The sequence below is a fragment of the Agathobaculum sp. Marseille-P7918 genome, assembly GCF_964248325.1.
Classification (GTDB): domain Bacteria; phylum Bacillota; class Clostridia; order Oscillospirales; family Butyricicoccaceae; genus Agathobaculum.
On sequence record NZ_CAXTXI010000012.1, the window covers coordinates 57,055 to 113,839 of the forward strand.

The 56,785-nt window shown below is 51.7% G+C and carries 59 protein-coding genes, 1 tRNA gene and 4 pseudogenes (1 of these 64 cut by a window edge); 57 read left to right on the plus strand and 7 right to left on the minus strand.

Features of this window, described 5'->3' with window-relative positions; genetic code table 11:
• The 4 genes from ACESSO_RS14145 to ACESSO_RS14160 all read left to right on the plus strand — a co-directional run.
• Positions 1-115, plus strand: partial view of a TRAP transporter small permease gene (locus ACESSO_RS14145; RefSeq protein WP_373166168.1) — the end only. Its footprint begins 386 nt before the window's first position; only the last 115 of its 501 coding nucleotides appear in the window; the start codon falls outside the window, past its left edge; the stop codon is at positions 113-115.
• Positions 112-1,401 (plus strand): TRAP transporter large permease, encoded by a 1,290-nt coding sequence (locus ACESSO_RS14150; protein ID WP_373166170.1) that lies wholly within the window; start codon positions 112-114, stop codon positions 1,399-1,401. Before ACESSO_RS14145 ends, ACESSO_RS14150 begins: the two co-directional genes overlap by 4 nt.
• Positions 1,402-1,487: 86 nt before the next feature.
• Positions 1,488-2,978, plus strand: a complete 1,491-nt coding sequence (locus tag ACESSO_RS14155) for a tagaturonate reductase (RefSeq protein WP_373166171.1) — start codon at positions 1,488-1,490, stop codon at positions 2,976-2,978.
• 15 nt (positions 2,979-2,993) lie between these two features.
• Positions 2,994-4,475, plus strand: a complete 1,482-nt coding sequence (locus ACESSO_RS14160; protein WP_373166172.1) for a UxaA family hydrolase — start codon at positions 2,994-2,996, stop codon at positions 4,473-4,475.
• Between the two features lie 158 nt (positions 4,476-4,633).
• Here ACESSO_RS14160 and ACESSO_RS14165 read toward each other — a convergent pair whose 3' ends face one another.
• The 3 genes from ACESSO_RS14165 to ACESSO_RS14175 are packed head-to-tail and all read right to left on the minus strand — an operon-like array spanning position 4,634 to position 8,406.
• Entirely contained in the window at positions 4,634-6,136 is a 1,503-nt protein-coding gene (locus ACESSO_RS14165; RefSeq protein ID WP_373166174.1) for an AAA family ATPase, read from the minus strand.
• Positions 6,133-7,422, minus strand: coding sequence for a VWA-like domain-containing protein (locus ACESSO_RS14170; RefSeq protein WP_373166176.1), 1,290 nt, complete (start codon positions 7,420-7,422; stop codon positions 6,133-6,135). Before ACESSO_RS14170 ends, ACESSO_RS14165 begins: the two co-directional genes overlap by 4 nt.
• A gap of 12 nt (positions 7,423-7,434) precedes the next feature.
• On the minus strand, positions 7,435-8,406 hold the full coding sequence (locus ACESSO_RS14175; protein WP_373166177.1) for a leucine-rich repeat protein: 972 nt from the start codon (positions 8,404-8,406) through the stop codon (positions 7,435-7,437).
• A gap of 512 nt (positions 8,407-8,918) precedes the next feature.
• Between ACESSO_RS14175 and ACESSO_RS14180 the strand changes: the two genes are divergently transcribed.
• The 3 genes from ACESSO_RS14180 (at position 8,919) to ACESSO_RS14190 (ending at position 10,942) form a co-directional block, all read left to right on the plus strand.
• Positions 8,919-10,289, plus strand: a complete 1,371-nt coding sequence (locus tag ACESSO_RS14180; protein WP_373166178.1) for a TrpB-like pyridoxal phosphate-dependent enzyme — start codon at positions 8,919-8,921, stop codon at positions 10,287-10,289.
• Between the two features lie 36 nt (positions 10,290-10,325).
• Positions 10,326-10,655, plus strand: a complete 330-nt coding sequence (locus ACESSO_RS14185) for a DUF1622 domain-containing protein (RefSeq protein WP_373166223.1) — start codon at positions 10,326-10,328, stop codon at positions 10,653-10,655.
• 210 nt (positions 10,656-10,865) lie between these two features.
• A tRNA-Arg gene (locus ACESSO_RS14190) sits at positions 10,866-10,942 on the plus strand.
• Positions 10,943-11,008: 66 nt separating this feature from the next.
• Here the strand turns inward: ACESSO_RS14190 and ACESSO_RS14195 are convergent.
• Both ACESSO_RS14195 and ACESSO_RS14200 read right to left on the minus strand, forming a co-directional pair.
• Positions 11,009-12,016, minus strand: a complete 1,008-nt coding sequence (locus tag ACESSO_RS14195; RefSeq protein WP_373166179.1) for a hypothetical protein — start codon at positions 12,014-12,016, stop codon at positions 11,009-11,011.
• Positions 12,017-12,040: 24 nt separating this feature from the next.
• Positions 12,041-12,241, minus strand: coding sequence for a helix-turn-helix domain-containing protein (locus ACESSO_RS14200; RefSeq protein WP_373166180.1), 201 nt, complete (start codon positions 12,239-12,241; stop codon positions 12,041-12,043).
• A gap of 801 nt (positions 12,242-13,042) precedes the next feature.
• On the opposite strand from ACESSO_RS14200, the gene ACESSO_RS14205 reads away from it, so the two are divergent.
• From ACESSO_RS14205 to ACESSO_RS14385, 37 genes and pseudogenes are all read left to right on the plus strand, one after another.
• The gene (locus ACESSO_RS14205) at positions 13,043-13,930 is read left to right on the plus strand and encodes a LysR family transcriptional regulator (RefSeq protein WP_373166182.1); all 888 of its coding nucleotides are present in this window, start codon (positions 13,043-13,045) and stop codon (positions 13,928-13,930) included.
• Positions 13,931-14,122: 192 nt separating this feature from the next.
• On the plus strand, positions 14,123-14,866 hold the full coding sequence (locus ACESSO_RS14210; protein WP_373166183.1) for a flavodoxin: 744 nt from the start codon (positions 14,123-14,125) through the stop codon (positions 14,864-14,866).
• Positions 14,867-14,960: 94 nt separating this feature from the next.
• On the plus strand, positions 14,961-15,902 hold the full coding sequence (locus ACESSO_RS14215) for an aldo/keto reductase (RefSeq protein WP_373166184.1): 942 nt from the start codon (positions 14,961-14,963) through the stop codon (positions 15,900-15,902).
• A 13-nt stretch (positions 15,903-15,915) separates the two neighbouring features.
• Positions 15,916-16,452: a flavodoxin family protein gene (locus tag ACESSO_RS14220; protein ID WP_373166185.1), complete on the plus strand. Its 537-nt coding sequence runs from the start codon at positions 15,916-15,918 to the stop codon at positions 16,450-16,452.
• 23 nt (positions 16,453-16,475) lie between these two features.
• On the plus strand, positions 16,476-16,658 hold the full coding sequence (gene dmpI / locus ACESSO_RS14225; RefSeq protein WP_373166186.1) for a 4-oxalocrotonate tautomerase DmpI: 183 nt from the start codon (positions 16,476-16,478) through the stop codon (positions 16,656-16,658).
• Positions 16,659-16,734: 76 nt separating this feature from the next.
• Positions 16,735-17,586 carry an aldo/keto reductase gene (locus ACESSO_RS14230; RefSeq protein ID WP_373166187.1) on the plus strand — a complete coding sequence of 284 codons (852 nt, stop codon included), beginning with the start codon at positions 16,735-16,737 and terminating at the stop codon, positions 17,584-17,586.
• A 31-nt stretch (positions 17,587-17,617) separates the two neighbouring features.
• Entirely contained in the window at positions 17,618-18,655 is a 1,038-nt protein-coding gene (locus ACESSO_RS14235; protein WP_373166188.1) for an aldo/keto reductase, read from the plus strand.
• 14 nt (positions 18,656-18,669) lie between these two features.
• Complete coding sequence (locus ACESSO_RS14240) at positions 18,670-19,200, plus strand: flavodoxin family protein (RefSeq protein ID WP_373166189.1); 531 nt, start codon at positions 18,670-18,672, stop codon at positions 19,198-19,200.
• Positions 19,201-19,338: 138 nt separating this feature from the next.
• Positions 19,339-20,010, plus strand: a complete 672-nt coding sequence (locus ACESSO_RS14245; protein ID WP_373166190.1) for a sugar O-acetyltransferase — start codon at positions 19,339-19,341, stop codon at positions 20,008-20,010.
• A 43-nt stretch (positions 20,011-20,053) separates the two neighbouring features.
• Entirely contained in the window at positions 20,054-20,716 is a 663-nt protein-coding gene (locus ACESSO_RS14250) for a flavodoxin (RefSeq protein WP_373166191.1), read from the plus strand.
• Positions 20,717-20,738: 22 nt separating this feature from the next.
• Positions 20,739-21,446 (plus strand): DUF4405 domain-containing protein, encoded by a 708-nt coding sequence (locus ACESSO_RS14255; RefSeq protein ID WP_373166192.1) that lies wholly within the window; start codon positions 20,739-20,741, stop codon positions 21,444-21,446.
• Positions 21,443-22,513, plus strand: coding sequence for a DUF362 domain-containing protein (locus ACESSO_RS14260; protein WP_373166193.1), 1,071 nt, complete (start codon positions 21,443-21,445; stop codon positions 22,511-22,513). The genes ACESSO_RS14255 and ACESSO_RS14260 overlap by 4 nt, the downstream gene beginning before the upstream one ends.
• 19 nt (positions 22,514-22,532) lie before the next feature.
• Positions 22,533-23,309 (plus strand): flavodoxin, encoded by a 777-nt coding sequence (locus ACESSO_RS14265; protein WP_373166194.1) that lies wholly within the window; start codon positions 22,533-22,535, stop codon positions 23,307-23,309.
• Between the two features lie 75 nt (positions 23,310-23,384).
• On the plus strand, positions 23,385-23,933 hold the full coding sequence (locus tag ACESSO_RS14270) for a flavin reductase family protein (RefSeq protein ID WP_373166195.1): 549 nt from the start codon (positions 23,385-23,387) through the stop codon (positions 23,931-23,933).
• A gap of 82 nt (positions 23,934-24,015) precedes the next feature.
• Positions 24,016-24,555: a flavodoxin gene (locus ACESSO_RS14275; protein WP_373166196.1), complete on the plus strand. Its 540-nt coding sequence runs from the start codon at positions 24,016-24,018 to the stop codon at positions 24,553-24,555.
• Positions 24,556-24,802: 247 nt separating this feature from the next.
• Positions 24,803-26,182: a ParB/RepB/Spo0J family partition protein gene (locus ACESSO_RS14280; protein ID WP_373166197.1), complete on the plus strand. Its 1,380-nt coding sequence runs from the start codon at positions 24,803-24,805 to the stop codon at positions 26,180-26,182.
• 307 nt (positions 26,183-26,489) lie between these two features.
• Positions 26,490-26,846: a hypothetical protein gene (locus ACESSO_RS14285; RefSeq protein WP_373166199.1), complete on the plus strand. Its 357-nt coding sequence runs from the start codon at positions 26,490-26,492 to the stop codon at positions 26,844-26,846.
• Positions 26,833-27,198 (plus strand): annotated as a pseudogene (locus ACESSO_RS14290) (DNA cytosine methyltransferase); the annotation flags it as partial. The gene ACESSO_RS14285 and the pseudogene ACESSO_RS14290, both read left to right, overlap by 14 nt.
• Positions 27,149-27,661: a hypothetical protein gene (locus ACESSO_RS14295; RefSeq protein WP_373166224.1), complete on the plus strand. Its 513-nt coding sequence runs from the start codon at positions 27,149-27,151 to the stop codon at positions 27,659-27,661. The pseudogene ACESSO_RS14290 and the gene ACESSO_RS14295, both read left to right, overlap by 50 nt.
• An 8-nt stretch (positions 27,662-27,669) precedes the next feature.
• Positions 27,670-27,918, plus strand: coding sequence for a DNA cytosine methyltransferase (locus ACESSO_RS14300; protein ID WP_373166225.1), 249 nt, complete (start codon positions 27,670-27,672; stop codon positions 27,916-27,918).
• A 4-nt stretch (positions 27,919-27,922) separates the two neighbouring features.
• Positions 27,923-28,636, plus strand: coding sequence for an antirestriction protein ArdA (locus ACESSO_RS14305; RefSeq protein ID WP_021419863.1), 714 nt, complete (start codon positions 27,923-27,925; stop codon positions 28,634-28,636).
• A 14-nt stretch (positions 28,637-28,650) separates the two neighbouring features.
• Positions 28,651-29,700, plus strand: a complete 1,050-nt coding sequence (locus ACESSO_RS14310; RefSeq protein WP_373166200.1) for a hypothetical protein — start codon at positions 28,651-28,653, stop codon at positions 29,698-29,700.
• Positions 29,701-29,791: 91 nt separating this feature from the next.
• Positions 29,792-30,262, plus strand: a complete 471-nt coding sequence (locus tag ACESSO_RS14315) for a PcfB family protein (protein WP_373166201.1) — start codon at positions 29,792-29,794, stop codon at positions 30,260-30,262.
• A pseudogene (locus tag ACESSO_RS14320) lies at positions 30,259-31,209 on the plus strand (type IV secretory system conjugative DNA transfer family protein); the annotation flags it as partial. The gene ACESSO_RS14315 and the pseudogene ACESSO_RS14320, both read left to right, overlap by 4 nt.
• Positions 31,210-31,299: 90 nt before the next feature.
• The gene (locus ACESSO_RS14325) at positions 31,300-33,162 is read left to right on the plus strand and encodes a DUF4368 domain-containing protein (protein ID WP_373166202.1); all 1,863 of its coding nucleotides are present in this window, start codon (positions 31,300-31,302) and stop codon (positions 33,160-33,162) included.
• 124 nt (positions 33,163-33,286) lie between these two features.
• Positions 33,287-34,000 (plus strand): LytTR family DNA-binding domain-containing protein, encoded by a 714-nt coding sequence (locus ACESSO_RS14330; RefSeq protein ID WP_118427523.1) that lies wholly within the window; start codon positions 33,287-33,289, stop codon positions 33,998-34,000.
• A 1-nt stretch (position 34,001) separates the two neighbouring features.
• Positions 34,002-35,309, plus strand: coding sequence for an ATP-binding protein (locus ACESSO_RS14335; protein WP_373166203.1), 1,308 nt, complete (start codon positions 34,002-34,004; stop codon positions 35,307-35,309).
• A gap of 44 nt (positions 35,310-35,353) precedes the next feature.
• On the plus strand, positions 35,354-35,677 hold the full coding sequence (locus ACESSO_RS14340; RefSeq protein ID WP_373166204.1) for a FlxA-like family protein: 324 nt from the start codon (positions 35,354-35,356) through the stop codon (positions 35,675-35,677).
• 424 nt (positions 35,678-36,101) lie between these two features.
• Positions 36,102-36,515, plus strand: a complete 414-nt coding sequence (locus tag ACESSO_RS14345) for an RNA polymerase sigma factor (RefSeq protein ID WP_373166205.1) — start codon at positions 36,102-36,104, stop codon at positions 36,513-36,515.
• Between the two features lie 103 nt (positions 36,516-36,618).
• A complete protein-coding gene (locus ACESSO_RS14350; RefSeq protein ID WP_373166206.1) occupies positions 36,619-37,071 on the plus strand; it encodes an RNA polymerase subunit sigma-24 in 453 nt (150 codons plus the stop codon).
• A gap of 10 nt (positions 37,072-37,081) precedes the next feature.
• The gene (locus tag ACESSO_RS14355) at positions 37,082-37,564 is read left to right on the plus strand and encodes a sigma-70 family RNA polymerase sigma factor (RefSeq protein WP_373166207.1); all 483 of its coding nucleotides are present in this window, start codon (positions 37,082-37,084) and stop codon (positions 37,562-37,564) included.
• Positions 37,543-37,824 (plus strand): DUF3847 domain-containing protein, encoded by a 282-nt coding sequence (locus ACESSO_RS14360; RefSeq protein WP_373166208.1) that lies wholly within the window; start codon positions 37,543-37,545, stop codon positions 37,822-37,824. The genes ACESSO_RS14355 and ACESSO_RS14360 overlap by 22 nt, the downstream gene beginning before the upstream one ends.
• Before the next feature lie 156 nt (positions 37,825-37,980).
• Positions 37,981-39,450, plus strand: coding sequence for a MobQ family relaxase (mobQ, locus tag ACESSO_RS14365; RefSeq protein ID WP_373166210.1), 1,470 nt, complete (start codon positions 37,981-37,983; stop codon positions 39,448-39,450).
• A gap of 34 nt (positions 39,451-39,484) precedes the next feature.
• The gene (locus ACESSO_RS14370; RefSeq protein ID WP_373166212.1) at positions 39,485-39,883 is read left to right on the plus strand and encodes a cysteine-rich VLP domain-containing protein; all 399 of its coding nucleotides are present in this window, start codon (positions 39,485-39,487) and stop codon (positions 39,881-39,883) included.
• Positions 39,884-39,996: 113 nt separating this feature from the next.
• A complete protein-coding gene (locus tag ACESSO_RS14375) occupies positions 39,997-40,725 on the plus strand; it encodes a phage replisome organizer N-terminal domain-containing protein (protein WP_373166214.1) in 729 nt (242 codons plus the stop codon).
• Positions 40,722-41,585 (plus strand): ATP-binding protein, encoded by an 864-nt coding sequence (locus ACESSO_RS14380; RefSeq protein WP_373166216.1) that lies wholly within the window; start codon positions 40,722-40,724, stop codon positions 41,583-41,585. Before ACESSO_RS14375 ends, ACESSO_RS14380 begins: the two co-directional genes overlap by 4 nt.
• Before the next feature lie 43 nt (positions 41,586-41,628).
• Positions 41,629-41,829, plus strand: coding sequence for a transposon-encoded TnpW family protein (locus tag ACESSO_RS14385; protein ID WP_373166218.1), 201 nt, complete (start codon positions 41,629-41,631; stop codon positions 41,827-41,829).
• A gap of 494 nt (positions 41,830-42,323) precedes the next feature.
• Here ACESSO_RS14385 and ACESSO_RS14390 read toward each other — a convergent pair whose 3' ends face one another.
• Positions 42,324-44,402, minus strand: coding sequence for a hypothetical protein (locus tag ACESSO_RS14390; protein ID WP_373166219.1), 2,079 nt, complete (start codon positions 44,400-44,402; stop codon positions 42,324-42,326).
• Between the two features lie 189 nt (positions 44,403-44,591).
• Here ACESSO_RS14390 and ACESSO_RS14395 point away from each other — a divergent pair.
• The 12 genes and pseudogenes from ACESSO_RS14395 to ACESSO_RS14450 form a co-directional block, all read left to right on the plus strand.
• Positions 44,592-45,479, plus strand: a pseudogene (locus tag ACESSO_RS14395) (VirD4-like conjugal transfer protein, CD1115 family); the annotation flags it as partial.
• Positions 45,480-45,564: 85 nt separating this feature from the next.
• Positions 45,565-45,693: pseudogene (locus tag ACESSO_RS14400) on the plus strand (Maff2 family mobile element protein); the annotation flags it as partial.
• Between the two features lie 652 nt (positions 45,694-46,345).
• A complete protein-coding gene (gene tet(W), locus ACESSO_RS14405) occupies positions 46,346-48,265 on the plus strand; it encodes a tetracycline resistance ribosomal protection protein Tet(W) (RefSeq protein WP_002586627.1) in 1,920 nt (639 codons plus the stop codon).
• Between the two features lie 50 nt (positions 48,266-48,315).
• Positions 48,316-49,083 carry a class I SAM-dependent methyltransferase gene (locus ACESSO_RS14410; RefSeq protein ID WP_002586626.1) on the plus strand — a complete coding sequence of 256 codons (768 nt, stop codon included), beginning with the start codon at positions 48,316-48,318 and terminating at the stop codon, positions 49,081-49,083.
• Positions 49,084-49,254: 171 nt separating this feature from the next.
• Positions 49,255-49,677 (plus strand): sigma-70 family RNA polymerase sigma factor, encoded by a 423-nt coding sequence (locus ACESSO_RS14415; protein WP_002586616.1) that lies wholly within the window; start codon positions 49,255-49,257, stop codon positions 49,675-49,677.
• On the plus strand, positions 49,670-49,882 hold the full coding sequence (locus tag ACESSO_RS14420) for a helix-turn-helix domain-containing protein (protein ID WP_002586615.1): 213 nt from the start codon (positions 49,670-49,672) through the stop codon (positions 49,880-49,882). The genes ACESSO_RS14415 and ACESSO_RS14420 overlap by 8 nt, the downstream gene beginning before the upstream one ends.
• 497 nt (positions 49,883-50,379) lie before the next feature.
• Positions 50,380-50,778, plus strand: coding sequence for a plasmid mobilization relaxosome protein MobC (locus ACESSO_RS14425; protein ID WP_002596229.1), 399 nt, complete (start codon positions 50,380-50,382; stop codon positions 50,776-50,778).
• Entirely contained in the window at positions 50,750-52,375 is a 1,626-nt protein-coding gene (locus tag ACESSO_RS14430) for a relaxase/mobilization nuclease domain-containing protein (protein ID WP_002596230.1), read from the plus strand. The genes ACESSO_RS14425 and ACESSO_RS14430 overlap by 29 nt, the downstream gene beginning before the upstream one ends.
• A complete protein-coding gene (locus ACESSO_RS14435; RefSeq protein WP_002596231.1) occupies positions 52,365-52,751 on the plus strand; it encodes a cysteine-rich VLP domain-containing protein in 387 nt (128 codons plus the stop codon). Before ACESSO_RS14430 ends, ACESSO_RS14435 begins: the two co-directional genes overlap by 11 nt.
• Positions 52,752-52,823: 72 nt before the next feature.
• Complete coding sequence (locus ACESSO_RS14440; protein ID WP_006356266.1) at positions 52,824-53,618, plus strand: replication initiator protein A; 795 nt, start codon at positions 52,824-52,826, stop codon at positions 53,616-53,618.
• Entirely contained in the window at positions 53,615-54,457 is an 843-nt protein-coding gene (locus ACESSO_RS14445; protein WP_002596233.1) for an ATP-binding protein, read from the plus strand. The genes ACESSO_RS14440 and ACESSO_RS14445 overlap by 4 nt, the downstream gene beginning before the upstream one ends.
• Positions 54,458-54,471: 14 nt before the next feature.
• Positions 54,472-54,666 carry a transposon-encoded TnpW family protein gene (locus ACESSO_RS14450; protein WP_002596234.1) on the plus strand — a complete coding sequence of 65 codons (195 nt, stop codon included), beginning with the start codon at positions 54,472-54,474 and terminating at the stop codon, positions 54,664-54,666.
• A gap of 64 nt (positions 54,667-54,730) precedes the next feature.
• Here the strand turns inward: ACESSO_RS14450 and ACESSO_RS14455 are convergent, their stop codons facing one another.
• A complete protein-coding gene (locus tag ACESSO_RS14455; protein ID WP_002596235.1) occupies positions 54,731-54,931 on the minus strand; it encodes a hypothetical protein in 201 nt (66 codons plus the stop codon).
• A gap of 225 nt (positions 54,932-55,156) precedes the next feature.
• Between ACESSO_RS14455 and ACESSO_RS14460 the strand changes: the two genes are divergently transcribed.
• Positions 55,157-56,773 (plus strand): recombinase family protein, encoded by a 1,617-nt coding sequence (locus ACESSO_RS14460; protein WP_002596236.1) that lies wholly within the window; start codon positions 55,157-55,159, stop codon positions 56,771-56,773.
• The last annotated feature ends 12 nt before the right edge of the window (positions 56,774-56,785 follow it).

The following is a 56,785-nucleotide window of genomic DNA, read 5'->3' on the forward strand; positions in this document are numbered from 1 at the left end:
GTATACATTTGTCTATGGCATCGCGCCGGTATCCTATATTTTGATGATCGTCAGCTACTTCTATGCGCTGTTCAAGGGCGTAAAATCCGAGGCAAAGGAGGCGCTTGAAGTATGAATGGTGTACTTGCACTTGCATCCATCGTCATGCTCGTGTTGCTGTTCCTCAAGGTGCCGGTATTTGTTTCGGTCCTGGGCGGTGCAGCTGTATACTTTGTGATGAATCCCGGCGTAAATTCGATTGTATTTGCGCAGCAGGCAATTACCGGCGCGGAAAGTATTTCGCTGCTGGCAATCCCGTTCTTTGTATGTGCCGGTATCATGATGAACTACACCGGCGTTACCGCCCGTATCATGGGCTTCTGTGAAGTGTTGACCGGTCGTATGTACGGCGGTCTGGCACAGGTAAACGTGCTGCTGTCCACCCTGATGGGCGGCCTGTCCGGTTCCAACCTGGCTGATGCCGCAATGGAAGCCAAGATGCTGGTTCCGGAAATGGAGAAGAAAGGCTTCTCTAAGGAATTTTCCACGGTCGTCACGGCGGCTTCCGCGATGATCACTCCGCTGATTCCGCCCGGAATCTCCATGATCCTGTACGGCTGCATCGCAAATGTTTCGATTGGTGATTTGTTCATTTCCGGCTTGGGTGTTGGCGCGTTGCTGTGTATCACTATGATGATTCTGGTTCGCTTTGTGTCCAAGGCACGCGGCTATGCGCCGCTGCGTACCACCCGTGTTTCGGGGCGAGAATTCGGTACGGCTCTCAAGCCCGCTATTCTGCCGCTCTGCCTGCCGATTATCATCATTGGCGGTATCCGTCTGGGCCTGTTCACCGCGACCGAAGCCGGTGCGGTTGCTATTGTCTACTCTATGCTGCTGGGTGTTGTCTACCGTGAGATGCGTTGGGATGACCTCAAGCGTGGCTTCAAAGAAACCGTATGCACCACTTCGTCCATCATGCTGATCGTTGCTGCCGCCGGCGTGTTCTCCTGGGTACTGACCAAGGAGCGTATCCCGCAGCAGCTGACAGAGTGGATCGTTGCCACCATTGATAACAAGTACATCTTCCTGCTGATCGTCAACATTTTCCTGCTGATCGTCGGCATGTTCATCGAAGGCAACGCTTCTATGATCATTCTGGTTCCGCTGCTGCATCCGATTGCTCTGGCGTACGGCATCAACGAAATCCAGTTTGCTATGACCTATATTTTCAACAACGCCATCGGTGCGCTGTCGCCCCCGATGGGCACGCTGATGTTCGTCACCTGCGGTATTACCGGCTGTAAGACGGGCAAGTTCATCAAGGAAGCAGTTCCGTTCTATCTGCTCCTGCTCGTCAACCTGCTTCTGATCACTTATGTACCGGCCTTCTCTACCGGTATCCTGTCCCTGTTCGGTGGCTGAACGTTTTTGGTTCATCCATAGGTTATTGTCCGGTACGGCGGAGGTTTCTCCGCCGTTTCCGGGTTGTTTGTATAAGGAGAATGATGATGGAAAAACTCAATTATGAAGTACTGAAAAAGTCCGGTTATACGGGCTATATCTTGGAAAACGCACCGGAAAAGATTCTTCAGTTCGGTGAGGGCAATTTTCTGCGCGCCTTTGTGGACTATTGGTTTGACATGTCCAACGAAAAGGTTGGCTGGAACGGCAAGGCGGTTCTGGTACAGCCGATTGCACCGGGTCTGGCTAAGCAGATAAACGATCAGCAGGGCCTGTATACTTTGTATCTGCGCGGCCGCGAGAATGGTGAGAAGGTGGATCGCAAGCGTGTGATATCCTCGGTGTCCCGCTGCCTTAACCCTTATGAGAAGGCAGACTATGATGCGATGATGGAAGTTGCGGTGTCCGATGATCTCGAATACATCGTCTCCAATACCACCGAGGCCGGTATCGTGTATGATCCTGCCTGCCGGAAGGATGACTGCCCGCCGTCCTCATTCCCGGCAAAGCTCACGCAGGTGCTGTATAAGCGCTGGCAGGCCGGCAAGAAGCCGCTGGTTATCCTGTCCTGTGAGCTGATTGACAACAACGGAAAGGAACTGGAGAAGTGCGTCGGTCAGTACATCGAGCAGTGGGGCCTTGAAGCGGACTTCAAGGCTTGGTGCGGTGAGTGCACCTTCTGTTCTACGCTGGTCGACCGCATTGTGCCCGGCCGCATCAAGGACGCTGCCGAGGCGGCTAAAATGGATGAGGAGAACGGCTATCACGACGAGCTGATCGACGTGGGCGAGGTGTTTGGTGTTTGGAATATCGAAGGTCCGGCATGGCTGGAAGACAAACTGCCCTTTAAAAAGGCCGGCCTCAACTGCATCGTCGTGCCGGACGTTACCCCGTATAAGAAGCGCAAGGTGCGCATTCTCAATGGCGCGCACACCGGTTTTGTGCTCGGCGCATACCTTGCGGGCTTCGATATCGTGCGCGACTGCATGCACAACGAGCATATCAAGGGCTTCATGAACAAGATGCTGCACGAGGAAGTTATCCCGACCCTGCCGCTTGACAAGGACGATCTGGAGAATTTCGCGGCAGCCGTGGAGGACCGCTTCAACAACCCGTTTGTAGATCACGAGCTGATGAGCATTTCGCTCAACTCCACCTCCAAGTGGAAGGCGCGCAACATGCCCAGCTTCCTTGAGTACATCGAGAAGGAGGGCAAGCTGCCGGTATGCCTGACCATGAGCCTTGCTGCCTACATCGCCTTCTATTCGACCGACGTGCAGGAGCTGACCGACAAGGGCTTGGTCTGCAAGCGTGCGAAGGGCAACACCTACACCTGCTCGGATGACCGCTGGGCGCTTGAGTTCTACTGGGCGCACCGTGACGACAGTGACGCTGAACTGGTGCACGCGGTGCTGACCAACGAGCAGATGTGGGATCAGGACCTGACGAAGATCGACGGTGTGGAAGCTGCGGTTCTGGCAGATCTGGAAAAAATCCGCACGGAAGGTGCGGAGGCTGCGTTTGCTTCCTGTCTGTAAGCGGGGAAATATGCTATGACAAAACTCATTCGCATTAACGAGCGGGATAATGTAGCGGTTGCGCTGCATCCTGTCAGCAAGGGCGAGACGCTGACCGCGGGCGGTGTGACCGTCACCGCAGTCGAGGACATCCCGCAGGGCCACAAGATTGCGCTCGAGCCGATCGCGGAGGGCGCGTCTGTTGTCAAGTACGGCTATCCGATTGGTCACGCCACGGCGGCAATCGAGACTGGCGCATGGGTGCATACCCATAATATGAAAACCAATCTGTCGGGCGAAGAGGAATATACCTACGAGCCTGCTGTTCCGTCGGTATCGGCTGTCGAGCCGGAAACCTTCATGGGTTTCCGCCGCAAAGACGGCCGCGCGGCGGTTCGCAACGAAATCTGGATTATTCCGACCGTCGGCTGTGTCAATGACGTGGCGAAAAAGATGGTTGCGGACAATCAGGATTTGGTGAGTGGCTCCATTGAGGGCCTGTATACCTTTACGCACCCCTATGGCTGCTCGCAGACCGGCGCGGACCACGCGCAGACCCGCAAACTGCTTGCGGCGCTCGTGCGTCATCCGAACGCAGCGGCGGTGCTGGTACTCAGCCTCGGCTGCGAGAATTTGCAGCACGATCAATTTCTCGAGGAGCTTGGCCCCTACGACGAAAACCGTGTCAAGTTTCTGACCTGTCAGGAGGTCGAGGACGAATTCGCAGCCGGTCGCAAACTGCTGGAGCAGTGCGCTGCATTTGCCGCGCAGTTCACCCGTCAGCCCATTCCGGTCAGCGATCTGGTGATCGGTATGAAGTGCGGCGGATCGGACGGCTTGTCCGGTGTCACTGCAAACCCGACTGTCGGCGCGTTCAGCGATATGGTGATCGCCCGCGGCGGTTCGACCGTGCTGACCGAGGTACCCGAGATGTTCGGCGCTGAGGGCATGCTGCTCAGCCGCTGTGTCAGCCGTGAGGTATTCGACAAGGCGGCCGGTATGCTCAACAACTTCAAGGATTATTTCATCAGCCATCATGAGACAGTGTATGAAAACCCCTCGCCCGGCAACAAAGCAGGCGGCATCACAACGCTGGAGGATAAGTCCTGCGGCTGCGTGCAGAAGGGCGGCACGGCACCGATTGTGGACGTCATCGGCTATGGAGATGCAGTGACCGCGCACGGCCTGAACATGCTGTACGGCCCGGGCAACGACCTTGTCTCTGCTACGGCCATGACGGCGGCGGGTGCGCATATCGTGTTGTTCACCACCGGTCGCGGCACGCCGTTCGGCGCGCCCGCGCCAACCATTAAGATTGCCAGCAACAGCCAGCTTGCGGCAAAGAAGTCCGGCTGGATCGACTTTGACGCCGGTCCGGTGGCCGACGGTGAACCGATTAAGGATGCGGCGGCGCGCCTGTTCGATCTGGTCTTGCAGATCGCCAGCGGCCGACAGTCCAAGAGCGAACAGCTTGGCTATCGGGAAATCGCAATCTTTAAGGATGGCGTTACGCTCTGAGGCAGGCATGTGTTTTCTTTTGATATTACCTTATTCCCTTTTCTACTTTCTTTGAATGGAAAACGCCGTAGCGCTGAGGCTCTGCGGCGTTTTCTCATATGAAAAGAAGGCCGCATTGGCGGCCTTGTTTTTGCTATATGTGCGCTTTGTGGTACGATTTATTCGTTGGAGTGTTCTGCGGCGCGGGTTTGTTGGATTTCCTCCAGCAGGTGCTTTTGCGTATCGTCGAACAGAAGGCGCTTGTTGTGCGCAAAATAGGCTTCGCAGCCAAAGTTCTGAATGAACCAAGAGGTGAAGTAATTCGCGGTCAGCTCGGTGGCGAACAGCACCATCTCCTGACTGTCGCCGATGGCTTCGTCGAGGAAGGCAAAAGCGTTGGCAAGTGCGCGGTCGGTTTTGTCCGCCGCGTCCGCGCGCGCCTGCACGTCGGTCTGAAATTTCTCTTTGAGGTAATCAAAGGCGCGTCCAGCCGGAATCTTTTCAAGCGACAGTCCCTGCCGGAAGGCGTCCAGCCGCTCGGTCTCGCGCGACGCAATAAACAGTGCGTCGCGGTCGGTCGAACCGGCGGCGCGGCGGCGGGAGAGCGCAGCGCGCTTGTCGTCCAGCAGTGTGCCGAGCGTCTTTTCGCCTTCGCGGATGCGGGTGAGGTCCTGATGCAGCGCATCGGTCAGACCGTCCAGCCGGTAGGTCTCTCGCGCGCTGTCAGCCAGCCGTGACAGCAGCAGGCCCAGCACGCCCAGCTTTTCATCGAACGGCGCGCCGGCAAGCTCGGAGGCGCGTACGCGCTCCCACGAGCCGTCGAGGATTTCCTCTACGCGGTAAACGCGCTTATATTTATCGTATAATTGCAGATAATTCGCAAAATCGCTGGCGACACGCGGCAATTGCAGATACTGCTCGACGACCTGCCGGTCGACTGGTAAGCCGAGTGTTTCATATACCTGCATCAGCTCGGATAAGTCCTCCCAGCCACGCGCGGTGACAAACTGCAGGCCGTCTGCGGTTGCCTCGACACGGTAAAAATGGTCGCGCCGAATCTCCAGATAGGACAAAATCGCGCCGTGGATGCCGCGGCGGTAGGCGTATTCCTTCCAGACCGCGAAATCCTCCTCTACGTCGATGCGCTTGACGCGGTCGAGCGTGACCACGTCGAACTCGCGCACGGATTTGTTGTATTCGGGGGGATTGCCCGCGGCGACAACCACCCAGCCTGCGGGCAGCTGCTGGTTGCCGAAGGTTTTGCACTGCAAAAATTGCAGCATCATGGGGGTCAGCGTTTCGGAAATACAGTTGATTTCGTCGAGAAACAGGATGCCCTCGGAAACGCCTGTGCGCTCGATTTCTCGGTAGACCGAGGCGATAATCTCGCTCATCGTGTAGGCAGTGACGGTATATTCCTGTCCGCCGAACTTCTCATGCTCGATATAAGGCAGGCCGAGCGCGGACTGGCGTGTATGATGGGTCAGCGTGTAGGACACCAGTCCCACGCCGGTTTCGTCCGCGATCTGCTCCATAATCTGCGTTTTGCCGATGCCCGGCGGACCCATCAGCAGGATGGGACGCTGCCGGATGGGCGGGATGCGGTACGCGCCGAACTCGTCGCGCGCAAGATAGGCGCGCAGCGCGTTTTTGATTTCGTTTTTGGCTCGTTTGATGTTCATAGTGGTTCTCCTATCTCGTCCTCGCGCAGCACGGCGCGGATGGCCCACGGCGGGACGTTTTCGGGGTAGGCACCGCCTTCGAGCATGACGAAGGCCGCGTCGTATTTGGGGCGTTTTTTGGGGTAAATCCCCAGTCCGTCGGTAAAGTAAATCAGCCCGCGCAGATGGTGGAACGCACCCTCGCTCACCAGCCGGTCAACATATTCAAACACCGGTCGGAAGTCGGTCGCGGACTGTCCAATCAGCTCGAAATGCTCCATATAATCGGTAAGGTCGCGTGCATTGGCAATGCGTTTATCCGCGCGAATCTGGTCGTCGCACTGCAAAATGCGCAGATTGATATGCCGGAAAAAGCTCTCGCTGTCCTGTAACAGCTCGTAGGTGCGCGTGAGGAAGCTGCGCACCAGCTCGCCCGAGGTGGACATCGAGGTGTCGACCGCGATGACGAAATCCTCAATTTTGCGCACCTCGCGCGTCTCGAGCGGCTCGATGAGCGGCATGTTGCCGAAGTGCCGCAGGCCGTAGGCATAGTAGCCGTAGTCGAAGGAATCCGCGTCGACTGCGACCTCCTCACGCAGCGCGGCAAACCGCCGCAGGAATGCGCGGTAGTCGGTCGTGTGCTGGGTGGTGACGGATAATTGCTCGCGCACGGCTTCGCCGCCCGTCGCCTGATTCGAGAACACGGTTTCCATCGCGGTCTGGGTGCGCTCGGCGGTGCGCTGCCACTGCTTGTCCTGCTCGTCGTCGCCTTCTTCGGGCCAGAGCGAGTGCTCATCGACCGCGAATACACGCGAGAGTGTGGCGCAGTCATAGGAGTTTAACCGGTCGCGTCGGAACTGCCGGTAGATCGCCTCGGCGGTCAGCACAGGCATCTCCGCACGCAGGCTGCGGTACAGGTTTTGCCGCCGCACAGAGGGCTTATCCGCCTGCAAACAGCGGTAATCCAGCGTGTCCAGTATGCTTTCCACCGCTACGTCGCAGGCCAAATCCCACAAATCGCGGTCGCGACCGCGCGTTTTCGCGGGGTGGCGCAGCAGACAGTGAAATACGCTGTGCAGATAGGCACGGTTGATGCGCGGACGGCCGCGCTCGAGCTGCTGTGCGAGCCACGCGCCGTTAAAGTACAGGCTGCGTGCGTCGGTGGCAAGGGTGGCGGTGTCAAACCCGTCCGAGACGGCAAGCGCAGACAGCGCGGCGTCCAGAAAGGGCAGGCTCATATATAATTCGGTGCGGGCGGAGAATAAAATCTCGCGCCCGAGGGCGTTCCAGCGTTCGCTTTGAGGCATGGAAAAGCTCCTTTACAGGTCGAAGGTTTTGGCGCGGCCGCGAGCGGTGCTTTTGCCGGAGGCGGCCAGCAGCACGGACAGCGCCGCAGTCTGCCCTTTTTCGCGGGCAGCGTCGCAGGCGGTTTCCACATCGGCGATGGTCAGCACGCCGAGCGACAGCAGGAAGGAAATCGCCGCGCTTTCGCCGGCGGCAGCGCACCCGCGCAGCAGCGCGCCGCCGTGCGCACGCAGACAGTCGAGATATGCGTCGCGTGCGGTATCGGACAGGGCATACGGGACAGCCAGCCGCCGTGCGGCGACCCGTGCGGCAACCGCAAAGTCATGCCGCTCGAGCAGGCCGGTGAGCGCAAGGTCATATTGTCGGAAACTAAGTACACCCGCGTCAAAGCACTGACGGTAGCCATAGCCTGCGCCGTGGATGCGGCGCTGGAAGATGTGCGCGGGGGAGAGGTCCTCGAGTTCCTCCGTGTAGGCGGGAAACAGCAGGTGCGCAGGCGTATTGCCGTCAAAGCGTACGTCCAACTCGCCCGCGTGCTCGCCCAGCAGCTTTTGCAGGCAGGTGGGGGTGTTCGGCTCGGCCCGCAGTACAACCGTGTGCAGTGCGCGGCAGTTCATCAGCGCTCCGCCGCCGAAGTCCGTGACCGCTTGGGGCAGGGTAATGGTTTCCAGTCGGCGGCAGTTATAAAATGCATAGCTGCCCACGCTCTGCAAGTCTCCCGGCAGCGTGACCGAGCGGATGGCGTTCGCGTCGTGCACAGGCTCCGGCCCGCCGCAGGTGATGCGGATGGAAAATGTCTCCTGTTTGGAAAGAACGGGCGCGCGTTCGCTGAGCGCATAAGGCCCGAGCTGCGTAACCGGCACGCCGTCGATATTGTCCGGCAAGCGCACGGTATCGTCGCGCGTCTCGCACCGCAAAATGGCGATGCCGTCCGGTATGTGCGCACAGCTCAGTAAAAGGTCGTTTTCGCCGTCGATTACGCGCATATTCCGCTCTCCTTTTCGGATAATTTTCGTCTGGTTTGATTATAGCACACGCATGACGGGGCGGCAAGGAAAGGACGCGACAGAGTTGATTCTTATAATAAGAAAATATCAGAATAATAAAATATAGAAATTCTCAAAAAGCGCTTGACAAATCCGCTGGCTGAGAATATACTGTCACCATACTGAAAAACCAATGACGAAGACGAGTAGCAGGGAGACCAAACCTCCAAGAGAGCCGCGGGTGGTGAGATCGCGGCAGGCAAGGACCTTGTGAATGGACTTTAGCAGGGCAAGGCGAACGGAGGAAACTCCAAGTAACTGCGACGGGGACTCCACCCGTTATCCGGGGAGCGCATATTGTTGGATATGTGAAAGTGAGCGGGCGCATTTTGCGTCAACCTGGGTGGTACCGCAAGAGTTTGTTATCAACTCCTGTCCCATGATTTTCATGGGACAGGAGTTTTTTTATTTCGTTGACTCACATATTTCATATAAAAAGGAGAGAACCTACCATGGCAAAGATTCCGCACAGATTGTATTTAACCGAAGATCAGATGCCCAAGCAGTGGTACAACCTGCGCGCCGACATGAAGGAACAGCCCGATCCGCTGCTCCACCCCGGCACGCATCAGCCGCTGCCCGAGGAGGCGCTCTATCCTATCTTCTGCGAAAAGCTGGCGCATCAGGAGCTGGACAGCACGGATCGCTATATCGATATTCCCGAGCCGATTCTGGATATGTATAAGCTGTACCGTCCGTCGCCCCTGTGTCGTGCCTACAATCTGGAAAAGGCGCTCGGCACCCCGGCGAAGATCTACTACAAGTTTGAGGGCAACAACACCTCAGGCAGCCACAAGCTCAATTCGGCTATCGCACAGGCGTATTACGCCAAGGAGCAGGGACTCAAAGGCCTGACCACCGAGACCGGCGCGGGCCAGTGGGGCACGGCGCTGTCCGAAGCATGTGCGTATTTCGGACTGGATCTCAAGGTCTATATGGTCAAGGTTTCCTATGAGCAGAAACCCTACCGTAAGGCGGTGATGCAGACCTTCGGTGCGGATGTAACGCCGTCGCCTTCCAATACCACCGAAGCGGGCCGTGCAATTCTTGCGCAGGACCCGAACACAGGCGGTTCGCTCGGCTGCGCAATTTCCGAGGCGGTTGAGATGGCAACTACGCATGAGGGCTACCGTTATGTGCTCGGATCGGTGCTCAATCAAGTGCTGCTGCATCAGTCGATTATTGGCCTGGAGAGCAAGCAGGCAATGGAGATGCTGGACGAATATCCGGATATCGTCATCGGCTGCGCGGGCGGCGGATCCAATCTGGGCGGTCTGATTGCGCCGTTCATGCAGGATAAGCTGCTGGGTAAGGCGGACCCGCGCATTATCGCAGTCGAACCGGCCTCCTGCCCGTCGTTTACCCGCGGCAAGTACGCGTATGACTTCTGCGATACCGGCCATGTGACGCCGCTGGCGCGCATGTATACGCTGGGCAACGGCTTTATGCCGGCGGCCAACCATGCGGGCGGCCTGCGTTATCACGGTATGAGCCCGATTCTTTCCAAGCTGTATCACGACGGCTATATGGAGGCGGTTTCTGCTAAGCAGACCGATGTGTTTGGGGCGGCAACACTGTTCGCTAAGGTCGAAACCATCCTGCCCGCGCCGGAGTCCAGCCATGCGATTCGCGGTGCGATTGACGAGGCGCTCAAATGCAAGGAAACCGGCGAAGCCAAGACCATTCTGTTTGGCCTTACGGGTACGGGATACTTTGACATGACAGCGTATGAAGCGTATCACAACGGCACAATGACGAACCATGTGCCGACGGATGAAGAATTGCAGGTCGGTTTTGACACACTGCCTGCTCAGCCGGAATAAAATCCATTTCGTGTGGAGGTGAGGCCTGTCGTGGACATGGCGGAGCATCTGCTCGAGTCTGTTGTTTCCTGGGCTATCCTGCTATTTGAATATGTTGGTGTGGCAGTGATTGCGGTTGCCGGTGTACAGGGCGTCTGGCACTATGCGCGCCGCGATCCGTTGACTCGCCTGACGCTTGCCAAGGGGCTGGCGCTCGGTCTGGAGTTCAAGCTGGGCAGCGAAATTCTGCGCACCGTAATTGTGCGCGAGTTCAAGGAGGTAGGTTTGGTTGGTGCGATCATTCTGCTGCGCGCGGCGTTAACTGTTCTCATTCACTGGGAGATTAAAAATGAAGAGCAGGTTGCGGTGAAATTGCCGGCAGAATAGGTCGCACAATCCATTTCATGTGAGCCGCCGAACGTGGTTTTCGGCGGCTCTGATTGGAATGAGAGGGGAAAAGGGGGATTTGCAGAAGGAGAAAAGAAATTAAAGAAAAATTTGAAAAAAAGATTGACAGAAGCGATACGTTGTGGTATTCTATTTAGGCAGTCGAAACTGAGCAAAAAGTTCGGCTGAGAAAACACAAGTGAATCATTTGCGCCAGTAGCTCAGCTGGATAGAGTGTTTGGCTACGAACCAAAAGGTCGGGGGTTCGAATCCCTTCTGGCGTACCACTTTTTCTTGTGGGAAACAAGCGATTTCGTAAGAAATCGCTTGTTTTTTTAATTTTTTGAGGGTTTTCAATTTTTGCTGCCAACAGAAAATCGGCAATTTCCTGTTAGCAGCCTGTTAGCAAACACCAGATTGAAGTCTGAATACGCTTCACCGGCATACGCTTTTTGCTTTGCCACCGTTGCCTTCCGAAGCATTAGCTCTCGTCGAAGCGCCGGAGTTAAGTACACAAACCGGTTGCTGTTTGCCGTTTTGGGTGTCTTGAGGACCAACACCGTGTTGGTTTTCTTAACCCTGGGCGGAAACACCTGCACCAAGCCGTCCGCCGGGACGGAATCCAAAGCCTCACGGCTGACACGCTGGAGCGTGTGCCGCACACGGATGAGGTTCTGATCGAAATCAACATCCTCCCAGGTCAACGCAACCGTTTCACCAATACGCAGCGAACAGATAAACGCCAAATGCACCGCCAGATGCAGCAGAGAGTGCTCCATATCGTCCAAAGCCGGCCGCACCATTTCCGGCGTCCAGATCCGGCGCTCGGTCTTATTCTTTTTAGGCGCATCGCATACGACCGGGCTTTCTTCGATCAATCTCCAGTCCACTGCTTTGTCGAATGCAGTTTTCAGTAATGTATGGACGTGACGGATTGTCGTAGAAGAAAGACAGGGTGTTTTCGTCCCACTTGGTGCATGTCCTTTGGGGCCATTGCATTTTTTGCCCCGCAGCGTGTTGTACAGCATCTCGATATGGATCGGCTGCAACTTCTGCAGCGGGATTTGTCCAATTTCCGGCATGATATGATTTCGGATCAAAGCTAAAGATGAGGTATACATGCTGAATGACCATTTGGCTTTGCCATAGACGTTTACCCACTGCATCAGGTACTCCGCCACGGTTTGTGAGCAAGGTGTCAGCAAAGAATCACAGGATTTTTTGTATTCCACCTTCCTTTTGAATTTTTCGGCATCCGCCTTGTTGGAGAAGGATTCCCACTTTTGATGCCGTTGTCCCTGTGCGTCTCGATAATCATAGATTACCGCATACTTGGAACCTCTTTTTTTAATTGTTGCCATAGTTGCCTCCACAGAACGGGTGGATCAGGAGCAACCGGAAAACCATTGGTCGAAAGACTCTTTGGGTATGCGAACAAGCCTTCCCAGATGCAGCACGCGGAAATCCGTCGTATGACTGCAAAAATAGTAAGCGCTTCGTTCGCTGATGCCGAGGATCTTTGCGATCTCCACAACAGAGTAGGTTTTCTTCTCCACGCCCTGATCCTGTACAATATTCCTATTCATATCTTGTCCCTCCTGTGGCAGCACCCATGCACTGCTCAAATTGCTATACGCCTCCTTGCTGCAGATTTCTGATCGTTGGCAGGTCTATTATAGCAATATACGCCCAAAATGCAAAGATGTCGGATTCGTTGTTCAAATAAAGTTCAATATTTTTTGCTAACGCGGCAGTACGCATCAGCCGCTTTGGCTGCGTAGCTTTCCTCTACGCCATGCTTTTTCCTTCTACTGCAAGCATACCACAATTTTGGTCTACAGGGAGGCATAATCGCTTCACATAGCGTAGAGTTTGCGACAAAAATCTTTACTTTAAGTCCTCTATAGCCGGGAGACGCCGTTGCAGCTCATGCCGAGCTCCGGCCAAGCAGCCTTTCCAAAATCATTGTAGCAAAATTCCGACTACAGTTGGTGGTTTTTGGTCGACTCTCTGTAGTTCTTTGAGAAATTTTGAGTGATTATTATCAAAGCATTTGGGCATAAATAAACGCTGCTATCCGACTCCTTCTTCGGAAAACGGATAGCGGCTAGAACATCTGGGCGTTTTGATATGTCATTTTTCAGAATGGGGATTGTATGATGACCAGTGCATCTCCTCCAGTGCCCAATGCCAGATAAATCATGTTTTGTCGGGTGTGTCATTTTCTCTAACAAGAGGAAGCGTTATACCTGTTGTTGATTGCGGCAGAAATTATAGTGCAAGGGACGAAAAACAGTAAAACATAAAGGTGATTTATGTTTAGTTTGCGTTGCTTTTTTGGCTTATATATGTAAATATAATAATATATGAAATAGGAGGTACATGGCATGGAGCTGAGAACACTGCGCTATTTTTTGACTGCGGCTACGGAAGAAAATATTACACGCGCAGCGGATGTCCTGCATGTGACACAACCTACTCTTAGTCGTCAGCTCATGGATCTGGAAAAAGAGCTTGGCACGACGCTTATGCTACGCGGGAAAAAGGGCTTGACTTTAACGGACGACGGGCTGTTTTTTCGACAGCGTGCAGAAGAGATTGTTGAGTTGGCTGATCGGTTGGAACAGCGGTTTGCTGAAAAAAGCGAAAGCGTAACAGGAATTATCAATGTTGGTGCGTCAGAGGCAATTGGAAGCCGCATGATGGCAAAGCTGATTTGTCAATTTTCTGATAAATATCCCCTTGTCCAGTTTCACCTGTATAATGAGATGGCGGACAATATCAAAGATCGTTTGGATAAGGGGTTGGTGGATGTCGGGCTATTATTGGAGCCGATAGACGTGCATAAATACGAATATCTGCGTCTGATGCAAAAGGAAACATGGGGTGTACTGATGAGGACAGACCATCCTTTGGCAGGTTTAGAGGTAATCACGCCGGAAGACATTGCGGAGTATTCTTTGATTTTGCCTTTGCGTGAGAAGGTTCGGGAGGATATCATCAACTGGATCGGAAGGGAAGAAAAGAATTTACACATTCCTTTGAGCTATACGCTTCTTTCCAACGCTGTTTTGCTGGTGGAAGAGGGTATGGGATGCGCCTTTTGTTTGGATGGTGCATTGGCAGTCCGCAGCAGCCCAAATCTTAAATTTATCCCGATACAGCCAGAGAAAACCACGCGAAGTGTTCTGGTATGGAAGAAAAATCAGATTTTTTCTCCAGCAACCTCTTTGTTTATTCAAGAAATTAACATGATGCGTGCGCAAATGCGTTAAAGAGGGCGTCAAGTCAGATGGACTTGACGCCCTCTTTTATGTAGACATGATATGCCAAAACCATGCTTTATTCGTATGATAAATAATAAAATATAGGTATTAGACATTTCATATAACGAATTCTATAATAAAATCACAATCTACCCATAGCAGTTGCTATCCCCCAAAACGTATATCACAGGAGGAAGCAATATGAAAAAGATGATTGCAATGCTCTTAACTGCTGCATTTGGGTTTTCGCTAACAGCATGCGGAAATGCGACAAATGAGCCGAAAGCAGGAAACACACCATCGGAAGGATTCATACAGATGCAGGAACAGACTTCTGAGACGGGGGAGCTTTTACAGCAAGAAACTGCGCAGGACGGCACGGTAAATGAAGCCGATGGAGCAACGTCTTCCAATATCCTTGTTGCCTATTTTTCCTGGGCTGACAATGCTGTATTGGAAGATGATGTGGATGCGGTCACCTCACCCAGTGTGGTTGCTCCCGGAAATGTGCAGGCACTGGCTGGCTGGGTACAGGAAGTGACTGGCGGGGATTTATTCTCCATTCGCGTGACCGAACCCTATTCCAGTGACTGGGACGATTGTCTGGCCAGAGCCAATCAGGAACGGGGCGAAAATGCCAGACCTGCGCTACAAGAAAACGTTGAGAATCTGGATCAGTACGATACGGTCTTTCTTGGATATCCCAACTGGTGGTATGGTGTACCCATGGCGCTGCTTACCTTTCTGGAGCAAAATGACCTTTCGGGCAAACAGGTCTATCTTTTCTGCTCCCATGGTACCGGCGGACTGGCCAGCAGTGTAGAAATTATCACAGAGGCAGCACCGGAGGCAATCATCTCCGACAACATCTTTGATTGTTATGAAGAGGATGCAGCATCTTCGCAAGGCGCTGTCCAAGAGTGGGTAAAGGGGCTTGGATATTAAACAGCAATAGGAATAGCAATAAGGAGCGCTGCCAACCATTTACTGCAAGTGCGTAATAATTTTCAATCTAATTGAAAATATGGAGGAATATGTCATGACCGAGAATGAAAAGATGCCTAAAATCGCGCTTGGCGCTTGGGCTTGGGGCAATGATGGAACCTTTGGCGGTACGCTGACGCCAGAGCAGCTGCGTCCCGTATTTGACGCTGCCATGCAGGCGGGGCTGAATTTATGGGATACCGCTTATGCCTATGGCATGGGCACTTCGGAAAAGGTGCTGGGCGAGTTCCTGCGCACCGTTCCCCGCGAAAGCTATCTGATTTCGGATAAATTTACGCCCCAGTGCGCGGACCTGGCGGTGGATAATGCTGTGGTTGCCATGTATGAAACCAGCTCCACTCTGCTAGGAACAGACTACATGGATATTTACTGGATTCACAATCCTGTGGGGGCTCCAGAGTGGGTTCGCAAGCTGATTCCGCTGGCCAAGACGGGTAAAATCGGCCGCATCGGTCTTTCCAACCATAATTTGGCGGAAATCAAGGAGGCTGCCGAGATTCTTGGGAAGGAAGGGCTTCGCATCTCTGCGATTCAAAACCATTATAGCCTGCTCAACCGCTCTTCCGAAGATTCCGGCATTCTGGACTATTGCAAGGAAAATGACATTACCTTCTTTGCCTACATGGTGCTGGAGCAAGGGGCTCTGTCCGGGAAATATGACACCCAGCATCCCTTCCCGGAAGGCTCTGACCGTGCCGCCGTCTACAACCCCATGCTGCCTGAGCTGGAAAAGCTGAATGTCTGCCTCAAGGAAATTGCCGATAGACACAGCGTAGCTCCGGCACAGGTGCCTGTAGCATGGGCCATCGCTAAGGGAACGCTTCCCATCATCGGTGTCACCAAGGTGTATCAGGTGGAGGATGCTGCAAAGGCTGCTGCTCTGGAACTGACGGTGGACGAAATTGCCGCCATGGAGAAGCTGGCTGCCGGTTTGTCCCTGAATGTAATCCGCTATTGGGAGAAAGAGATGAAATAAGGAGGTCCAGCAAATGAAGATCGTTGTATTGCTGGGTAGCCCAAATCGGCAAGGCTCTTCCCATCTGCTGGCGGAATGCTTCCGTCAGGGTGCTCAGGAGGCGGGCCATACGGTGGAAATCATCGATGTAGCCCATGCTGACATTCATCCCTGTACTGGCTGTATCCACTGCGGCTATGAAGGCCCTTGTTCTCAGAAAGATGACATGCAGGGAATCCGGGCCAAAATCCTGGACGCGGATATGATGGTGTTTGCCACTCCGCTGTACTATTATGGCATGTCCGCTCAGCTCAAGACACTCATTGACCGATTCTGTGCGTTTAACAGCTCGCTTCACAGCAAGCATATGAAATCCGCCTTGCTTACAGTAGCGTGGAATAGTGACGACTGGACGTTTGACGCGCTGGAGGCGCATTATAAGACCTTGGTGCGTTATCTCAACTTGCAGGACATGGGCATGGTGCTGGGATATGGCTGCGGGACACCGTCCATGACAAAACATTCCCCTTATCCACAGATGGCCTATCAGCTTGGCGTTCGTTTGAGATAAAGCACACGGGAAGGGAGAAGAATATGCCCGTTATCTTATTGGAGACTACACATCTGCATAAAGAGCAGAAGGAGCAACTTGTAAAAGAATTTACCGAAACGGCATCCAGAATCCTTCACCTGCCCGCATCCGCCATCATTGTCTATTTGAAAGAAAATGCGGCGGAGAATATCGGAGCCGGCGGAAAGCTGCTCAGCGAAACATAACAAAGGGAATGGGCGAGGCGGTGTACCGCTTCGCCCATTGTACCATGCCAGTCAAGTGAGAAAGGGAAGAAGAAAAATGGAAACTGTACAATTAAGAAATTTCGTAACAATTCCTTTGCTGGGATTTGGCGTTTTTCAGATTACAGATGCTTCCATGTGCGAGAGAGCTGTCACCGAGGCATTAAAAACAGGGTATCGTTTAATTGACACAGCTGCTTGTTATGGTAACGAGAGAGCAGTTGGAAATGCGGTTCGTAACAGCGGGATTCGGAGAGAAGATGTTTTTCTCGTGTCGAAAGTCTGGATTCAAGACACTGGATATGAACAAACGAAGCGCTCGTTTGAGAAAACTCTGAACAATTTGCAGACGGATTACTTGGATCTTTATTTAATCCATATGCCCTATGGCGATTACCATGGAAGTTGGAGAGCCATGGAGGAGCTTTATGAGGAGGGGCGGATCAAAGCCATTGGCGTATGCAATTTCCTTCCGGATCGGCTCACCGATCTGATTCTCAGCCACCGGATTGCCCCTATGGTAAATCAGATGGAGCTGCATCCATTCTGCCAACAGACAGAACTTCGGAAACTGATGGCTCAGTATCACATTCAACCCATGGCTTGGGCTCCTTTTGCGGAAGGACAAAATCAGATATTCACCAACCCCGTTTTAAGCTGTATTGGGAAAATCTACGGAAAGTCCCCTGCACAGGTTATTTTACGGTGGTTGACGCAGGAAAAAATAGTGGCGATTCCCAAATCGGTACACGCCGAAAGAATCCGTGAAAACTTTGCTGTGGAGGATTTTATACTGTCAGAGAAAGACTTGCAACAAATTCAGAAAATGGATAGCGGCAAGGGAGTGATTCTCAACATCACAAGTCTGGATGAAGTTTATCGACTCCACAATATTCGCTTTGAGCAATAACCACTGGGACTAAGAAGAAAACCTGTTTGTTTTGCAGAATATAAAGGAAGATGATTATTTGAAGACACGAAAGCTGAGAGAGCTGGTTGTTTCAGAGATTGGCATGGGCTGCATGGGGTTTTCTCACGGTTATGGTACTGCCCCGGAAAGGAAATACAGCATACAGGCCATTCGTGAAGCCTATGCCTATGGTTGCACATTTTTTGATACCGCTGAAAGTTACGGTATCCAGCAGTTTTATCCCGGCCACAATGAGCAGCTGGTAGGAGAGGCTGTAGAACCTTTCCGTAGCCAGATCATTCTGGCTACAAAGCTTCATTTTCATGGGGAGATTCCCCCAAATGGCGCGGGGCTGGAAACCGTGGTGCGACAGCATTTGGGAAAATCGCTCAGAAATCTTCGCAGTGATTATGTTGACCTCTATTATTTACACCGAGTCAATGAAGATGTCCCCTTGCAGGAAGTGGCGGCGGTTATGGGAAAGCTGATTCAAGAGGGTACTATACGTGCTTGGGGCCTCTCACAGGTGTCCGCTAGTATGCTGCAACAAGCAGACGCTGTGACACCGGTATCTGCCGTTCAGAATATCTATTCCATGGTGGAGCGCAGTTGTGAGGAACATATTTTCCCCTATTGTCTGGAACACGGCATCGGGGTCGTTCCTTTTTCACCTATCGCCAGTGGTCTGCTGTCCGGGAAGATAACGCGCAATACAGTTTTTGCGGGGGATGATGTTCGGAAGTTTGTCCCGCAACTCAGTAAAGAAAATCTGACGGCAAACCAACCGATTGTAGATGTTGTCGGTCGATGCGCCGGAGAAAAGAAGGCAACCAATGCGCAGATCGTGCTTGCCTGGATGCTTCATAAATATCCCAATGTTGTACCAATTCCCGGCTCAAAAAATCGTGAGCGAATTCTGGAGAACTTGAAAGCCAGTGAAGTAGAATTGACGGAAGCGGAATTTGCCGCGTTGGAGCAAGCATTGCAAACATGTAAAGTGTATGGACATCGCGGCCATGTGGAAACGGAGCAAAATCCCACTTTTGCTTTCAGCAAGCAAAATCGATAAAAGGGGCATAGCATATGAAGGTATTGGCAATCAACGGCAGCCCTCGTGCAAGAGGAAATTCTGACATTCTCTGCGATGAATTTCTTCGCGGTGCCGAAGATGCGGGACATCAGATAGAGAAAATCTCACTTCGTGACAAAAGGGTTTCCCCATGTCAGGCATGCTATGCCTGTTTCAAAACGGGTTTTTGTGTGCAAAAAGATGATATGGATGAAATATTGGACAAAGTCCAAAATGCAGATGTATTGGTGTTGGCCTCTCCTACATATTTTTTGACAATGAGCGGACAGATGAAAATAATGATTGATCGGTTCCTGCCAAAGTGGCAGGAACTTGGCGCAAAAGAGGCTTATGTGATCGTCACAGGACATGATGGAAAACACGGGCTCAAAAGAACGGCGGAAGACCTGAGCGCAATCTTGGAAAACTTGGGTTTACCGGTCCGAACCATTATCTGGGCAGAGCATGTTTGGCAAAAGGGCGAAGTTCTGGGGACAAAGGCAATGGACGAGGCGTACTGCGCGGGAAAAAACATTGGGAAGTAATTTTTGCCATTGGTTTGAACGACATACATTAAAGACAGAAAGCGCAGGGTTCTCTTCGTCGAAGATAACACCTGCGTTTTCTATTATTAATAGCCATGCAAAAAACACATGGATTATAATGAATTATAAGTATTTTACATGAATCTAAAAGACCGCTATACTGATAACAGAAAGGATTTTGATAAAGGAGAACAACATATGACGGAGGTCGAAAAGAAACAAAACGGGGAGATTTATGATGCCCGTGACCCGGAAATCCGCAGCCAATACAACCGGGCAAAGGATTGGGCCAAAACTTATAACAGTCTGCCTGCGACGGACGCACAGGCGAAGGATATGATTTTGCGGCTCTTTCTGGGATCTGTTGGCAAGAATGTGCGTGTCAATCAACCCTTTTCCGTGGATTACGGCTACAACATTACCGTTGGTGACAACAGCTTTATCAATATGAATTGCACACTTCTGGATGCGGGTCCCATATCCATCGGCAGCAATACCCTTTTAGGTCCGGACGTCAAGGTGTACACTTCCCAGCATCCCCTTAATGGAGCAGAGCGGTTCTGGGAAGAACCGGACGGAACCATGGCGGTAAAAACCTGGACGTCGCCGGTCAAAATCGGAAGTTACACTTGGATCGGAGGCGGCACCGTGATTCTTCCAGGGGTTTCCATAGGCAACAATGTTGTCATAGGTGCTGGAAGTGTGGTGACGGAATCCATCCCGGATAACGCCATTGCCTGTGGAAATCCCTGTAAGATCAAAAAGTGGAATCCGCCTCTTCAAGAAAGAAAACAAGAGCCTGACGCGTGACGTTGGCTCTTAAACAATAAAGCAAACGAAAGGAATGACCTTTATGAAAAAATTGTTTTCTGTTCTGGTAGCAATGACTATGGCGTTTTCTCTTGCTGCGTGCAGCGGCGGAAATCCGTCGTCCGGTGGAGATGATGGTTTCGACTCTTCTTCGGAATCATCTGCATCTTCTGAAGCGTCTGCATCTGACGCGCCTTCTTCCCAGCCGGAAGAAGGCGCAGAAGAGGGAGGCACTCTGGTGGCCTACTTCTCCTGGTCGGGCAACACGCAGCAGATGGCAGAGATCATCGCGCAGGAAACTGGTGCGGATCTCTTTGAGATCGCCACCGCAACGCCTTATACCGACGACTATAACGAGCTTTTGGACATCGCGCAGCAGAAACAGGGAGAGGATGCCCGCCCGGAGCTGAATGCGCAGGTGGAAAACTGGGATAGCTACGATACGATCTTCGTGGGATATCCCAACTGGTGGAGCGACGCACCCATGGCCGTCTATACCTTCTTGGAGTCTTACGACTTCACCGGAAAGACACTGATCCCCTTCAACACCAGTGCCAGCGGCGGTTTTGGCAGAAGCCTGACGGGCATTGAGGAAAGCGCAGTCGGCGCCACTATTCTGGAAGGTCTGGACCTTACAGAAGGCGAACTGGGAGACGCACAGAACCGTGTGACTACATGGCTGGATAGTCTTGGCTTAAACGGATAAGCAAAGAAAGGAGGCAACCCCTGTGAAAGCAAAAGTACGGCTCAAAATTATCCTCGACGTGCTGATGACGCTGGCGCTGCTTTTTCTGATGGGGTACCAGTTCTGGGGTGATGTGGCCCATGAATGGGTAGGCGCAGGGATGTTTGTCCTCTTTATTGTCCACCACATTCTCAACTGGAGTTGGTATAAAAATCTTTTTCGAGGGAAGTACACACCCTTTCGCATCTTTCAGCTGATTTTGGATCTTGCCGTATTTGCGGCGATGATCTGTCTGATGATCAGCGGAATCATGCTCTCGAATCATGTGTTTGCTTTTCTGAACATTCGTGGCGGGATTTCGCTGGCACGACTGCTGCATATGGCTTCTTCCTACTGGGGCTTTGTGGTGATGGCGTTGCATTTGGGCATCCATTGGGGGATTTTCACCGGTCTTGCAAGGAAGGTGTTCCGAATCAAAGAATCTTCCCGTGTCCGTAGTGTGGTGCTGTTTCTTGTAAGTGCAGCAATCGCTGTTTATGGTGTAACGGTCTTTTTGAGACGAAATCTGCTGACCTACATGCTGGTACAAACACAGTTCGTATTTCTTGATTTCGGAGAATCCAAGGTGCTGTTTTACCTTGACTATCTCGCCATGATGGGAACTTGTATTTTCCTGACCCATTATATTGGACGGCTACTCAGGAACCTGAGAAACAGTCAAAAAAAGAATAAGGAGGCGCGAAAAAGATGAAGAAAATGCTCGGAATTTGTATGTCCTTGGTTTTTTTGACAGGAGTGTTGGCAGGCTGTGGAGCGGGAAACTCGCCTGAGCAGTCTGAAATAGTATCTGATTCGCAGACTCCGTCCAGTTCCCGGCAGCAAGGCCAAGAAAATCGGCCGGAGATGAGCGAGCCTTCGTCGTCCTCTGAGGCAGAAAGCGAGGAAGCAATCTCTGACGGTGATCCGGTGGTTTACATGACGACAGACATCAGTTCAGAGGGCTTGATGGGGATCTATGGGGCGCTTAAAGCCAATCCCCAGGGGAATATTGCGGTGAAGCTCTCCACGGGTGAGCCGGGCAGCAATTATCTTCGCACGGATCTGATCGGGGATCTGGTACAATCCTTTGAAAACCCAACCATTGTGGAGTGTAACACCGCCTATGGTGGCTCCCGCTCCAACACAGCCATGCATTATCAAGTGGCGGAAGATCACGGCTATACCACGATTGCCGATGTGGACATCATGGACGAAAATGGCTCCATAACCCTTCCGGTAAGCGGCGGAACCAATTTGACCGAAAACTATGTGGGAGCCAATTTCGCCAACTATGATTATTTCGTGGTTCTTTCCCACTTTAAGGGCCATTCCATGGCCGGGTTCGGCGGAGCTATTAAGAACATTTCTATTGGCATTGCTTCTTCCGAAGGAAAAGCTCATATTCATTCCGGCGGTACCGGGGCAAGTATGTGGGGCGGAGATCAGGACGCCTTTCTGGAATCTATGGCCGAAGCAGGAAAATCCGTCGTGGAAGCACTGGATGGCAATATCCTTTACATCAATGTCATGAACCGCCTTTCCGTTGACTGTGACTGCGATGGCAGCCCGGCGGAACCAGATATGCACGACATCGGGATTCTGGCGTCCTACGACCCCGTTGCGCTGGATCAGGCTTGTGTGGATCTGGTTTACGAAGCAGAAGACGGCGCATCACTTATCCAACGGATGGAGTCTCGCAACGGCTTACATACACTGGAACATGCAGAGGCCATTGGGCTGGGGAGCCGAACCTATGAGCTGGTGAACATAGATGCATAAAGAAATGAGGTGACCGACTTTGAAAAAAGCAATTTCCTTGTTGATTGCCCTTGCTTCACTGCTTGCGGTTTTAACTGCGTGCAGTAGTCCGAACAGCGAGCAAATCAGTACGAATACACCGCCAACCGCATCCACTTTGCAGAGTGACGGTGTGGAAAGTAGTGCGCAAGAACAGGGCAATCATCGTGTTTTGATCGCTTACTTTACCCGCCTGGACAACACGGACGCTACGTCGGACGAGATTATTCAAGGCGGCGGGCCCTATGGTTCGCTGGGAGGCTCTCTGGAGGATGCCGATGTGGATGCCATCGCTTCTGCCAGTATCACGGTCATGGGCGATCAAGTACAGGGTAATGTAGAAACCATGGCGCAGATGATTCAAAACACCGTGGGCGGAGACTTGTTCTCTATCCGGATGAGAGAAGGCTACCCGGTCAACTATGATGAACTGATTGAGATAGGAGGCGAAGAAAAGCGCACTGGCGCCAGACCGGAACTCTCCACGCAGGTGGAAAACATGGCGGACTATGACATCATCTTTCTAGGATATCCAAACTGGTGGTACGATATGCCTATGGCAGTGTACAGCTTTCTGGAAGAATATGACTTTGCGGGAAAAATCATCATTCCCTTTGTCGTTAGTGCGAGCAGCGGATTCTCTAGGACCATTTCTTCCATTCAGGAACTGGAACCGGAAGCAATTGTCATGGAAAACGGGCTTCATATCCCCATGGGAGAAGTGGGCGATGGACAGGCAGAGATTGAAGCATGGATCTCTGAACTTGAAATTTTCTAAAATCCGAAATCGATATTGCAAGAGCAGCAAAGAGAAACCGTTTAAAAATCATATCAAACATTTGGAGGCTCTTTTATGAAAAAGCAGATTGGAAATACATTGGCGTTGTATCCCATGCCCTTGGTGGTGGTGGGAACCATGGTAAACAGGAAACCCAATTGGGTTCTTGTGGGACATGTAGGGATTATCGGTCATGACCGAGTCATGGTCAGTCTAGCCAAGCCGCATTACACCAATCAGGGTATCAAGGAAACCGGCAAGCTTTCCATCAACATTGTGGATCAAGCAATGCTGCCTTTGGCGGACAAGGCCGGATGTATCAGCGGGGCGAACCATGACAAGTCGGATCTTTTTTCCTATAGGCTTGATGACTCTGGCATTCCGATGATCGAGCAGGCTCCAGTGGTCATGGAATGCACGGTGGACGACATCTATGTGACCGAGGGATTCGAGAGCTTTATCTGCAAAATTGATCGCACTTTTGCTGAAGAGCGTATTCTTGACAAACACGGTAAAATTGACTACCGTGTGCTCAAAACGGTGTTGTTTGAGATGCCGACCTATGAATATCTGACCACCGGAGATGTGATTGGCAAATGTATGTCCTTTGGGAAGAAAGATTGAGTGTTACCCGCTTTCATGCGGATAGGTGTGTTTGCTGGGAGAGCCTTTGCAGAAGTAAGAAAGCAGGCAGAGGATGGAAGTCATGACTAAGAAAGCAACCGTTGATGTGGATGAGAGCAGCCTAAAGGATGCCTTAATTATTTCCTACTCCTATTCAGGAAATACACAGCAGATTGCCAAAGCGATTCAGTCGGCCACAGGGGCCGATTGGAGTGAGATTTACCCATGGCAGCCCTATCCGGTGGAATTCCCGGAATTGCTGGAACAGGTGCGGAACGAAGTCAAAAGCGGATATCGTCCTAGGCTACTTCCCGGTGCACGTCCTCCCCGCCTGTATTCTGTTATTTTTGTCGGCTCTCCCGACTGGTGTGGTACTATCGCGCCTCCTATGGCGTCGTGGCTATACAGAAACGACCTATCCGGCAAGATCATTCTTCCGTTTTACTCTCATTGCGGTGGCGTGGCAGGAGATCTCAAGGGCGACATTGCAGCGTTGTGCCCCAAAGCGGATGTGAAAGAAGCGCTTGGCGTAATTGAAAACGGCGGAGATAAACTGCCTGAAATGTTGCGCAGCTGGCTGCAGAAGACAGGCATGCACTCTGTGAAAAAGGGTGACTTATGAATATGAAAGGAGAAAAAGATGAAGAACAAAAGACTTGTTTGGATATTTGCGCTTGCCTTTGCCTTGCAACGGTGTACAAAGGGAACATAATAAAAAACTTAATAATGGACTGCCAATCTTACACAAAGTACCGCCCAAACGAGACTACGGGCGGTATTTTTGTATCTTGGCGGAGAAAGGAGGAACTTCCCACGGGGCTTGACTGAAAAGTTGAGCCCCTTTTTTTACGCCCAAAAACAGGAGGTAAGTGCTTATGGCAGATGATAAAACCACGAAAATGCCGGAGCAGCCGGTAACGGATACCGGCCCGGGCAAAGAAACTCCGCCCGAGCCGGAGAAAACGTCTATTCCCCCGGAGGCCGAAAAAAAGACGGAACAGCAGGCAAAGAGCCCGCAGGTGTCCGTCTATGACTTCGCTGAAATTATGAAAGGAAAGAAGGCCGAGGAACGAGCGGCAGCTTCCGGCGGGGAAAAGCCTGCCCCGGCAAAAACGGAGAAACCGGAAAAGCAGCCGGAGGCTCCGAAAAAGGCCGAAGGAAAACAGGAAAAGCCCAAAGAGCCCGAGCAGCCGAAGCGTCGGGGCCGTCCTCCGAAAGAGGATAAGGACAAGGCCGCCGCTCCGAAGCCCAAAGCCCCCGCACAGAAAAAGCAGGAAAAGGCCCCCAAAGAGAAACCGGAGAAAAAAGCGGCTCCCACGGTGCAGGCCGCTCCCGCTCCGAAGGAACCCGAGGGGCCGAAGGAGGCTCCCCGCCGTGGCGAGGAACAGATCGTATATATCAAGCTGAACGAGCTCCACGCCTTCAAAAACCATCCCTTTGAGGTCCGGGACGATGAAGAAATGCGGGCTATGGTGTCCAGCGTCAAGGACAAGGGCGTTACCCAGCCCGCTATCGTCCGTCCCCGTGAGGATGGCGGCTATGAGATCGTGTCCGGCCACCGCCGCCAGAAGGCCAGCGAGCTTGCCGGATATGCGGATATGCCCTGTATCGTCCGCAACCTGACGGACGATGAAGCCATCACGCAGATGGTGGAGGACAATCTGAACCAGCGTGAAGAAATTCTCCCCAGCGAGCGGGCCAAAGCTCTGAAAATGCAGCTTGAGGCCATCAAGCACCAGGGCTCCCGAACTTCGGGCCAGATTGACCCGAAGGACGCAGGCAAACGCTCCAACGAGATCGTGGCCGAGCGGAACAAGATGGCCGTCAAGCAGGTGCAGCGGTATATCCGGCTGAATGAGCTGGTCCCCGACCTGATGAAGCTGATGGACGAGAAAAAGCTGGGCTTCACTACGGCGGTGGAGCTTTCCTACATCGGCAAGAAGAACCAGAGCTATATCGCCGTCGCCATCGACAGCCAGCAGTCCTCGCCTTCGCAGGCGCAGGCAAAGCGTATGCGGGAGCTGGACGAAAAGAAGCTGCTCAACGGGGATGTGATCGACGGCATTATGATGGAGGACAAAAAGGAGGTAGACAAAGTGATTCTGACGGGTGCGGAACTGAGCAAATACTTCGGCAAGGAAACCACGCCGAGGGAAATGAAGGACCAGATCATCAAGCTGCTGGACGACTGGAAGGGCCAGCAGAAAGAACACGAAAAGCCGGAGAAGAAAACCGAGCCGGAAAAGTAAGCCGAAACTTCGGGTCAAGATGGCCCGAGGATTGCGGGGCGCTGCCCCGCGCCCCGAAGCTCTGGAAATATAAATTATTCCCCGTCGCCAGTTATTCCGTAGCATAGCCGGGAAAATCAGTCAAGGGCAACGCCGCCGCAGGCGGTGCCAGAGGCACCCTTGACGGATTTCTCCCGGTTATGCTTTTTCCCGGACAAGCGACGGGGATATAAATTCTTCAGAGCCGTCCCCCTTCCCGGGGGAAGGGGCGGAGGGGTTGGGCGAAACCTTGCTTTCCGCAAATCAGAAAGAAATGGAGGTTGAACCAATGAAACGACCTTTGACCTATCTGACCGCCGCATGGAGCGGTGAGCCGGATATTGATATGGAGCTGGCGGCCCACTACTGCCGTCTTGCCTATGAGGCGGGCTTTTCCCCCATCTGCCCGCTTTTGTATCTTCCGCTGTTCTTGAATGACAGCGTTCCCGAGGAACATAAGGCCGGGATTGATATGCGCCGGGATATGCTGCGGCGCTCTCATACCCTGATCGTCTGCGGCGGTGCGGTGGACGAGGATGTGAAAAACGATATTGCGGTTGCCGGGCGGCTGGGTATCGCGGCTACTACGCTGGACGGGGTTCTTGCCGTGAAGGGACACGGCGGCCCGGGTCATGCCGGACATTAAGCTGGGGAGCCTTTTTGACGGGATAGGCGTTTTCCCTCTGGCGGCCTCCCGCTGCGGTATCCGTCCGGTGTGGGCCAGCGAGATTGAAAAAGCGCCGATCTCCATAACCAAAAGGCACTTTCCCGATATGGCGCACTTGGGGGACATTACGAAGGTGGACGGCGGAAAAATCCCGCCTGTCCATGTGATAACCTTCGGCTCTCCCTGTCAGAACCTTTCTCTGATCGGCAACCGCTCCGGCCTTGCCGGGGCAAAATCCAGCCTGTTTTATCAGGCGTTTCGTATCATACAGGAAATGAGGGATGCCACTGATAACCTATATCCAGCTATCGCTGTTTGGGAAAACGTCATGGGAGCGTTTTCTACAAATGACCGGATGGATTTTAGAGCCGTCCTATCCGCCTTCTCGGACACCGAAGTTCCAATGCCTCCTTCTGGAAGATGGGGAAACGCCGGAATGGTGCGAGGGGGAACGCCTGATGTGTGCTGGCGGCTCATGGACGCCCAGTATTGGGCAGGCTCCCGAAGGCTGGCGCGAAGGCAGCGAATTTTCATCGTGGCGGATTTTAGAGGCAAACGTGCCGCCGACATACTATTTAAGCCCCGTCCAATGCTCCCACTTCCTCCGCCTTGCCGAGAGGGCGGGCGGACCGCCGCCGAAGGAGATCGAACATCTTCTTTTGAAACAGGGCGGCAAATACCAGTCATCCACCCCTTTCAATGCTTCCGTATGCGGGGAGCGGCAAAAAGGCAGGAAGAAACCGCCTTCCGAAACAGCTTCGGATTACCAACTGACCCTTTTCCCACTCTTTTAGCCAGCGACGTGACGCCCTTCGCCTTTTGGTACGAGGGCGACCCGGACGGCGGCTGTATCCGCTTCTTGACGGAAACGGAAAGTGAGCGGCTGATGGGGCTGCCGGAGGGCTGGACAAAGTACGGGGCGGACGGCGAGGAAATCCGGCCTCTGCAACGCTACAAGGCGCTGGGAAATGCGATTGCTCTCCCTTGCGCCGATTACATCATGGCCGGGATTTATGAAGTGCTGGCAGACAGGGACGGAAAGGAGGATTGAGCCCATGTTTGAAGCCTATATAACCAACACGGCCCTGTACCCCATGATGGGGATTGAAGTGGGAACAACGGTACATTTTCCCACGACCACACAGGAGGTACAGGCTGCCCTTGCCAAAATCGGGATAGACGGAAAGCGGTACAGCGAAGTGTTTATTACCAGCTTTGACAGCGATGTGCTGGGACTGTACGACTATCTGGACGAGTACGAGAACATCGACGAGCTGAACGAGCTGGGCCATGCCCTGCTGGAAGTACGGGACAAGGGCGGATTGGAAACCTTTGAGGCCGCTCTTGTCTTGGGAAAACACACGGGCAGCGTGAAGGACCTAATCAACCTGACGCAGAACCTTGACCTCTACCGCTTTTACCCGGATATTTCCGATGATGAAGGGCTGGGCCATCTGTACGCCGACGAGCTGGGGACCATCGACATACCGGAGCACATTCAAGGCTACTTCGATTATGAGGCATACGGACGGGATATGCGTATCAACGAGGGCGGCGTATTCGCTCCCGGCGGCTATGTGGCGGCGGACCCGGTGGGCTTTAAGGAGCATTACCACGGGACGCAGGACATACCGCCGGAACACCGGGTATTTGCCTATCCCGAAAAGGCCGAGCCCGTCCATTCCATTCTCGGCGCACTCAAACGGTTTCAAGAGGCCCCGCCCGTTCCGCAAAAGGACAAGGCGGGGCCTTCCCATGAGGAACGGTAAGACTTCGGGCCAACATGGCCCGAAGCATGAAGGAGGTGCATACCATCAACTATTACCCCATCAATGAAGGGGCCGCCCGCCGGGCAAAGGAAATGAACAGCTTTTCCGACTATAAGGAAGGGAGCGCAACGGCGGAATACCGGGCAATGGTAGACAAGGCCGCAGCCATAGCCGAACAGCAAAAATCCCGGGTGGACCCCATGTACCATGAGAAGATCGACCATCTGTTAGACACCTACGCCCGCAAGCTGGCCGAAAACATGAACCAGGGCTTTGCCATTGACGCAAGAGTTCCTTCTGTGTTGATCGCCGGGCCTTCCAATTTCCCGGTGGGAAAGAAAGAAAAACAGAACCGGGCGCGGGACAGCAACATGGAGGAATGGCGGCATATTCAAGGGCTGCTGGATAAGATACGCAGTACCGGCATGGGCGGTATCAGCGCCGATGACCCGGCGGCCATTGAAAAGCTCCAGAAAAAGCTGGATGGGCTGGAACGCTCCCAGCTCATTATGAAGGAGGTCAACGCTTATTACCGCAAGCATGGCAAGCTGGACGGCTGTGCGCTGCTGTCGCCTGACCAGATCGAAAAGCTGAAAGCCAGCATGGCGTCAAGCTGGCGGAGCGACCCGAGGCCCTTTGAAAGCTACCAGCTTACCAACAACAACGCGGAGATCCGCCGGGTAAAGGCCCGTATCGAACAGCTTTCCAAACAGGCGCAGCGGGAGTTTTCCGGCTGGGAGTTTGACGGGGGCCGTGTGGAAATGAACCGGGAGGACAACCGCTTGCAGGTGTTCTTTGATGGAAAGCCTGACGCGGACACCCGGGCCGAGCTGAAAAGCAGCGGCTTTCGCTGGGCTCCCAGCGTGGGCGCATGGCAGCGGCAGCTCACGGACAACGCCATCCGGGCGGCTGACCGTCTGGAATGTATCAAGCCGCTGTCCGGCGAAAAGCCCTCCCAGCTTCAAAAGAAGCCCTCTATCTTGCAGACCATGCGGGAACAGGGCGAAAAAGTCCAGGCGGAGCCGGAAAAGAAAGCTCCGTCCGGCAGGGATGCCGAGCGGTAAGCCTCGGGCCACATTGGCCCGAGGTTTTCTGTTGCCCCGGAGTGTACGGGGGCCTCCCGTCTACCGGAAGCCCTGACGGAAAGGAGGTTTTATGCAGGAAGAAGTAAACCAAAAAACAGTTGCCCTTTCGATCAAGACGGCAAAGCTGACGGGAAAAGTGCTGGCCGCCGCTCTTGGCAAGGTGGTTCGGGCGCTGCAAAAGCACCACCGGAAGGCGATGACCCCGCAGGGCCGCCAGAGCGTGAAAAAGCTGATGAACCACTACGGCGGTAAAAACGCCATGCAGTATGTGGGCGCGCCGAAGGATTTTGACCGGATAGCGAAGGAGTTCCATGTGGACTACGCTTTCCATAAAGTGAGCCCCGGCCATTATCTGCTGTTCTTCAAAGCCAATCAGGCGGACGCCATCACGGCGGCCTTCCAGAAATACAGTACAAAGGTGCTGAACAAAGACCAGGACAAGGCTTCTATCCTCGGCCAGCTCCGCAAGCTCACAGAGCAGATCAGGACAAAGCCGAAGGAGAAGCAGCGGACCAGAGAGGCGGTGAAGGACAGACGTTGAGTGACAAGATCAGAAAATATGTGCTCCCCAACCTGCCGTACCTCTTTGTGTTCTGGTTTTTCTCCAAAATCGGGACGGCCTACCGTATCGCGTCCGGTGCAGACTTCGGGACAAAGCTCATGGGGATGCTCGACACCTTCCCCAAAGCCTTTGAAACCTACTGGCCGGGACTGGGCGGCATTGACCTGCTGGTGGGCCTCGCCGGTGCGGCTGGGGTGTATCTGCTGATACAGTCCAAAATCAAGCAGGCAAAGAAATTCCGGCGGGATGCGGAGTACGGCACCGCCCGCTGGGGAACAAAGGAGGATATAAAGCCGTTTGTAGACCCCAAATTTCAGAACAATGTTATTCTGACCGGGACGGAGTTTCTTACCATGAACACCCGCCCGAGGATACCCGCCAACGCCCGCAACTTAAACGCCTGCGTCATCGGCTCGTCCGGCTCGGGCAAGACAAGGTTCTGGCTGACCCCGCAGCTCCTTCAAGCCCATTCCTCCTATGTGGTGGTGGACCCGAAGGGCGGCACCCTCGACCAGTGCGGGCGGTTCCTGCAACGGGAGAAATATAAGGTGCGGGTGTTCAATAGTATCGACTTCTCCAAATCCATGCACTACAATCCGCTGGCCTACATCAAAACGGAAAGCGACGTGCTGAAATTCGTCACCGCCCTGATCGCCAACACCAAAGGCGACGGCAAGGAGGGCGACGAGTTCTGGACCAAAGCCGAAACCCTTTTGTACTGCGCCCTTGTGGCCTACATCGTATTTGAGGGGCCGGAGGAAGAACGCAATATGAATACGCTGGTGGAAATGATAAACAGCATGGAAGTCCGGGAGGATGACGAAACCTTCAAAAACGCGGTGGACTATATGTTTGACGGGCTGGAGCGCCGGAGTCCCCAGCACTTCGCCGTGAAGCAGTATAAGAAGTACAAGCTGGCAAGCGGAGATGTATGCTCTAAGTGACTTCTTAATCATGGTTTTGTCATGGTTAGTGAAGCAGTCGCTTAGAGCATTTTCATTTCAGGAGGTACAGCTATGAGAAACGAAAAAATCACCCCTCTGTACGAGCGTCTGAGCCGCGATGATGAGTTACAGGGCGAGAGTAACTCCATAAGCCATCAAAAGCAGATGTTAGAGGAGTTTGCCCGCCGGAATAACTTGCCCAATCCCCGGCATTTCACTGATGACGGGGTTTCAGGCACCCGCTTTGACCGACCTGGCTTTCTTGCCATGATGGAGGAAGTTGAGGCTGGACGAGTGGAGGCCATTGTCATCAAGGACATGAGCCGCTTGGGGCGTGACTATCTGAAGGTCGGTCAGGTTATGGAGATTTTACGCCAGCGCGGTGTCCGTCTGATCGCCATTAACGACGGCGTGGACAGTCTGAAAGGCGACGACGATTTTACCCCGTTCCGCAACATCATGAATGAGTTTTACGCCCGTGACACCAGTCGGAAAATTCGCTCCGTATTCAAGTCCAAAGGCATGAGCGGCAAGCACCTGACCGGCACCGTCATTTATGGCTACCTGTGGGACGAAAAACGGGAACACTGGCTTGTGGACGAAGAAGCCGCCGAAGTGGTACGCCGTATCTTTTCCCTGACGATGGAGGGCTACGGCCCCTATCAAATCTCCAAGCTGCTGTCCGAGGCAAAGGTTGAAATCCCCGCTGTCCATTTGGCACGCTTTCACGAAGGAGTAAACAGGACGAAGCCGGTCAAAGACCCCTACGGCTGGGGTTCTTCCACCATTGTGAGTATTTTGAAAAAGCGGGAGTATTTAGGCCATACGGTCAATTTCAAGACCCGCAAGCACTTCAAAGACAAGAAAAGCCACTATGTTGACGAAAGCGAATGGACGATTTTTGAGAATACCCATGAGGCCATCATCGACCAGGAAACCTTTGACAATGTGCAGCGCATTCGTGGAAACGCCAGACGCTACCCGGATGGCTTTGGAGAGGCATATCCCCTGACCGGCCTGATGTACTGCGCCGATTGTGGCGGCAAGATGTATGTTCACCGCACATACAACGGTAAACGCGTCCCGCAGTACACTTGCGGCCAGTATGGGAAGTACCCTATCGGCTCCCTTTGCCCTACACAGCACCGTATTAAGGCCGAAGCTGTTCTGACACTGATTGCGGATATGCTCCGGGCCATCGCGGAGTATTCCAAGAATGACCGAGCCGAGTTTATCCGCACTGTCCAGGAAACGCAGGCCGCCCAGCAGACCACCGACATCTCTAAGAAGCGGAAACGGCTGGCTACCGCCCAAAAGCGGGCTGGAGAACTGGAAAGGTTGATTTGCAAAATCTATGAGGACAACGCCCTGGGCAAGCTGCCGGACGCCCGGTATGAGGCCCTGGACGCGCAATATGCCAAAGAGCAAGACGCTCTCAATGCGGAAATCGAAGAATTGGAAAAGGCCGTTACCGGCTATGAGCAGAGCCGGAAATCAGCGGAAAAGTTTATTGCCTTGATTGACAAGTATGAGAATTTCGACACGCTGACAAACACCATGCTCAACGAGTTTGTAGAGAAAATTCTTGTCCATGAACGCGCCCGCAAAGGAAGCCAGGACACCACACAGGAGGTTGAAATCTACTTCAACTTTGTGGGCCGGTATATCCCGCCCGCCTTGCAGCCGGTTCCTCTGACCCCGGAGGAACAGGAAGAACTTCGGAAGAAGGAGGCACGCAAAGACAGGCTTCACCAGAACTACTTACGGCGCAAGGCAAACGGCAAACAGAAAGAATGGGAAGAACGGTACAACGCCAAACGAAAGGCAAAAATGGAGGCGGCAAAAGCCGCTATCCGGGCCGAGGATATGAAAAACGGCATTTTTACTACCATCAGCCAGTTGCCAAAGCAGGAGCCGCACAGAATTGTTTTATAAATGAACCCAAACGATAATCCGGCTTAGAAAACATTTCATTGCGAATTTATAGCATTTAATGACCATAGCATTGTTGTTTTACTCTACATTTGATATTCTAATAAGATAAGTGTGGTGATAATAAATGATAAAATTTGCAGTTTGTGATGATGAGCCGTCCATGACCCAAAAAATATGCGAATTTATTTCAACATACATGCAGGAGAATCAGGATGCAGCTTACCATATCAGTAGTTTTTCAAATGGCCGTTCCTTGCTGGAAAGTTCATGTGACTTTGATGTGATATTTCTTGATATTCAGATGGAACAGCCCGATGGGATGGAAACGGCTAAAATGTTGAGACAACGAAACATACACTGTCTTGTGGTTTTTATAACGGTTCTAAAAGAATATGTATTTGATGCTTTTGAAGTGCAAGCATACGATTATCTGGTCAAACCGATAGAAGATTTGCATTTCAAAAAAATGATGGATCGAGCCATGAGAACATTGGAACAACATACCTCAAAGCGGATCGTCATCTTAAAAGGAACTTCTTGTGAGGTAATTCCGCTCTCTCAGATTTTATATTGTGAAGTGCAGGGACGGAAAGTGTACATTCATCAGGAGAATGGAAAAATTGTTGACTATTATGAGAAACTGAATGATTTTGAGCGACAGGTTGACGGACGGTTTTTCAGATGTCACAGGAGTTACTTAGTCAATCTTGACCAGGTCAGAGGCAGTCATTCCGGGCAAGTTTTTTTATCAGATGGCAGCAGTATTCCAGTTTCAAGATTACGGGAACGCGAATTAACGGAGGCACTTCTGCGATATATGAAAGAAAAAGGATGTTGATATGGATTATTTTAGTGTACTATTTGAGAGCGTTTGCCTGCTCGCACAAAGTGCGATACAGCTTATTTTTATGAGCCGACTTTTGGGGAAGAAATATAGAATATGGTGCTTTGTGTTATATCCTGGTGTTCTTTTTATTTTGGGATTTGCTGCTGCCCAGAGCACAATCATTAACACGGTAGCAATTGGTATGCAGTTGCTTTTATTATCTGGTATAAGCCAAGTTGCATTGAGAAGCAAATGCTCCGTATCTTTTCTGTCGGCAACGATTGCAATTTATATCTCCCAGTTGTCATTTGGGCTGATAAACTCCATAGAAAGTATCATATTTCCACATTTTGTTGGGATGCCTCTGTTGTATCTGCTCCTTGCTTTTGCAACAGCAGCTGCTTTTGCGATCTGCATCTGCTGTTATGCTGTCGTGTTAAGTTTACTGCCGTTGAAAGAAAACGACCAAACAACATACATTGGTCTCTTACTGCTTCCAGGGCTGTTTTTCTTTCTGGCAGAGGTATACCTTCTCCACATGTCATACAGCCAGGTATCTTCTACACTTTCTCTGACTGAGGCAGGAAAACATCTTGGGCTATTATTCATACAAGGACTGGGGTTGGCAGCACTGCTTTGTACTTTGTATGCATACCGGCGGATCTGTTCTGGATTTCAAGCGCAGTCTGCGTTGGCTTCCCTGACGCAAGCAACCCAGGCGCAAAAGGTATACATCTCGGAAGCTCAGATGCGTTATGAGCAGACGAAAGCATTTCGCCATGATATTAAGAACCATTTGTTGCTGCTGGATGGGTTGTTACGCAACGGGCAGATCGCGGAAAGTCGGGACTATTTAAAAAGGCTCGAAAGCATTTCAACCTCTCTATCGTTCCCATACCAGACAGGAAATCCTGTAGTGGATATTTTGTTAAGTGAAAAACTGGAATTGGCGAAAGCAAGCGGAATTAAAGCAGAGGTGTCCCTGCTTCTTCCGAAAGTATGTGAGATTGATGATTTGGATTTGTGTATTATATTTGCGAATGCTTTAGACAACGCGTTAAAAGCCTGCCAGTCCATTGAAGGAACAAGCTCCATCAGCATTACCGGGAAACAGCAGGGAGATTTTTATCTGCTGGAATTTTGCAATACATGTTCTGAAAAGAGTTTGCCTCAAATTGGGATCGGACTTTCTAATATCAAATCAGTGGCAGAAAAATATCACGGTGCAATGTTAATAGAAACACATGACAAGAAATTTTCTCTGAATGTATTACTGAACATTTCATTACCAGCAGATAACAGTTCAAGACAAAGCTATTGATTCCTACATCAAGAATCGTTATGCTCAAACTGGGAGGTGATTTTATGAATATTTCTTCGGTTTACCCCAATTCTCCATCTGGTAATTCAGCGCCACAGCAAGGTGCTGGTGTCGATTCTAAAATCCAGTCCTTGGAGCAGAAACTACAGAAGCTGGAAACTGAAAAACAGAAAGCCGCTCAGCGTAAAGATGAAGAGCAAAAAGAAAAGCTGGAAAAACAAATTAAAGAAATTGAAAAGCAAATTCAGCAGCTCAGAAAACAGGAGAATGAGAAAGCACAAAAAACGGAGTCCAGTGATATACAAAAAGCGCAGGAATCTTCCTCCAAGGCAATAGATGCCGGAAAATACATAGATGTCTATGCATAGAGAGTGCCAGGCTGCCAACGAGACGGTATATAAAAAAAACGTTGGTTCGGTGGCCGAAGTTTGTTGCGCTTTGATCAGATCATTACAAAATGAACGGCGGTTTTGAAAGTACCATTTCAAAGCCGCCGTTTGTTTTGTCTTTCAAGAAGTAATGCTACGATTGGCGGCTCACGGAAGGAGCCGCTATGTGTTTACTTAACAGCCGACAAATTCAGATGTTTGATTCGCCATCAAAAAAAGCCTGTCAACTGAACAACCCTCGTCCGACAGTCCGTGCGAAAATTGTCATAATGTAGTTGAATATCATATTTCTTGCGCCCGAATAGCTTTCTGCTGTCCGGGCGTTTTTCTGTGTCAGACCCGGTGCCGTTCCCCGCCGTCCCGTTCAGATTTTCTCACAAAAATCTGAACGGAGGAAAGGCAGATGGAAGTCACCATCCATTACAACGGACAAGCTGTGACCGTGGAGGTCACGCTGGAAGTCTATGAATTTCTTGACCGGGCCGACCATAAGACGGAAAACCTGCTGCACGAGCAGCGGCGGCATTGGGATGGCCGGGAGTTTGACGAATACATAGTTGCCACCGAAGGCGTGGGCATCTACGGCGAAACGCCGGAAGAATACCTTTGCCGCATGGAAACGCTGGACGAGCTGATGGCCGTCCTGAACACCTGCACCGAGGCTCAGCGCCGCCGGTTCCTGCTCTATGCGCTGGACGGACTGACCCTCGCGGAGATCGGGGCAATGTGTGGCTGCTCCAAAGTATCCGTCTACGAGAGCATTCTCGCGGTTCGGAAAAAGTTCTTGAATTTTTTCGCAAACCACCCTAACGATTGACCCCTTTTGAGGCTACCAAGTGAAAGGGATTGTTTCCCTTATCCCAGCGGGAGGCGGACAGCGGACAAGCTGCCCGCCTCTCACATTTTCAGGAGGTAAGCCTATGAAAACAATCAATCTGCGGTGGGTTTATCCCCACTACCGGCACGACGAGTTCGTAGAGGTCAGAGACGAGGTATGGGAGGCCATGCGGCAGGCTCAGCGGGAGATGACCAACTACGAGCACCGGAAAATCAACCACCGCGCCTGGTACTCTCTGGACGCTTATAGCTGGATGGAGAACTATGCGCTGGAACACGCCAGATCGCCGGAGGACATTCTGTTGGAGCAGGAAGAACACGCCTCCTATCTTCGACTGTTGGCTGCCTTGCCGGAGGCCCTTTCCCACGCCACTCCGACGCAGGCCCGCCGTGTGTACGCCTACTATATTTCCGGCATCACACAGACCGAGATCTCCCGCAGGGAGGGCGTACACAGCAGTAAGGTCACGGTTGCCATCCATCGGGGCTTGAACAATATGCGGCGCTACTATGGAACGCTCCCGCAATCTGAGTGAGGGTTCGCCTATGCAGACCATCAATCTGAAACAATATTATCCGTTCTGCACAGAGGACATCTTTGTGGAGGTGTCCGATGAGATCGTTGAAACATTCCTGCTGGACAAGCGAGCCGAGGCGACCCGTGAGCGCAAGATGTACCGCTATAAAGCGCAGTATTCCCTGGACTGCGATGACGGGATTGAAAAAGCGGCCATCGGCTGGGCGCAGCCCTCTCCGGAAGAACTTCTGATGAAGAAGGAGGCGGAGCAGGAGTATCGACTTACCTTAACGAGATTGGCGGAGGCAATCAATCATTTGTCGGAGACACAGGCCCGCCGCATCCGTGCGAGGTATCTGCTGGGGATGAAAGTAATTGAGATCGCCGCCATTGAAGGAGTAATCCCCAGCTGTGTCAGCACTTCCATCAGGGCGGGGCTAAAGAACATCCGCAAGTATTTTGAAAAGAAGAAATGGAGGGTGTCCAGAGAATGGGAACAGTGGAACAGATGAACGCCGAGAAGGAAAAAGTACAAAAAGAGCTGCGCCAGTTGGAAAACCGCCAGAAAACCCTACTTAACAAGCAGCGTGACGCCGAACGCCGGGCCAGAACCCGCCGTCTGATCGAGCGCGGGGCCATTGTGGAGGGCGTATTTTCCCTGGCTCCCGACCTGTCCGGTGAGAAAGTCAAGGCATTCCTTGTCGCTCTTTCCCACCTTCCGGGGGCGGCGGAACTGGCCGCAAAACTGCCGAAATCCGGGGACGAGCCGTAAGTCCCTTGGTTACAAGGGCGCACTTATGCACCGTTGCCGGTGCTGTGCGCCCTGCCGGGAGCTGTTGCGTACTTCGTCCGCGATGGGGAGCTACACTCCCCAAACCCCTTGTGCGCTCCGCAGAACCAAACACCCGCTTTGCGTCTGTTCGGTTCCATGGAGCCTAAATCCCCTCACGGAAAGGAGGTGCGTGTTATCGCTATCTGCCATATCCCCATCAAAATCATCCAGCGCAGCAAGGGCAAATCCGCCGTTGCCGCAGCCGCCTACCGCAGCGGCACCAAACTGACAAATGAGTGGGACGGCCTGACCCATGACTACACCCGCAAAGGCGGCGTTGTCCATGCGGAAATCATGCTGCCCGTCCACGCCCCGCCGGAATTTGCAGATCGCTCCACCCTCTGGAACAGCGTGGAGCAGATCGAGAAAGCAAGGGACAGCCAGCTTGCCCGCGAGGTGGAAGTGGCCCTTCCCCGTGAACTGACACGGGAGCAGCAGCTTGCCCTTGTCCGGGCCTATGTGAAGGACAACTTTGTTGCCACCGGTATGTGTGCAGACTTCGCACTCCATGACAAAGGGGACGGGAATCCCCATGCCCATATTCTGCTGACCATCCGCCCGCTGAAAGAAAATGGCGAGTGGGGCGCAAAGTGCCGCAAGGTCTACGATCTGGACGAGCGCGGCCAGCGTATCCCAAACGGTAAAGGGGGCTGGAAGAATCACCGAGAGGACACCACCGACTGGAATGACAAAGAAAAAGCTGAAGTCTGGCGGGCGGCGTGGGCGGACTACACCAACCGGGCATTAGAGGCAGCCGGAAGGCCGGAGCGTATCGACCACCGCAGCTACAAACGGCAGGGCCTTGATAAAATTCCTACCGTCCACATGGGCGTAGCTGCCACCCGCATGGAGCGCCGAGGAATTGCAACTGAAAAAGGTAATCTCAACCGCCAGATTGCCGCCGACAACAAGCTGCTCAAAGAAATCAAGGCTCGCATTACCCGGCTTTACAACTGGTCAAAAGCGGAATCCGAAAAGCCCGCCAAGAAAGGCATTATGGCTGAACTGTGGGAGGCACAGCAGCAGCTAAAACAGGCCAACACTCGGAAAGGCAAAATCAAAGCCTTACAGGAAAATGCCGCCCTGTTCAACTTTTTACAGTCGAATGGTATCCAGTCCATGCAGCAGCTCCATGAAAAGATGGTGGATATGAATGCCCATTACTATGACCTGCGCGGTAAGATTGTCAGCGCCGAGCGCCGGATTGCCGCCCTCACCGAGCGCGGGGAAATGTGGGCGCAGTACAACAGGTACAAGCCCATCCGCAAGCAGCTTGACAAGGTGAAAACAGCAAAACGGGAACTGTTCGAGCAGCGCCACAGCCGGGAACTGGCTCTCTATGAAGCAGCGGCCCGGTATCTGAAGGAACTCAAAGACAGCGGCGAGGCCCTTACACCCAAGGCATGGGGACGGGAGATCGTCCAACTGACCGCTGAAAAAGAGGCAAACACTTTGCAGATGAAAGCCATGCGGGACGAATTGAAGGCCGCCGAACAGCTCCGCAAGGCGGCCAATCAGTTAGCCAGACAGGGCCAGCACCACAAGAAGGAGGAACACGAGTTATGACCATGACCCATTGGCCGGTTTGGGAAGCGGCAACATGAAGAAACGCAATACTGCCCCTGTCATCATTATGGACTATCGCCAATATCGCAAGGTGCGGCGGCTGGTACATGAGTGCTGCAACTATAACGGCGGTAACTGTATCGCGCTGGATGACGGCGAGGAATGCGTCTGCGTTCAGTCCATTTCTTACTCTCTGTTGTGCCGCTGGTTTCGGGCGGCAGTGCTGCCGCTGGACAGGGCGTTGGAAACAGCCTTGTTCCACCGCCTGGACGCCAAGCGGTGTACCGTCTGCGGGGCATTGTTCCGCCCAGGCTCCAACCGGGCCAAATACTGCCCGGAATGTGCCGGACACATGAAGCGCATCAAGGCCGCCCAGCGCAAGCGCAAACAGCGGGCCAAGTGTCACGCTTTAGGGCCTGAAAAGTCCTTGTAAATCAAGGCTTTTTTCGAGGGTGTCGGCGGGGGCCTGATAGATTTATCCTCTGGCCCCCAAAACGGCCCTCTAAATGGGGACTAAGCCCCAATACGAACCCCAAGGAGGAACCCATGTCAGACAATCGAAAATATTACTACCTGAAACTCAAAGAGAACTACTTTGACGATGACTCCATCGTACTGCTGGAAAGTATGCAGGACGGTGTGTTGTACTCCAACATCCTACTTAAACTGTACCTGAAATCGCTGAAACATGGTGGACGGCTCCAGCTGGACGAGAATATCCCCTACACGGCGCAGATGATCGCCACCATCACCCGCCAACAGATCGGAACTGTGGAGAGGGCTTTGCAAATCTTCCTGAAGCTGGGCCTTGTGGAAGTGCTGGACAGCGGTACCTTCTACATGAGCAATATCGAACTGCTGATCGGCCAGTCCTCTACCGAGGCCGAGCGAAAGCGGGCGGCGAGGCTCCAAAACAAGGCTATTTCCGCGCCCCGGACAAACAGCGGACATTTGTCCGACATTTGTCCACCAGAGATAGAGATAGAGTTAGAGAAAGAGATAAAGAGAGAGATAGAGAAGGGACAACCCGCCCGCGCCTATGGCCGTTACCAGAATGTTTTCCTGACGGACGAGGAACTGGCAGATTTGCAGGCCAGCTTTCCCACCGTATGGGGCCAGTATATCGAAAAGCTGTCCGAGTACATGGCTTCTACCGGCAAGCGGTATCAGAGCCACGCCGCCACCATCCGGCGCTGGGCCAGCGAGGATGCGCGAAAAGCGGCTCCGCCCTCTCGCAACCGGGATTACAGCGTAAAGGAGGATGAAACCGTATGATTGAGATTACCGCAGAAATCCGGGCGCTGATTGACAAGGCAGCCGCCGGTATGGAGCTTGCTGAGGACGAGTACATAGACCCGGCAGACGGCCTCATTCACTGTAAGAAGTGCGGCGGCCAGAGGCAGACCGTTGTACCATGCTTTGGGAAACCCGGCTGCTTTATGCCCCGCTGTATCTGCCAGTGCCAGCGGGAGGCCGAAGAACGGCGCAAGGCCGCCGAGGAACGGCAGCGCCGCATGGAGCGGATCAAGCGCCGGAAAGCCCAGGGCCTGCAAGACCGCTATCTGTACGACTATACCTTTGCCAACGACAACGGCCAAAATCCCATAATGGACAAGGCCCGCGCCTATGTGGAGAACTGGAAGGAGGCTTACAAGAACAACACCGGACTGCTGCTATTCGGGGATGTGGGAACCGGCAAGTCCTTCTTTGCCGGATGTATCGCCAACGCCCTGCTTGACCGGGATGTGCCGGTGCTGATGACGAACTTTCCCACCATCCTGAACCGTCTGACGGGGATGTTCTCTGAGGATAGGGCGGAGTTTATCGCCAGCTTTGACGAGTATGATCTGCTTATCATTGACGATTTGGGTGTGGAGCGCAGTACCGAGTATGCGATGGAGCAGATGTTTTTCGTCATTGACAGCCGTTACCGCAGCCGCAGGCCCATGATTATCACCACCAACCTGAAACTGTCTGAACTCAAGAACCCGCCTGACCTGGCCCACGCCCGTATCTATGACCGTATCCTGGAACGGTGCGCCCCGATCCTCTTTGACGGGAAAAATTTCCGGGAGGAAAACGCCGGGGCTACCAGGCAGGCGGCGAAGGACATTGTGAACCGTAAGAGCGACTGATTTTTTGCCGGACGGCGCAGCCCCGCCCGGAGAAAGGAGCGCCATGAGCGAAGAACCCCGTACCATGCAGCCCGTAGACACCACCTCGGCCAGAGCGCCGGAGGACGCCCCCGCGCTGGTAAAGAAAATCGGAAGGACTACCTACAAGGTGCGCGTCCATTTCAGCCAGACCAGCACCGAAACCATGAGCGATAAAATCAAGCGTATGCTGAAAAATGAGGTAAGAATGTTAAGAAACACTTGAAAGTAGTTTTTCCGTTGAGAAATATGAAGTCAGGCAATTCGGTAAAACTAGGAAGCTTGGGAAAGCCATAGAAGGGCGTTTATTGTACCGGCGAGCACCTAACTTGTATGCAGCCGGCAAACGGGTATTTAGCATACTCAGGGAAGCTTTTTGCTGGACAAAATTGCGATTTATTTCTCGCTTTACAAAAATTGTGCTAAAAAGTTAAAAAAAGGAATTATTACAAGAAAGATTTTAAAAAATTAGGCCTTATTTGAAAAATAACAATATGACTAGCGGTGAGGAATTATGGAGGCTAGACGTCCCTCCGATTGGGCGTGTTGATTATTTTCAAACAAGGCCTAGTTCAAATAAAAAGTTGCAGAGAACCACATATATGGAGATTCCTTCAACTTGTTTAATGCACCATTTTTCGTATTTGGCTCGCAAGTCCCATTTGTAACATATCAGCTATTTAGTATTATTTGAGTTAGACTTTTTAGAAGGTCAACTTATTATATTTCAACATTACCCGCGAAAAATTTTTGCACAGCAGTATCAGTAATACTATAGTAGCGTTTATCTGTTTTGTGATATGTAACATATTCCATGGAGACAAGTTTATCCATAGAACGGGTAATTGCTAAATGATGCTTATCAACTTGTTGGCCGATTTCAAAAGCTGATAGCTCTTCTCCTAAATGATTATAAAGCGTGCGCAAAATATCAATATAAAGATTTGGTAGGCTCTTTTCTTTCCATACTTTTATATTATCTTGTAGTTTTTCTACAAACTTATTTATAGTAACTACGGTATCTTTTTTTCCGCATTGAAAGCAAATGTGATATTTTTCATAGATTGAATATTCAATATCAGAATATTCCTTTTGGCAGTTTGAGCAGCACCGTACCTCCACATCACTTATTGCAGATGGGATAAAGCTAGATAGATCAAATTCATCTTGTCGCCAGTAGTCGTATGCGCGTCTAGATGCCGGTTTGCCATAGTCAATGCGTTTTTCATAGCACAGTCCATAGTTTAACCCATATATTGATATTTTTTTCCCAGGCTCCCGGCTGCTTCCTTCATGAAATTTATTTACAATAAAATATAGCTCAAGTGTTTTTAAAAGCGGCTCCATTTCCTTCCGAATAAAAAAATGAGAAGTCGGGAACCAGTAACCTGTGGTTTTTTTATTTTCCTGTAGAGTTTCGATGAATAGCTGCTTTTTAAGTCTTTGCGAAGAGTATTCATCAATAACATCTCTCTTTATATCCTGCATTTTTTGTACGATTTTGTTCAGAAGATTTTTTTGAGTTATTTGATTTAGTAAATTCTTATCATCGTAAAATGATTGCTTAAATCTAACATCATTAAAAAAATCAGGCAAAATATTATCAAGATAGTATTTTTCGGCTGCATTGTCTATATTAGATAAAGTAATCGTTCTTCCTTGGTTAATAGAACTCAAAAAACAATATGTTAAAATATAACCTAATGAACGTGGAATTCCAGCAGAACTATAGAATAAGGTTTTTAAATAGTCCTTTAATGTGGCTTTTGATAAGTCAAATAATTCACTGATTTGTATCTGTGAATTTGTATAAACTTCAATCCTTTTTTGAAGTGTTCTTTCTATGTAGTTAATGGCAAGTTCTTCTACCTGTGTATAAGTAGAAGAACTTTTTTCGTATACATCATAAAAATCCAAGCAATGCGTCGGTAATTTTGAAGAATCAATATTGCCCAAATAAGTGCGAGATGGATACCCAGCTATTTTCACTTTAAATATTTGATTATAAGAAGAGATGATGGGGGCAATTAGCGAATCCACAACTAGTTTCTGATTATTTTCATTTAATTCACTGAAATCATCTAAAAACAGGTATACTTTATATATTTTATTTTTGGATAATAGATTTTGAATTCTATTAATTATTTCATGAATTGAGAAAATTCTTAACTCGTGTAGACATTGAGTGGTAGATTCTCCAAGTTGAGTCTTATGATCTAAAGCTGTTGAGGCATTCAAAGAACTTAATGTTAGGCTCCCGTTCAATGAGGCGGTGTATTCTTGATTGGTTGAATTAGTTACTTCTATACTTCTTTGAAAATCAGCGTCTATGTATTTCCCGTGCTCAATATCAGCTATAATTTGATCACATTCCTGCACACCTATTTTGGGAGATAGTTTTTCAGTTATACTCTTAACTATTTCAACAAAAAAGTTGTAAAATGTACGATATTGTGTGAGTGAATTGTTTTCTCTATCCGAATTTGCCGTTTTAATCTCTTCATAGCATGATTGAAGATTAATATATACGGATATTTTATGTTTGTCTTTGGATATTTCCTGTTCAGCACGTAAAAATATAGTTGACTTACCAGTGCCTTTTCTCCCTTTAAGTAAAACATGATTGTCGTCTAAAACCTGTCTCAAAATAAAATCATTTTCATACATATCCACATACAACTGCGGTATGAGATTATTATTTTGATCATCCACAATATCAGGGCGACCACTCTTTATTAGTGATTTAAATGCAGCCTCGATTTTTTGAGATAGGGAAAATAACACAAGTTGATTATCCATTTTGATTTACCTCATATTATCTATCTTATTATATGAACAGCTATGGCATTTTTGTTATTATTATAACAGAATTTAAATTATTATACCACATCTTGTCAAGAAATGTGAATATTTGAAATCTGGTACTGACAATATTATTTATATCTAACAACTAAATTATAAAAAATTATAGGATTAAAAAGTCCTTGACAACTCGTTTCGGGCAAGACAGCTAAGAGCATACTGATTAGCTGCGGGGCCCGCCTCGCTCCCTTTGACATTCCCCAGCTTCGGGAGATTATGTCCTATGACGAGCTGGAGCTTGACCGGCTGGGGGATGAAAAATCGGCGCTGTTTTTCCTTATCAGCGATACGGACACCACCTATAACTTTCTTGTGGCCCTCGCTTTCTCGCAGATGTTCAACCTTCTGTGTGAACGGGCCGACAACACCTACGGCGGACGCCTGCCCCATCATGTACGGGTGCTGTGGGACGAGGCGGCCAACACGGGGCAGGTGCCGGGGCTGGAAAAAATCGTTGCCGTTATCCGTTCCCGGGAGATCAGCCTGACGCTCTTTTATCAGGCCATGAGCCAATGCAAGGCGCTGTACAAGGACCATTCCGAAACCATCATGGGAAACATGGACAGTATCGTGTTCCTCGGAGGCCGGGAGGCTTCCACCCTAAAGGATATTTCGGAAAACTGGCTGGGCAAGGCGACAATCTCCATGCAGACCGAGGGACGCAGCCGGGGACAGTCCGAGAGTTACAGCCAGAATATGCAGCGGCTTGGCCGGGAGCTGATGACCACCAGCGAGATCACCACCATGCCGGGAGATAAGTGTATCTTGCAGCTTCGAGGGCTTCCGCCCTTCTTTTCTCCCAAATACGATTTGAAAAAGCACCCAAACTACAAGTACACAGCCGAGTTTGACAAAAAGAAAAACGCCTTCCACTTGGAAAGCCTGTTCCGACACCGGCCATTGAGACTTAAGCCGGAGGACGAATATACGGTGTACGAGGTGGACGGCTCCGACACAGACGAAGAAGCTGACCTGTTGAATTTCGACGATCTGGACAGCGACGAGTTTGTGTAACTTCGGGCCATGATGGCCCGAAGCGCCGCCAATGTGGGCGGCTTTTTTTGTATCCAAAACCAACAAACAAAATGGAGGAACGTATATGGAATTTTTCAACTCTGCTATCGACATTCTCAAGATTCTGGTCATGGCGCTGGGCGCTGGTCTGGCGGTGTGGGGCGTCATCAATCTGCTGGAAGGTTACGGGTCCGACAACCCCGCGGCAAATGCTCATGTACGGTAAGGAAGCAAGCAACCGAAAACAAGAGATAGACCGCCAGCACTACACTATTCCGAACCAAAGACCAAAAGATAAGCATTGTGGGAAAATCTAAACTTTTGGATTTTCCTACAATGCCAACTACGGCGGAATCCCTCCCACTCCTTATATCTTTCTGTATACATTGAATTTGTATTTAGTAAAATGCAGACAACACCACGGATCGGCTTTTGGTTGGACAATTCCAACCAAACACCACAGCAGACAGCAGAAAACATTCTGAACGCTAGGAAGCCGGTATGATTGTTACATATAAGGGGAAGAAAAATTTCTTTTAGGTACTTGCTTTCCTAAAACTGATGTGATACAATGATTTAATCCAGAAAAGGAGTAAAAAATATGCGGCAAGGTATTCTTAAATAAAACTATAATCAAATAGTGGGAACAAAGGATTATGATAGCTCCTTTTGTAGGGGCTTAGTTTTTTGTACCCAATTTAAGAATACTTTTGCCTTATCAATTTTGACATATCCCCAAAAACAGCAATCACAAACAGGTGTATGCTGTATATGTGTATGTCCGCAACTTATAATCCCCAGTGGTAAAAGTATTTTACTGCTGGGGATTTTTATGCCCTTTGGGGCTGTAAAGGGAGGACAATCACATGAAAATAATCAATATTGGAATTCTTGCCCATGTAGACGCTGGAAAGACGACCTTGACGGAGAGCCTGCTATATGCCAGCGGAGCCATTTCAGAACCGGGGAGCGTCGAAAAAGGGACAACGAGGACGGACACCATGTTTTTGGAGCGGCAGCGTGGGATTACCATTCAAGCGGCAGTCACTTCCTTCCAGTGGCACAGATGTAAAGTTAACATTGTGGATACGCCCGGCCACATGGATTTTTTGGCGGAGGTGTACCGCTCTTTGGCTGTTTTAGATGGGGCCATCTTGGTGATCTCCGCTAAAGATGGCGTGCAGGCCCAGACCCGTATTCTGTTCCATGCCCTGCGGAAAATGAACATTCCCACCGTTATCTTTATCAACAAGATCGACCAGGCTGGCGTTGATTTGCAGAGCGTGGTTCAGTCTGTTCGGGATAAGCTCTCCGCCGATATTATCATCAAGCAGACGGTGTCGCTGTCCCCGGAAATAGTCCTGGAGGAAAATACCGACATAGAAGCATGGGATGCGGTCATCGAAAATAACGATGAATTATTGGAAAAGTATATCGCAGGAGAACCAATCAGCCGGGAAAAACTTGCGCGGGAGGAACAGCAGCGGGTTCAAGACGCCTCCCTGTTCCCAGTCTATCATGGCAGCGCCAAAAATGGCCTTGGCATTCAACCGTTGATGGATGCGGTGACAGGGCTGTTCCAACCGATTGGGGAACAGGGGGGCGCCGCCCTATGCGGCAGCGTTTTCAAGGTTGAGTACACCGATTGCGGCCAGCGGCGTGTCTATCTACGGTTATACAGCGGAACGCTGCGCCTGCGGGATACGGTGGCCCTGGCCGGGAGAGAAAAGCTGAAAATCACAGAGATGCGTATTCCATCCAAAGGGGAAATTGTTCGGACAGACACCGCTTATCAGGGTGAAATTGTTATCCTTCCCAGCGACAGCGTGAGGTTAAACGATGTATTAGGGGACCAAACCCGGCTCCCTCGTAAAAGGTGGCGCGAGGACCCCCTCCCCATGCTGCGGACGACGATTGCGCCGAAAACGGCAGCGCAAAGAGAACGGCTGCTGGACGCTCTTACGCAACTTGCGGATACTGACCCGCTTTTGCGTTGCGAAGTGGATTCCATCACCCATGAGATCATTCTTTCTTTTTTGGGCCGGGTGCAGTTGGAGGTTGTTTCCGCTTTGCTGTCGGAAAAATACAAGCTTGAAACAGTGGTAAAGGAACCCTCCGTCATTTATATGGAGCGGCCGCTCAAAGCAGCCAGCCACACCATCCATATCGAGGTGCCGCCCAACCCGTTTTGGGCATCCATAGGACTGTCTGTTACACCACTCTCGCTTGGCTCCGGTGTACAATACGAGAGCCGGGTTTCGCTGGGATACTTGAACCAGAGTTTTCAAAACGCTGTCAGGGATGGTATCCGTTACGGGCTGGAGCAGGGCTTGTTCGGCTGGAACGTAACGGACTGTAAGATTTGCTTTGAATACGGGCTTTATTACAGTCCGGTCAGCACGCCGGCGGACTTCCGCTCATTGGCCCCGATTGTATTGGAACAGGCATTGAAGGAATCGGGGACGCAGCTGCTGGAACCTTATCTCTCCTTCATCCTCTATGCGCCCCAGGAATACCTTTCCAGGGCTTATCATGATGCACCGAAATACTGTGCCACCATCGAAACGGCCCAGGTAAAAAAGGATGAAGTTGTCTTTACTGGCGAGATTCCCGCCCGCTGTATACAGGCATACCGTACTGATCTGGCCTTTTACACCAACGGGCGGAGCGTATGCCTTACAGAGCTGAAAGGATATCAGGCCGCTGTCGGTCAGCCGGTCATCCAGCCCCGCCGTCCAAACAGCCGCCTGGACAAGGTGCGCCATATGTTTCAGAAGGTAATGTAAAGATACATAATCGTCAAGACGGCAACAATCAGAAGTTATGGAGGGTAACAATGGAATATAGTAAGGAAGATTTAATGGAAGCAAAAAAGCAAATTTGGGGAGTGGGAGAGAACATGGGAACAGAGGAAAGTAAAAAAATCTGGGAGGAGAACGCACAATTTTGGGATAATGCAATGGGTGACGAATCTAATGAATTTCACAGAGAGGTAGTGCGTCCCAAAGTAACGGAACTTCTATCTCCTAATCCTGCGGATTACATTTTGGATATTGCGTGTGGCAATGGAAATTATTCTTCGTATCTTGCACAAAGAGGCGCTTCGGTTGTCGCTTTTGATTACAGCAAAAAAATGATAGAATTGGCTAAAAGACGGCAATCACAATATGCAAAACAAATTGAATTTTGTGTGGCGGATGCGACCGATAGAAAAAGTATATTAGAATTAAAAAGAAATCGAGCCTTTACGAAAGCAGTTTCTAATATGGCAATTATGGATATTACGGATATTGAACCACTTCTTATGGCTGTTTATGAACTGTTGCAGGAAAGCGGAATTTTTGTCTTTGCAACGCAACACCCTTGTTTTGTCACGTTGACTGAAAAATATATGACACCGCACAGTTACTATGATATAGCGATTGAAGGGCAACCGAAAGAGCAGATTTATTATCATCGTTCCATACAAGATATTTTTAACCTTTGTTTTAGAGCTGGATTTGTCATTGATGGATTTTATGAAGAATGTTTTAAAACCAACAAAGAAATTCCTATGGTAATGATAGTAAGGCTTAAGAAGGTAAAACGTGATAGCTTAAAATAAATTCAAGTTTGTCGGGTAAATAGCAAACCCAGCCGAGCCAGTCAACGGTCAAGATGAACGGCGCATATGCGCAGCCGTTGACAGCCCCGCCCGCCTTTGCTGGTAGGCAATCAAGGGGCGACAGCAAGAAGTGCCACCGCCCCGCACTATTATTCAGAAAGGGGAATTTCCATGACCGACCAGATAGCCTATCAAGAATATATCCAGCGCAGGTACAACGCCTTTTGCAAGACTGTTATCCGCTGTGCCGCCTTGGACAAGATTTTGAAGCTTAAACGGCAATGGGAACGGCAAGTTTCCCTTGACTATCTGATGAACGAGAAGTTTGTCCAGTTTGCCGCGTCGGAGCCGGACGAGGAATACCCATTTACCGTCTGCGGTCAGACCGTCCTGCTCTGCAACGCCGCCCTTGCCGACGCGATCTCTGTTTTGCCGGAGCAGACGCGGGAAGAAATCCTGCGCTATTACTTTCTGCGCCAGCCGCAGCGCGTGATCGGCGCGTGTATTGGCCGGTCACGCAGCACAGCGGGGCGGCATATCCAGCTTGCCTTGCAGCGGCTACGCGAAGAAATGGGGGTGAGCCGGTATGAGTAGACTTCTCCCCTATGAAACAATCCTCAAAGCCCGTGAGGGCGACCCAGAAGCCGTGAACGCTGTCCTGCTCCACTACGCCGGATATATCCGCTATTTCTCAAAAGTGAACGGGCAGGTCAACGCCGAGGTGGAGGACTATGTAAAGCAGCGGTTAATTGACTGTCAATTCAAGTTCCGGCTTGACGAACCACCGGACAAGTCATAAAAACTGAATACCAGCCGCCACCGACGCGGCCAGCGAAAGCAGTAAGTCTTGAAAAAGATTTACTGCTTTTTTTGTTGTCCGGCTCCGCTCCCGGCCATTTTGCCCCCTGCCGGTTGTAGTAGTAAGCGAGGAGGGAATTTTTCTGCCCTGGTGTTTGGCATTTGGAGCATTTACCCGTAGTAGAGGGCAAAGAGAAAGGATTTCTCCAACACCGGGTAGAAACCACTGCGTCCGGTGTCATTTTAGCGAAAGCGGGCAGGAATGCCCTTTACAGGATTAGTAGTAGCAGAAAAAGAGAAACAAACTTTTGTGGTTGCAGTTTTCCAAAAAAGTGGCGGACGGAAGTGAGAGAAAGTTTGCAGTCACGGAGAGCAAGTTTCTACCACGGTGCCAAAATCCGCAATTCTGCAGTTTTGCCCCTCGCGGGAAACTTGTTGGGGAGTGCCTTCCCCAAACCCTGCTCATGCGCCCTTACGGGCGAGAAAGGAGGTCACACCATGCGAAAGAAATACAACACGCCCCACCGCAGCCGCGTTGTGAAAACCCGGCTGTCCGAAGATGAGTATGCCGACTTCACAGCGCGGCTTGCGCCCTATGGTATCAGCCAGTCCGAATTTCTCCGGCAGGCGATACGGCGGGCGACCATACGCCCGGTTGTCCATGTGTCGTCGGTCAATGACGAGTTGCTTTCCGCTGTCGGGAAGCTGACAGCCGAGTACGGCAGGATCGGCGGCAACCTCAATCAGATTGCCCGGTATCTGAACGAATACGGCGTACCCTACAACACCCTTTCCGGCGAGGTACGCGCCGCCATATCCGACCTTGCCGTCCTCAAGTATGAAGTCCTCAAGAAAGTAGGTGACGCGGTTGGCAACACTCAAGCATATCAACTCTAAAAACGCCGACTACGGAGCCGCCGAGCAATATCTTCTCTTTGAGCATGACGAGTTTACCATGAAGCCCGTCCTTGATGAAACCGGCAGGCTTATCCCCCGCGAGGACTACCGGCTGTCCACGCTGAACTGCGACGGGGAGGATTTTGCCGTTGCGTGTATGCGGGCCAATCTCCGCTATCAGAAAAACCAGCGGCGGGAAGATGTGAAAAGCCACCACTACATCATCAGCTTTGACCCGCGGGACGGGCCGGACAACGGCCTGACCGTAGACCGGGCGCAGGCGTTGGGGGAACAATTCTGTAAAGAGCATTTTCCCGGCCACCAGGCCCTTGTCTGCACCCACCCGGACGGGCATAACCACAGCGGCAACATTCATGTGCATATCGTCATAAACAGCCTGCGGATTGAGGAAGTGCCGTTCCTGCCCTACATGGACAGGCCGGCCGATACGAAAGTCGGCTGCAAGCACCGATGTACCGACGCTGCCCTGCGCTACTTCAAATCCGAAGTCATGGAGATGTGCCACCGGGAGGGGCTTTATCAAATCGACCTCTTGAACGGCAGCAAGAACCGCGTCACCGACCGGGAGTATTGGGCGCAGAAAAAGGGACAGGCCGCGCTGGACAAGCAGAACGCCCCCATGATTGCCGATAGTATCACGCCCCGGCAGACCAAGTTTGAAACGAACAAGGAGAAGCTGCGGCAGACCCTACGGAAAGCCCTTGCCACCGCCGCCAGCTTTGACGAGTTTTCCTCTCTGTTGCTGCAGGAGGGTGTGACCGTCAAGGAGAGCCGGGGGCGGCTTTCCTACCTCACGCCGGACAGGACAAAGCCAATTACCGCCCGGAAGCTGGGCGACGATTTTGACCGCGCCGCTGTCTTTGCCGTTTTAGAGCAAAACGCCGCCAGAGCAGCCGAAGCGCCAGCCAGATCCCCCGATCCCCCACGCACCATAAAAGACCGCTTGCAGGTTGCCAGAGCCGAGATAGCCGCCCCGAAACAGGACGGAGTGCAGCGGCTTGTGGACATTGAGCAGAAAATGGCCGAGGGCAAAGGCCGGGGCTATGAACGCTGGGCGAAGATACACAATCTGAAGCAGGCCGCCAAAACGCTGTCCGTCTACCAGCAATACGGCTTTACTTCCCCGGAGCAGTTAGAAGCCGCCGTTGACACCGCCTATCAGAAAATGCGCCAGACCAGCGGCGAACTGAAAGCACTGGAAACGAAGCTGCAAGGGAAAAAGAAGTTGCAGCGGCAGGTGTTGGCCTACGCCCAGACCAAGGCCGCCCGCGACGGGCTGCGGGCACAGAAATCCGAGAAAGCCCGCGCCGCATACCGGCAGGCCCATGAGAGCGATTTTATCATAGCCGACGCAGCAGCCCGGTATTTCAAGGCGCATGGCATTACCAAGCTGCCCGCCCGGAAAGCGTTGCAGGCCGAGATCGAGCAGCTTATCTCCGAGAAAGACGGCCTGTATAACACCTATCACGAACAGAAACAGCGGTTCAAGGAGTTGCAGACCGTCAAGCGGAACATCGACCAGATTTTGCGCCGGGACGAGCCGCACCGCAGAAAGGAGCAGAGCCATGAGCGATAACCTGCCCCACATGGACTACCGCCAGCACCGGCGGGCGCGGCGGCTGGTACATGAGTGCTGTAACTACGATGAGGGGAACTGCCTGCTATTGGACGACGGGGAGCCTTGCGTGTGCGTCCAGAGCATTTCCTTTTCCCTCATGTGCCACTGGTTCCGTGTGGCTGTCCTGCCCCTTGACGGGGAGCTGGCCGCAGCCCTCTTGTGCCGGGGAAGCCGGAAACGGTGTGCCGTCTGCGGGGCGGCCTTTGTCCCCAAATCCAACCGGGGAAAATACTGCCCCGACTGCGCCGGGCGCATGAAGAAAATCAAAGCCGCCGAGAGAAAGCGGAAACAAAGGCAGAGATGTCACGCTTTAGAGCCTTTCAAACCCGCATAAATCAAGGCTTTTTTCGTGGGTGTCAAAGGGTACGCGATACATTTATCCTTTTCCCCCGGAAACGGCGTTTTAATGCGTGACAATACGCCAAAATCAACCCGAACACAGGGAGGTGATCCTATCGCTGATTATATCAGGGCAGACACGCGGCTGCCCGCCTATCTGCCGTATCCCCGTTTCCTGCTGAAAATGGAGATTTCACAGACCGCCAAGCTGCTGTATTCGCTGCTGTTAGACCGTTCCACCCTCTCCCAGAAAAACAAGTGGCTGGACGACGAGGGCAGGATTTATATTATCTATCCCATCGCGGAGATAGCAGAAATACTGGATAAAGGCAGCACCACCATCAAGGGGGCGCTTAATGAACTGGACACGGCGGGGCTGTTGGAACGGGAACGGGGCGGCTTCTCCGCACCGAACCGGCTTTATGTCAAAGTACCGCCAGTGCCACAGGTACAGTTTTCAGACCAACTGATGGCCGGAAGTCCGCCCCTCATAGAGCCGGAAAACCGTCCTACTGATGGTCAGAAAACCGACCTTATGATGGTCGGAAAACCGTCCCCTAACCAAACTACTATAAACAACCTTACAGAGAGCCAAACAAAGGGAGTGAGTGGGGGGCCGTCCGCGCCCTATGGCCGATATGGAAATATTTTTCTGTCACAGACCGAATACGACGAGTTGCAGGCAGAGTACCCTGACAGGCTGGAACGGTTCATCGAGGAAATGAGCCGCTACCTTGCCGCCAACGGGAAAAGCTACCAGAACTATGCCGCCGCCCTGCGGATATGGGCGGGGAACGACAAAAAGGAAGCCCCTAAAAAGGGCATACCAGACTACTCATGCAAGGAGGGCGAGAGTTTATGAAGAATGAAATCAACGCGGTTTTGGAGAATATGACGACCACCATCCCGGAGCCGGAGGACTACACCGGCGAGGACGGTTTACTGTACTGCGGCAAGTGCCGCAAGCCGAAAGAAGCCTATTTTGCGCCGGATAAGGCCGCTATCTTCGGGCGCGACCGCCACCCGGCAGAGTGCGACTGCCAGAGAACCGCCCGCGAGGAACGGGAAGCCGCCGAAAAGCGGCGCAGACACCTTGACACCGTGGAAGAACTGAAACGCCGGGGCTTTACCGACCCCACCATGCGGGACTGGACTTTCGAGAACGACAACGGCAGGAACCCGCAGACCGGGCTTGCCCGCCGGTATGTGGAGCATTGGGAAGATATGCGGACAGACAATATCGGCTGCCTGTTCTGGGGCGGCGTAGGCACCGGCAAAAGCTACCTTGCAGGCTGTATCGCAAACGCCCTCATGGAGAAAGAAATCCCCGTCCGCATGACGAACTTTGCTCTTATCCTCAATGACCTTGCCGCCAGCTTTGAGGGGCGCAACGAGTACATTTCCCGCCTTTGTCGTTATCCGCTGCTGATCCTTGACGACTTCGGCATGGAACGCGGGACGGAATACGGGCTGGAACAGGTGTTCAATGTGATTGACAGCCGTTACCGCAGCGGCAAGCCGCTGATCGTCACGACCAACCTTACGCTGGACGACCTGCACAACCCGGAGGACACCGCCCATTCCCGGATTTATGACCGCCTGCTTTCCATGTGCGTCCCGGTACGCTTTACCGGCGACAACTTCCGGCAGGAAACCGCCAAGCGGAAAATGGAGAGCATGAAGAAACTGATTACCGACTGAAAGGAGTATTGCCTATGGCAGATAACAAGCAGCACGACACCCGCACCACCCGCCGCCCTGACTGTGTGACGGAAATCCGCATGGGCAATTCCGTCCTTGTCGTGTCCGGCTATTTCAAGAAAGACACCACAACCACAGCCGCCGACAAAATGGCGCGGGTACTGGAAGCGGAAGCCGCTGCTACACAGGAGCCGACTTATCCGGCGTGAACCGGGGCATGGAAAAGCGGCCATGCCAGGGAGCATGACCGCTGGAACGAAAATCGGAAGTGCTTTAGCAATTCTTAATCTCATTCTCTATAAAATAATTTGCAATTTCAAAGGCTTTTATTCTTCTCTTTGCCAATGTGATTTGTGATTTATAACGCTCGGAATTATCCTTTGATTCAAATGTTTTTACTGTTTCTCTTAGCTTGTGCAGAGTTGAATCAATTTGCCTTTTGGCCGCGGTTAATTCATCTATTGTATACTTCATGTTTTCTCCTTTAACTTCTGATTTTTTTGTTAAATCAGAGTATACCACGGAGTTATGAACTTTTCTACTGCAAATATGGGACGACAACCCATACCATAAAAATCGGAAAATTGAAAAGCTGTAAAGAAGCAAATTTAACGCTTTTGCCGCTGTACAGCCCCCGCCGTTCCGTGGTACAATGAAACCACGGAATAGTGGGGCTGGCTGTCGGAAACGGAGGATTTTATGTTAAGACAAGCCACCCAAAACCTCATTACCGCCCTTTATCCGAGATTGTCCCACGAGGATGAATTGCAAGGCGAGAGTAATTCCATATCGAACCAAAAAAGGATACTCGAAACCTACGCAAAACAGAACGGCTTTACCAATCTGCGCTGGTACACCGACGACGGTTTTTCCGGCGCGAACTTCCAGCGGCCCGGATTTCAAGCCATGCTTGCGGACATTGAAGCCGGGAAAGTGGGTACGGTCATCGTCAAGGACATGAGCCGGTTAGGGCGAAACTACTTGCAGGTAGGGTTTTACACGGAAATGCTGTTCCCTCAAAAGGGTGTGCGTTTTATCGCTGTCAACGATAATGTGGACAGTGCCAGCGAGGGCATGGACAACGATTTTACCCCGCTGCGAAATCTGTTCAATGAATGGCTGGTGAGAGATACGAGCAAGAAAATCAAGGCAGTGAAAAAGTCAAAAGGCATGAGCGGCAAGCCTGTTACCAGCAAGCCGGTTTACGGCTATGTGATGGACGAGGACGAGAATTTTATTATAGACGAGGAAGCCGCCCCGGTGGTGCAGCAGATTTACCAGCTTTGCCTTGCCGGGAACGGCCCGACCAAGATTGCCCGTATGCTGACGGAGCAGCAAATCCCCACGCCGGGGACGCTGGAATATCAGCGGACAGGCAGCACCCGCCGTTATCACCCAGGCTATGAGTGCAAATGGGCGACCAACACCGTCGTTCATATCCTCGAAAACCGAGAGTACACCGGATGTCTGGTGAACTTCAAAACGGAAAAGCCTTCTTATAAGGTCAAGCACAGCATAGAGAACCCCGTCGAGAAGCAGGCCATTTTCGAGAACCACCATGAGCCGATCATCGACAAGGAAACATGGGAACGGGTGCAGGAGTTACGCAAACAGCGCAAACGCCCGAACCGCTACGATGAAGTGGGGCTGTTCTCCGGGATTTTGTTCTGCGCCGACTGCGGCCATGTGCTGTATCAGCAGCGGTATCAGAACAAAGACCGCAAACAGGACTGCTACATCTGCGGCAGCTACAAGAAGCGCACCCGCAACTGTACGGCGCACTTTATCCGCACCGATCTGTTGACCGCTGGTGTCCTGGCAAATCTCCGGCAAGTGACCGAATACGCAGCCAAGCATGAGAGCCGGTTTGTGAAACTACTTGTCCAGCAGAACGAGATCGGCGGCAAGCGAAAGACCGCCGCAGCCATCAAGCAGCTTGAACAGGCGCAGGAACGCATTTCTGAAATCAGCCGCATTATCAAGCGGCTGTATGAGGACAATGTAAACGGCAAAATCAGCGATGAGCGTTTCATGGAACTGTCGGCTGACTACGAAGCCGAGCAAGCGGAGCTGAAAAAGAGAGCCGCCGCCCTGCAAGCCGAACTGGACAAGTCACAGGCAGCTACCGTCAACGCCGAGAAATTTATGGGCATTGTCCGCAAGCACCTTGCCTTTGAAGAACTGACCCCCACTCTCTTGCGGGAAATGATCGAGAAAATTGTGGTGCATGAGTGCAGCTATGATGAGAACGGCACCCGCAGGCAGGACATTGAGATTTATTACAGCTTTGTCGGCAAGATTGACTTGCCCGAATAACCGCCCGACCTA

Coding starts and splice junctions, on each gene's coding strand:
- ACESSO_RS14270 (WP_373166195.1), top strand. CDS start 23,385: ATGAAAAAGCAGATTGGAAATACATTGGCGTTGTATCCCATGCCCTTG.
- ACESSO_RS14295 (WP_373166224.1), top strand. CDS start 27,149: ATGCCACTGATAACCTATATCCAGCTATCGCTGTTTGGGAAAACGTCA.
- mobQ (WP_373166210.1), top strand. CDS start 37,981: ATGGAGCCTAAATCCCCTCACGGAAAGGAGGTGCGTGTTATCGCTATC.
- ACESSO_RS14415 (WP_002586616.1), top strand. CDS start 49,255: ATGACCGACCAGATAGCCTATCAAGAATATATCCAGCGCAGGTACAAC.
- ACESSO_RS14240 (WP_373166189.1), top strand. CDS start 18,670: ATGAAGGTATTGGCAATCAACGGCAGCCCTCGTGCAAGAGGAAATTCT.
- ACESSO_RS14315 (WP_373166201.1), top strand. CDS start 29,792: ATGCAGGAAGAAGTAAACCAAAAAACAGTTGCCCTTTCGATCAAGACG.
- ACESSO_RS14250 (WP_373166191.1), top strand. CDS start 20,054: ATGAAAAAATTGTTTTCTGTTCTGGTAGCAATGACTATGGCGTTTTCT.
- ACESSO_RS14345 (WP_373166205.1), top strand. CDS start 36,102: ATGGAAGTCACCATCCATTACAACGGACAAGCTGTGACCGTGGAGGTC.
- ACESSO_RS14340 (WP_373166204.1), top strand. CDS start 35,354: ATGAATATTTCTTCGGTTTACCCCAATTCTCCATCTGGTAATTCAGCG.
- ACESSO_RS14420 (WP_002586615.1), top strand. CDS start 49,670: ATGAGTAGACTTCTCCCCTATGAAACAATCCTCAAAGCCCGTGAGGGC.
- ACESSO_RS14455 (WP_002596235.1), bottom strand. CDS start 54,931: ATGAAGTATACAATAGATGAATTAACCGCGGCCAAAAGGCAAATTGAT.
- ACESSO_RS14410 (WP_002586626.1), top strand. CDS start 48,316: ATGGAATATAGTAAGGAAGATTTAATGGAAGCAAAAAAGCAAATTTGG.
- ACESSO_RS14425 (WP_002596229.1), top strand. CDS start 50,380: ATGCGAAAGAAATACAACACGCCCCACCGCAGCCGCGTTGTGAAAACC.
- ACESSO_RS14325 (WP_373166202.1), top strand. CDS start 31,300: ATGAGAAACGAAAAAATCACCCCTCTGTACGAGCGTCTGAGCCGCGAT.
- ACESSO_RS14230 (WP_373166187.1), top strand. CDS start 16,735: ATGGAAACTGTACAATTAAGAAATTTCGTAACAATTCCTTTGCTGGGA.
- ACESSO_RS14275 (WP_373166196.1), top strand. CDS start 24,016: ATGACTAAGAAAGCAACCGTTGATGTGGATGAGAGCAGCCTAAAGGAT.
- ACESSO_RS14450 (WP_002596234.1), top strand. CDS start 54,472: ATGGCAGATAACAAGCAGCACGACACCCGCACCACCCGCCGCCCTGAC.
- ACESSO_RS14285 (WP_373166199.1), top strand. CDS start 26,490: ATGAAACGACCTTTGACCTATCTGACCGCCGCATGGAGCGGTGAGCCG.
- ACESSO_RS14335 (WP_373166203.1), top strand. CDS start 34,002: ATGGATTATTTTAGTGTACTATTTGAGAGCGTTTGCCTGCTCGCACAA.
- ACESSO_RS14435 (WP_002596231.1), top strand. CDS start 52,365: ATGAGCGATAACCTGCCCCACATGGACTACCGCCAGCACCGGCGGGCG.
- ACESSO_RS14385 (WP_373166218.1), top strand. CDS start 41,629: ATGAGCGAAGAACCCCGTACCATGCAGCCCGTAGACACCACCTCGGCC.
- ACESSO_RS14310 (WP_373166200.1), top strand. CDS start 28,651: ATGGCCCGAAGCATGAAGGAGGTGCATACCATCAACTATTACCCCATC.
- ACESSO_RS14390 (WP_373166219.1), bottom strand. CDS start 44,402: ATGGATAATCAACTTGTGTTATTTTCCCTATCTCAAAAAATCGAGGCT.
- ACESSO_RS14460 (WP_002596236.1), top strand. CDS start 55,157: ATGTTAAGACAAGCCACCCAAAACCTCATTACCGCCCTTTATCCGAGA.
- ACESSO_RS14350 (WP_373166206.1), top strand. CDS start 36,619: ATGAAAACAATCAATCTGCGGTGGGTTTATCCCCACTACCGGCACGAC.
- ACESSO_RS14210 (WP_373166183.1), top strand. CDS start 14,123: ATGAAAAAGATGATTGCAATGCTCTTAACTGCTGCATTTGGGTTTTCG.
- ACESSO_RS14215 (WP_373166184.1), top strand. CDS start 14,961: ATGACCGAGAATGAAAAGATGCCTAAAATCGCGCTTGGCGCTTGGGCT.
- ACESSO_RS14330 (WP_118427523.1), top strand. CDS start 33,287: ATGATAAAATTTGCAGTTTGTGATGATGAGCCGTCCATGACCCAAAAA.
- ACESSO_RS14220 (WP_373166185.1), top strand. CDS start 15,916: ATGAAGATCGTTGTATTGCTGGGTAGCCCAAATCGGCAAGGCTCTTCC.
- ACESSO_RS14200 (WP_373166180.1), bottom strand. CDS start 12,241: ATGAATAGGAATATTGTACAGGATCAGGGCGTGGAGAAGAAAACCTAC.
- ACESSO_RS14355 (WP_373166207.1), top strand. CDS start 37,082: ATGCAGACCATCAATCTGAAACAATATTATCCGTTCTGCACAGAGGAC.
- ACESSO_RS14260 (WP_373166193.1), top strand. CDS start 21,443: ATGAAGAAAATGCTCGGAATTTGTATGTCCTTGGTTTTTTTGACAGGA.
- ACESSO_RS14375 (WP_373166214.1), top strand. CDS start 39,997: ATGTCAGACAATCGAAAATATTACTACCTGAAACTCAAAGAGAACTAC.
- ACESSO_RS14195 (WP_373166179.1), bottom strand. CDS start 12,016: ATGGCAACAATTAAAAAAAGAGGTTCCAAGTATGCGGTAATCTATGAT.
- ACESSO_RS14380 (WP_373166216.1), top strand. CDS start 40,722: ATGATTGAGATTACCGCAGAAATCCGGGCGCTGATTGACAAGGCAGCC.
- ACESSO_RS14245 (WP_373166190.1), top strand. CDS start 19,339: ATGAATCTAAAAGACCGCTATACTGATAACAGAAAGGATTTTGATAAA.
- ACESSO_RS14150 (WP_373166170.1), top strand. CDS start 112: ATGAATGGTGTACTTGCACTTGCATCCATCGTCATGCTCGTGTTGCTG.
- ACESSO_RS14370 (WP_373166212.1), top strand. CDS start 39,485: ATGAAGAAACGCAATACTGCCCCTGTCATCATTATGGACTATCGCCAA.
- ACESSO_RS14160 (WP_373166172.1), top strand. CDS start 2,994: ATGACAAAACTCATTCGCATTAACGAGCGGGATAATGTAGCGGTTGCG.
- ACESSO_RS14185 (WP_373166223.1), top strand. CDS start 10,326: ATGGCGGAGCATCTGCTCGAGTCTGTTGTTTCCTGGGCTATCCTGCTA.
- ACESSO_RS14440 (WP_006356266.1), top strand. CDS start 52,824: ATGCGTGACAATACGCCAAAATCAACCCGAACACAGGGAGGTGATCCT.
- ACESSO_RS14170 (WP_373166176.1), bottom strand. CDS start 7,422: ATGCCTCAAAGCGAACGCTGGAACGCCCTCGGGCGCGAGATTTTATTC.
- ACESSO_RS14305 (WP_021419863.1), top strand. CDS start 27,923: ATGTTTGAAGCCTATATAACCAACACGGCCCTGTACCCCATGATGGGG.
- ACESSO_RS14360 (WP_373166208.1), top strand. CDS start 37,543: ATGGGAACAGTGGAACAGATGAACGCCGAGAAGGAAAAAGTACAAAAA.
- ACESSO_RS14205 (WP_373166182.1), top strand. CDS start 13,043: ATGGAGCTGAGAACACTGCGCTATTTTTTGACTGCGGCTACGGAAGAA.
- ACESSO_RS14180 (WP_373166178.1), top strand. CDS start 8,919: ATGGCAAAGATTCCGCACAGATTGTATTTAACCGAAGATCAGATGCCC.
- ACESSO_RS14165 (WP_373166174.1), bottom strand. CDS start 6,136: ATGAACATCAAACGAGCCAAAAACGAAATCAAAAACGCGCTGCGCGCC.
- ACESSO_RS14445 (WP_002596233.1), top strand. CDS start 53,615: ATGAAGAATGAAATCAACGCGGTTTTGGAGAATATGACGACCACCATC.
- ACESSO_RS14155 (WP_373166171.1), top strand. CDS start 1,488: ATGGAAAAACTCAATTATGAAGTACTGAAAAAGTCCGGTTATACGGGC.
- ACESSO_RS14175 (WP_373166177.1), bottom strand. CDS start 8,406: ATGCGCGTAATCGACGGCGAAAACGACCTTTTACTGAGCTGTGCGCAC.
- dmpI (WP_373166186.1), top strand. CDS start 16,476: ATGCCCGTTATCTTATTGGAGACTACACATCTGCATAAAGAGCAGAAG.